The sequence below is a fragment of the Shewanella sp. SP2S2-6 genome, from assembly GCF_031931965.1.
Lineage (GTDB): Bacteria > Pseudomonadota > Gammaproteobacteria > Enterobacterales > Shewanellaceae > Shewanella > Shewanella baltica.
Genome location: NZ_JAUOEQ010000036.1, coordinates 1 through 44,912, shown reverse-complemented (window position 1 = coordinate 44,912; position 44,912 = coordinate 1). Strand labels below are relative to the sequence as shown.

The following is a 44,912-nucleotide window of genomic DNA, read 5'->3' as shown; positions in this document are numbered from 1 at the left end:
CGTACTATGCATCAGGTGTCAGACGTTTTGAGTTAGGAACTTTAACCTTGGATGATGTGGATTTTGAGCTGTTTCAGCTCAGGGTCAATCAGGGTAAAGGCTTTAAAGACCGATATGTGCCTATGGCTAAAGGGGCTTGTTTGTGGATTTACCGCTATTTGAAAGAAGTCAGAGGTAAGTTAGCAAATGAGCATTCAGGTATAACGTTGTTTCTGGCAAATAATGGGAAGCCATTCAGGCCAGCACAATTATCTGAGCTTGTGGCTAAGTACATTAAGCTGTCGGATATTCGTAAGACGGGGGCCTGTAACCAGTACCGCCATGCAGCTGCAACGCACATGGTAGACAATGGTGCAGATATTCGGCATGTCCAAGACTTTTTGGGGCATGCCGACCTGTCTACAACACAGATTTATGTGCATGTCAGCATGACTAAATTACGAGAGGTTTATAACAGGACTCATCCGGCAGCCCGTGAAGGGAGTTGACAGTTCCGTCAAAAAGGGCGAGACTATTGGCATGGTGCAGCAGACATGCGCAAGCATGACACCACGTAACCCGAGAGGGTCGAGGCAGTAGCCGGTAATGACGTTCTGAATCCAAGTCTGACTTGGCGAAGGCTCCCTAGTTGGAGCCTTTGTTATTTCTAGCCTCAAGAAAATATCAGAATAAATGAGTTCGAAACGTCTTTTTAATCTTGCAGATAGCGAGTACCAGTTCTGGAAGCCGTTTGATTATCACGGCACCGAAATTCATTTTGAGCACTTGGTCGCCAGAAAACACACCTATGTTCATCCTGACAGAAATGAGCAATACACCCTCTATATCACGCTGTCACACCACGTTTTTACCGTAGACCCCGATAAATCTAAAGATCCCTACGGGCCTCAGATTTACCCATATAAGCCAGAAGATCCCAGAGCATTTTGCCCGACCAGATATGCATTATCCTTTCAGCTAGCCCACATACTTGAAACTTTGCCCGAGCAGTTTTGTTATCACGGCGGTTACAGTCGCTATTGTACTTGTAAACTGGAAGATGATGATGGCAATGAGATTTTCTATCAGGTAGTGTTTAGAGTGTGGAAGGAGCAAGGGAAAATGCGTTTTCATGTAGAAAGCGCTTATCCCTTACCGACCCGTCCATCGAAAGTTAAAAAGGTCAATTTTTGGGTCATTTGCCATAATCTCTTGAACAATAAAAAGTTACCCAAGCCATCCTCTAAGTAATCCCAATGTTCGCTCAATTGAGCAAATGTTGCTGTAATTCATTGTATTCATAGCGCTCTTTAAAAGTCAGCTCATTAATCTTTTCCGATTAATCCATATGAACGGGCGGATTTACGACTATAACCTCGGGCGCTTTATGTCGGTAGATCCGTTTATACAGAGTCCAACCTCGACCCAGAGCGTGAATCCGTACAGTTACATCATGAACAACCCGCTGGCAGGGACAGATCCGACGGGGTATACGAGCGAAGAACCTGAACTAGAAGAAGTCAAGTTCACTAAGGAGACAGAGAAAGTTGCCGTGACCGGATCCCATCTTAAACGAGAGGTCACTAAATCTGTTTCGGGAACTGCAACATATTCAAATGGTGCAACTCAATCTTTTTCAGCGAGTTACAGCAATGGTAAGCTTTCCAGTGCAAGCGTAGGAGGTATGTCCAGTGTGGGTAGCTTGCAGCAGACTGCGGCTAAGAGTGGAAGTAGTGCCAAGGATGCCGCAGATAATACTGGCAAGATGATGACTGGTGCATCTATAGTGACTGCGGGACTGGAACAGACGAAGGATCTAGCATTATTAAATACTGCTGGGACAGGGACTGCATTAATGGCAACAGGTTCCACAGGAAATGCCTGGGCATTAAGCAAAAATGCAAAATCAAATTTAGTTGCAACATCTTTAGATGGGTCTAAGCTAGCTTCCAAATTGTCACCGCAAGTCACTCTCGTCGGTCTGCTTGCCTCTGGGGTATCTAGTGCCATGGACGAAGATGTTACTTTTACAGAAGCTATAGTCAAGTCAGGTGTCGATGCTAGTATGGCTCTTGTTGGCTTGCGGGGCGGAGGAGTGGGTACAGCTCTATCCATTGGTTATTCGGTAGTAGATGTTACATATCCAGGCGGATGGATACAGGCGAATAAAGACGCCAATAGAGGTATATCGCAATTTTCAAAAGAAATTGATACACATAATATCCAGAAAGGATGGCGAGAAGACCCTGTGAATACAATGAAACAGATTTTTGGGGTACCGGTGATTAAATTATGAAAACTTTTTTCTTTGACGACTTTCTAATTGGTGGGTGGGCGTACGCAAGACGTCATGGTACGTCAGACGATCGTGCTTGTAGTCTTGCTGTCGCTCAAGTTGAGCTATTTATCTTATTTCCTCTCATGCCTTGGTTAGTTCTGTTACTAAAATATTTAAAGTTCGAAAGTTCCAATATTATGTACGTGATAATTGGTTCTGCAATCATGTTGGGCATTATTTTTGAATTATATGTCAGTAAGAAAGGTCTGTTTAGAGATATAGATTTCCACAGTGAAGAAGTAAGCAAAAAGATCAAAAAGTGTACATATTTTTTTGTTTTTCTATTTTTCTATATGCCACTATCAACCTACATTACGTGGCCCATTATGAGGCAGCTCTAATTTCTATTAGCACCATTTTATTGGGGCTTTTTCTTGCCTGAAACCGGGCAATTTGAGCAGCATCCTGAGCAGTTGCGACCAATAGAAGTGTTCAGTCTGTAACAGCCGTGTACGCAACTTGGTGCAGTGCCGCCAATTGGTGGTGCTGGCACAATTGATCGCATCTGCTGTCCATGAGTGATCACTTCTACTGTTTTGAACCGCTCAGTCTGCTGCGAGTTTTGACCAAATAGATCATTCTTGCAAAGAAGAGGGATAGCTTGTTCATCGATTTTGATACTAACTTTAAATAATTGCCTTACAAATATTAATCCGAAATCAATTAATTAAAGTAAAAAATCTAACAAGGTTCTGTCCCAAAATGAGTTATCTTGAGTATGAAACTTTAATACTCAATTGCTGCTTGATTTATGCACCTAAGCGCAGATGAGTATGATGCTTTATTTTTCCATGTATTCAATCGAGCGCAGTAGAATCAAGTACATGTGACGATTCAGTATCGAACTTTATTCCTCTCCCACCATTGAGCTTGTTGCACTGGTTAAGAGGTTGTGGTTAAAGAGAGTGCTTAAGATTCTGCGGTGAGATTTGGTAAATTTTTGATTTAGCTTCATCGGTCACAAGATAAATCAACCCATCAGGCCCTTGCACGACTGAGCGTAATCTTTGCCCCAATTCATTTTTTAGCAGCCGCTCTTCTTTAATAATCTTGTCGCCATCAAGTACTAAACGTACTAGCGTTTTTTCCTTTAGGCTGGCGAGTAAAATATTATTTTTCCACTGCGGAAATTTATCGCCCGTGTAAAACATAAAGCCCGCGGTGGCAATCGAGGGAACCCATTTGTAGACGGGTTGCTCCATTCCAGCCTTGTGGGTGCCTTCGCCGATTTTGCCGCCGCCGTAATTCTCACCATAGGTAATCACAGGCCAGCCATAGTTTTTGTCCGCCTCATCAATATTGAGTTCATCGCCGCCCTGCGGTCCATGCTCGCCAGTCCATAATACTTTGCTGGTGGGATTAATGGCCGCGCCTTGCATATTGCGATGACCGATAGACCAGATTTCGGGTAAAGCGCCCGCCGTATTAACAAAGGGGTTATCCTTAGGCACTGAGCCATCGGCATTAATCCGCACGACTTTGCCTAAATGATTGTCTAAGGTTTGCGCGCTATCTTTTTCGCTGTAACGATCGCCAAGTGTGATAAATAAAGTGCCGTCAGGCGCCCACACCAGACGGGATCCAAAATGATGGCCGCTGTTGATTTTGGGTTGCTGACTAAAAACGCGGCTGAGATTTTCAAGCTTGTTACCATTGAGCGTGGCAAAGCTCACCGCAGTGCTATTGAGTTCACTTGCATCACCTTCAGCGGGCTCTGAATAACTGAAATAGATTTTTTGCTGCTGGCAAAATCTGGTGCAAGCACCACATCGAGTAAACCACCTTGGCCCTTGGCATATAGCGGTGGCAAACCCGCTAAGGGTTCACCTACTTTGCCAGCGGCGCTGACAATGCGCATTCTGCCGGCGCGTTCAGTCACCATCATGCTGCCGTCGGGTAAAAATGCCATGCCCCAGACATTCTCTAACCCTTGGGCTATGGTTTTTACCTGAATATTACCCGTTTCCGTTTTGATGCTAATGGTCGCTGCGCTAGTATTTTGCGCGTAAATAGCCGGTGAGCTTGCAACAAGACACAGGGCAAGACTTAAGGTGCTGAGCTTCAAGGCCTTTAGCTTCAAGCTGCATAGTTTAAAGGTGATCCGTTTCATTGCTATCCTTAGTCACAGTGCTTTCCTAAATGATGGCTCAGAGTAACAAGCCAGCAACCTAAGGGCAATTTATCGATGTGACCTTGTAGCAAAACTTATCTGTCTTGTCCCCTTGAGTCCAAGAACTGCGCGTTGGCTAATGTATTAAAAGGCTAACGTATTAAAGCCTAATGTATTAAAACCTTGTTTCACGCATAAACAGCTCAGCGAATGAAAAAGCCTAAGGCCATCGCTAAACCCACAATCACAATAAAACCACGCAGCAAGGGCTGTGAAATACGATAGGCCAGCGCCGCGCCGACATAGCCGCCGATAATCGCCATCACAGCAAGCAGCAACAGATATTGCCCATCGATAACATTGCCCGCGGCATAAACCACAACGGCGATGGCGGTGAGCAGGGCTGAAATGAGATTTTTAAGACCGTTCATCCCATGCAGATTGGTCTGGCCCATCAGCCCAAAGCTCGCGAGCAGTATGATGCCTAAGCCACCATTAAAATAACCACCATAGATACACACAGTCGACAGCATTATCAGTGCTGTCATCGGACTTAACCTTGGCGTAGAGGTGTTTTCGCCTTGCTCAGCGATTCTTCGTTTGAGCAACCAAGGGCCAACAATAAAGGCCGTGGTGGCCAGTAAAATCAGCCAAGGGATCAGTTTTGCGAAGACTTGCTCGCTGGTGGTCAGCAAAATACCTGCGCCAATACTGCCGCCAATAAGGGCAATCAAGATCAGATGCTTAAGACTAAGACTCGCCGGATATTCGATATCTTTTCTAAAGCGCCAAGCACTGGCGATATACCCGGGCAGTAGCGCAGCAGTCCCCGTTGCATTCGCCGCAATCGGTGGAACCCCGACAAACACTAACGCCAAAAGGGTAATAAAACTGCCACCACCGGCAACCGCATTGAGCATTCCGCCTAAAAAGCCAGCGAGTGCAATAATAAGCCAGTCCATAGATACCGCTCCTTTGGGCAATGAGAGAGTTAAACAGATAGTTCATCTGAGTGCTAATAATGAGTCTGTTCTCGTGAGTCAATCTAAGTACGTCACCCTAACAGGATGATTTCGACATTGAAAGTCGAGCAATGATTCGTTACATAATCGAAAGTCACGTAATAGAAAGTCGCGTAATGGATAGTCACACTGCCATTGGTAAATGTGAACACACAGAATGAGTGAACAGGCTTTTACTTGCTTAGTGCTAGGGGACTTGATCCCAAACACCAGACATAAAAATAACTGTAGCTATGGCTACACTTTGCTCGGTAAAAACATCTTCTCCCCAGCAGTTTTGCCCACGTTCTTGATAATAAACTTCAAAGGTACTGAGCATAGGTGTTCGAATGCAATACCAACCATCGAAGGTATTCTTGGCAAAATGCACCCAATGTTGCGCATCGGCAGTTTGGATTTGCTGAACGAGTATTTCATTTTGCGACAGTAAAGCCGCAAGTTCACTCTGGGTGGTGATCTGGTGCTCGGCTTTTATTGCCTCTAGAAGATTTTTTAGTGTAATCATGGAGTCCCTTGCTTCTAGCAGCGAACCTAAACCACTTGCTAGCGAATTGCAGCTGCTATTGATGATTGGATCAGCGTCTCATAAACATCAGCTTGGCCTGCTGGAATAAGCTGCCTGTGAATTTCGCGGCGTTTCGCACTGTCGAATAAGCGCTCCGCAACCCAGCCGGTTAAATAGAGTGAGGACAGGCAGCCACCTGCAGTGGCAATATTGCCATTGATCACGAGGGCGCAGTCCTCTACATCCACGCCCATGGCCACTAATGCGGGTTTTGCATCGGGATGAGTCGTTGCCGAGATATTGTCGAGTAAGCCTAATTTGGCAAAGAAGAATGACCCCGCGCAGATACTGCCAAGCAATTGCCGTGTGGGATCTAATTTAAGGGCAGACATAAACTCAGTATCTTCGAGCGCGGCTGGCACGCCTTTGTAGCCACTGCTAAATAACACCACGTCGGCATCAGTGACTTCGGCCACATGACCATCGGTTTTGACAACCATTCCTAAGCTTGATGTATGGCTTTGCTTGGTCCCGAGTACTTTTACTGTCCAATCGGTTTTTGTACGGCCGAGAATATCGCGCATTAAGAAGAAATCGATATCGGTAAATTCATCAAATATCACAATCGCAATCTGGTACATAAGCTTTCCTTTGGCTTTGTGCTGATAGTTGTTTTAGATACGCTTCTTGAATTGTGTAATTTATACCATTATTTGGCGATTTTTAGGGTTAAGGCTTTTTCGATTTTGCGGGTAAGTGATGCCAATTAACTGCGTATCGATATAGGGCTAAACACTGCGGAATGGTCAGCATTAGGATGATCACATAGCCGATGTTTGAGCTTATGTCTGGTGGATTTGTCGTATTACTAGCCCAATTGATGCCTACATACATCAAGCTCCATACGCAGAATAGGGGGAAGAATCGTTGCCACACTTTTTGTGAGAAAAACCGTAATTTATAGACTTGGCCTTGAAGGCCAATTAATCCCTGCAACATCACCAGCCAATTGATAACATCGTACCAAGCGACAGTGGACATCATAGCCGCGCGGTAATTCATGATTAATTGCAGTACACAAAACCAGAAATAGATCCTCCATGCCCGCATACCGCTCTCCGTGTTACTCATAACCGAAACTTTTATCGCTACGAACGGTTTGCGAACGACAAATAAGGTATTCGTTCTGCATCCTTATCATGAACTGCAATGAGCCATAGCCTACAATTTGGCGCGTATTATCGCTTTTTTAAGAGGTAATTTGCTCAAATCTAGCGGGTTAATCAGGTAATTCATACTAATGAATGAGTGGTGCAATTGATTAGGATTAGCTCTCAAGTCGCAGCGCTAGCTAATTGCTAGATAAACAAAAAGCCCAGAATTATCTTCTGGGCTTTTAAGGTATAAAACTTAGTGCATCAAACTGGAGCAGTGATGTTAAGAAGCAAACTTAAACTCTTAGGTTAGAGAACGCTTAAAACACCATTTCGGGTACATGCTCAGGTACGATTAATTTGCCGGCGGTTTTGCTGACGATTTCTTCTACACTGACGCCTGGGGCGCGCTCTAAAAGATGGAATGCGCCATCTTTGATTTCGATATAGGCTAAATCTGTGACGACGCGTTTAATGCAGCCGTAACCTGTCAGCGGCAATTCGCATACGGGCAGTAGCTTAGAATTACCGTATTTATCGGCGTGCATCATAGTCACGATAATGTTTTCGGCGCCGGCGACTAAATCCATCGCGCCGCCCATGCCTTTGATGAGTTTGCCGGGGATCATCCATGAGGCGATAGAGCCGTTCACATCGACTTCAAAGGCGCCGAGCACGGTTAAGTCCACATGGCCGCCACGGATCATGGCAAAACTTTCCGCCGATGAGAAAAACGACGCGCCTTTGACTGCGGTAACGGTTTGTTTACCCGCGTTGATTAAATCGGGATCTATGGTGTCTTCGGTAGGGAATTCACCCATGCCGAGTAGACCATTTTCCGATTGCAGCATCACTTCCATGCCGCTCGGAATATAGTTAGCGACCAGTGTTGGAATGCCTATGCCAAGGTTGACGTAGTAGCCGTCTTTTAATTCTTTGGCGACGCGCTGAGCCAGTTGTTCTCTTGATAATGCCATGATATCTATCCTTTCTATTTGGCTTTGACGCTTTGGTCTTTACTCTTAGGTTTTACCCTTAGTTTTTACTTTAGAGAGCTAAGTGCCAATTGCGTTAACTGTGTTTCAAGGTTTTGCCAGCGCCTTTTATTTCGCGGCTTTTACCGTGCGCTGCTCGATACGTTTCTCGAACGTGCCTTGAATAACGCGGTCAACATAGATGCCCGGCGTGTGGATATGATCTGGGTCTAGCTCGCCCGGCTCAACAATAAACTCGGCTTCAACCACAGTGATTTTGCCCGCGGTCGCCATCATAGGGTTAAAGTTGGCGGCGGTTTTACGGAACACCAAATTACCCATGGTATCGGCTTTCCATGCACGCACTAAGGCAAAATCTGCGGTCAGCGACTCTTCTAACACGTAATGGCGACCTTTGATTTCGCGGGTTTCTTTACCATCAGCGACAGGCGTGCCGTAGCCTGTAGCGGTGAAAAATGCCGGAATACCTGCGCCACCTGCGCGGATCTTTTCCGCCAGCGTGCCTTGGGGCGTTAAAATCACGTTCAGTTCGCCAGAGAGCATTTGTTGTTCGAAAGTGGCATTTTCGCCCACGTAAGAGGCGATCATAGTAGCGATTTGGCGATGTTTTAACAGTAAGCCAAGGCCAAAGTCGTCAACGCCAGCGTTGTTTGATATCGCCGTTAAACCGTTAACGCCCATCTTAACCATTTGATTGATTAAGCCTTCGGGAATGCCGCACAGGCCGAAGCCGCCGACCATAATGGTCATGTCGTTTGATAAGCCGTTTAACGCTTCTTCATAGCTGCTGACGACTTTATTGAGTCCTGCCATTGTGATGTCCTTTTATGCTTTATAAAACGCGCGGGAAATAACGCGCGTTTTTAATAACGGTTGTTGGTGTCGTTAATTATTGTTGTTCTATTTTGCTAACAGGGCAGTGGCCACTTTTGAACCATTGTTGCGATTCAGCTGTGTGTTGATCGCTTGCCCTGCTAACGCGAGTTTTTGTAAATCGATACCTGTTTCGAATCCCATGCCGTGCAGCATATACACTAAGTCTTCGGTGGCAAGATTGCCCGACGCGCCTTTGGCATAGGGGCAGCCGCCAAGACCTGCGACCGAGGAGTCAAACACCCGCACACCTAAGTCTAAGCAGGCCAAAATGTTAGCTAATGCTTGGCCATAGGTGTCGTGAAAGTGTAGCGCCAGTTTCTCAATAGGCACTCGTTCACTCACAGTTTGCAGCATTCTACGGGCTTTTTGCGGCGTGCCTACACCGATAGTGTCACCGAGTGATATTTCGTAACAGCCCATTTTGTAAAGGATTTCAGACACGCGGGCCACTTCACTGACCGCTATCTCACCTTCGTAGGGGCAGCCGAGCACGCAGGACACATAGCCGCGCACCGGCATATTGTGCGCTTTTGCTAATTCCATCAAAGGGATAAAGCGTTCAATCGACTCTTCTATCGAGCAGTTGATATTGCGCTGACTAAAGCTTTGTGAGGCGGCGCCAAAAATCGCTACTTCGGAAGCTTTTGCATCCAGTGCCAGTTCAAAGCCTTTGACGTTGGGCGTGAGCGCGCTATACACCACGCCGCTTTGGCGCTGTATTTGCTTGAGCACATCGGCAGAATCGGCCATTTGTGGCACCCATTTGGGTGATACAAAGCTGCCGGCTTCGATGCGCTTAAGTCCAGCACCTGCCAGCGATTCAATCAAGGCGATTTTAGCTGCCGTTGGCACAGCGACTTCGTTTTGCAGGCCGTCGCGCACGCCCATCTCGAAGATGCTGACCCTATCTTTGGCGTCCGCTGCTTGGCTTAGATTGACTAAAGACATCTTAGGCTTCCTTGATCGCGGTTGGCTCGTCTGTCTCTAACGGCTCAACGTTAAGCAAGGTTGCGCCATCGGTCACCAGCTCGCCCGCCTTAAAGTAGAACTCAGTGACTATGCCATCAAAAGGCGCTTCGATTGTGTATTCCATCTTCATGGCTTCCATCACTAGCAAACCTTGGCCCGCTTTCACTTGTGTGCCGACATCGACTAAATGGGTCACTACAGTGCCGTTCATGGGGGCTTTTAACTTGTCAGCATTGCTGGCTTGTTCTTCGACCACTAGCGTTTGCACTGCTTTGAAGTGGTAACTGCCAGAGGATAAAAACAGCGTAAAGTCATCACCTTGTGCGCTAACCGGCACTTTACTCTTATGGCCGTTGATTTCGGCGAGCAGTAAGTCTTGTTTCAGTTCGCCATTGAGCAACCAATCTTGTCCGTGCAGCGGTAGCTGATACATGCCGCCTAAATCGAGCATCACTAACTGCTGTAATTCATGGGCGTCATCGAGCAGGGCAATATTGTGTTGGCTGCAACTGTTGAGTCTAAAGCCGCTCACTTGACCCCAAGGCGAGTAAGGATCGGCGCTGTTGATCGCTTGCGCTTTGGCGGCTTCTTTACGGGCAAGTACTTGATACAGCGCAGCAAAGGCAAGCGCAGTGTCGGCTTCGCTTGAAGCTGTACCAATTAAGGTGTCGCCATAACGGCCAATAAAGTCAGTGCTAAAGTCAGCATTGGCAAAGGCTGGGTGCTCGGCAATGTTCGCCAAAAATTCAATGTTGTGCTTAAGACCGCTAATTTGATACGACTCTAAGGCATGCACTAAACGTTGCAGGGCGCGCGGGCGCGATTCATCCCAAACAATAAGCTTGGCAATCATAGGATCGTAGAAGTTACTGATCACATCGTTTTCACGAATACCCGAATCGATACGGACAAACTTACTTTGCTCAGGTTCACGCAAAAAGTTGAGCTTACCGCTGGCGGGTAAAAACTCATTTTGTGGATCTTCGGCATAAATTCGCACTTCAAAGGAATGGCCGTGAATACGCACTTCATCTTGCTTTAGCGGCAGTGGCTGACCGCTGGCGACCAGCAATTGCCATTTGACTAAGTCTTGGCCAGTGACCATTTCAGTCACGGGATGCTCAACCTGTAGACGGGTGTTCATCTCCATAAAATAGAAGCTGTTGTCCGTATCTAACAGAAACTCTACCGTTCCCGCGCCAACATAATCGATGGCTTTGGCAGCTGCGACGGCCGCTTCACCCATTTGGGCGCGCAGGGCATCACTTAAACCAGGGGCAGGCGCTTCTTCGACCACTTTTTGGTGGCGACGTTGAATCGAGCAATCGCGATCAGATAAGTAAATCGCGTTGCCAAAGGTGTCGGCAAACACTTGCACTTCGACGTGGCGCGGCTGGCGTAAATAACGCTCCATCAATAATTTATCGTTACCAAAAGAAGAGGCCGCTTCACGGCGCGCTGAGTTAACGGCTTCCATGATTTCGCCTTCATTCTCGACGATTCGCATGCCTTTACCGCCGCCGCCATAAGCCGCTTTAATCAGCATAGGGAAGCCGATTTTCAGTGCCTCCGCTTTTAAGGTCGCATCGCTTTGGTCATCGCCGTGATAACCAGGCACTAAGGGCACATTTGCCGCAGTCATAATGGATTTGGCGGCGCTTTTGCTGCCCATGGCATCGATAGCATCACTGCCTGGGCCAACAAATGCGATGCCTGAGGCTTCACATTTACGGGCAAAGTCGGCGTTTTCAGATAAGAAACCATAACCGGGATGAATCGCTTGTGCGCCCGCTTTTTTGGCTATGTCGATAATCAAATCGCCCTTTAAATAGGAGTCTGCTGGCGCACTGCCGCCTAAGTAGAAAGATTCGTCGGCCATGGCGACATGGCGCGCTTCTTTATCGGCATCGGAATATAGGGCAACGGTGCGAACACCCATGGCATGGGCGGTTTTGATGATGCGACAGGCGATTTCACCGCGGTTAGCAATCAATAGCTTGGTAAACATGTGCTTGGTTAACATCAAAGGGCTCCTTGGGTATCACTTGGCTTTTGCATTGGCGTAGGAGAGGGGGCGGAGTGCGCTTGTTGCCAGTTTGGCTGACGTTTCTCAAAAAAGGCATTTAAGCCTTCTTGGCCCTCGGTTGATACCCGAATGCGGGCGATACGCTCGCTAGTGTAATCAATGGTGTTTTGGTCTATCACGCCATCTTCAAGGCGTGATAATAAGGTTTTTACCCATGCCATGCCTTGCGGACTATTGGCAAGTAGCGCATCAATCATAGGCTTTGCGGCGGCGTCTAAGTCATCGCTTATCTCATGGACGACATTAAGTTTTAATGCAGTTTCTGCACTAAAACGCTCGGCGGTCAGCATGTAGCGGCGCGATGCGCGGTTACCCATAGCGCGGGCAACGTAAGGGCTAATCACCGCAGGAATTAATCCAAGTTTTACTTCGCTCAAACAAAAACTGGCGCGCGTTGTGGCGATAGCGATATCGCTGGCGCAAATCAGCCCCAGTGCGCCGCCAAAGGCTGCACCTTGCACTAATGCAATGGTGGGTTTTGGAAAGGTATCTAAATCCTGCATCAGTTTCGCTAAGGCTTTGGCATCCGTTAGGTTTTGCTCAAAATCCATTTGGGCTTGCTTGCGCATCCAATTGAGATCGGCGCCGGCGCTGAAGTTTTTGCCGTTCGCTTTAAGCACCAGCACTTGGCAATCCTTATGCTCAGCAAAATAGCCAAGGACGCTAATCATCTCGCTAATCATCACTTCATCGAAGGCGTTGTGTACTTCTGCACGGTTAAGGATTAACTCGGCAACGCCGTCATTGAGCGCATAAGTGACGTGCTGCAAGTTGCTTAAATCCTTTATGTCGCTAGTGCTGTTTAATGTGTCTGTCATTATTCTTCCCCCTATCTTATTGTGTGACATATGTTTTTCACATGTGCCTTTACATACGGAACACACCAAAGCGGGTGTCTTCGATAGGGGCGTTTAGCGCCGCTGATAGGGCAAGGCCGACCACATCGCGGGTTTGCGCTGGGTCAATAATGCCGTCATCCCATAAACGGGCGCTGGCATGATACGGATGACCTTCTTTGTCGTACTGGGCGACAATCGGCGCTTTAAAGGCTTTCTCATCCTCTAATGACCAATCTTCGCCTTTACGGGCTAAACCGTCGCGGCGCACTGTGGCGAGAACGCCAGCCGCTTGCTCGCCGCCCATCACAGAAATACGGGCGTTAGGCCACATCCACATCATGGTCGGTTCGAACGCGCGGCCACACATGCCGTAGTTACCCGCGCCATAGCTGCCGCCGATAATCACAGTAAATTTAGGCACATTGGCACAAGAAACCGCGGTTACCATCTTAGCGCCATGTTTAGCTATGCCTTCGTGTTCGTACTTTTTACCCACCATAAAGCCGGTGATGTTTTGCAGGAACAGCAGCGGAATTTTGCGTTGGCAGCACAGTTCAATAAAGTGCGCGCCTTTTTGCGCTGACTCTGAGAACAAAATGCCGTTGTTGGCGACGATGCCGACTGGGTAGCCGTGAATACGGGCAAAACCACACACTAAGGTCGCGCCATAGTTGGCTTTAAACTCATCAAAATCAGAATCATCGACGATACGGGCGATCACTTCTTTGACATCAAAGGGCTTTTTCAAATCAGTGCCGACAATGCCATACAGTTCGCTAATGTCGAACTTCGGCGGTTTGACTGGGCCATTATTTGATGGGCTTAGGAGTGATTTGATTTCTTTTTGATGATTTAGGCGTGATACGGCGCGGCGGGCAAGCTCCAGCGCGTGCTCATCGTTTTGGGCTAAATGGTCCGCCACACCGGAAATTTTTGTGTGCACTTCGGCGCCGCCCAGTTCTTCGGCGCTAACTTCTTCGCCAGTGGCCGCTTTCACTAATGGCGGGCCTGCTAAGAAGATAGTGCCTTGATCTTTTACGATAATGGATTCATCCGCCATGGCGGGCACATAAGCGCCGCCCGCGGTACATAAGCCCATGACCACAGCAATTTGGGGGATGCCCTTAGCGGACATTTGCGCTTGATTGTAAAAGATACGGCCGAAATGGTCGCGGTCGGGGAAAACTTCATCTTGGCGGGGCAGGTTAGCGCCGCCCGAGTCGACTAAATAAATACAAGGTAAGTGACAACGGCTGGCGATGTCTTGGGCGCGAAGGTGTTTTTTGACGGTAATCGGGTAGTAAGTGCCGCCTTTCACTGTGGCGTCGTTGGCGATGATCATGCATTCCACGCCACTCACACGGCCGATACCGGCAATAATGCCCGCTGCGGGCACTTCTTCGTCGTAGACTTCAAACGCCGCAAATTGCGACAGTTCTAAAAAAGGGGAACCTGCATCGAGCAGCTTTTCAACCCGTTGACGTGGCAGTAATTTACCACGGGATAAATGGCGCTCCAGCGCCACTGGGCCGCCGCCGAGTTCGATTTTATTGAGTTTAGTTTTAAGATCGGCCACTAGGGCGGCCATATCGTCGGATTTTGCTTTAAATTCATCGCTACGGGCGTTGATACGACTGCTTAATTGCGTCACTTTGATTGTCCTTATAAAGCGGAAACTCGGTATCACCTTGCTCGAATGGGTGACGCAAACTGTAAATTACAGTGCAGCGCTACCCATTCACTTATGAGAGATTATTGGAACTCGCGTTATTTCGACTCATTGAACAGTTCGCGACCAATCAGCATGCGGCGAATTTCTGAGGTGCCTGCGCCGATTTCATACAGCTTGGCATCACGAAGTAAGCGGCCTGTGGCGTATTCGTTCACATAGCCGTTACCGCCGAGCAGTTGAATGGCATCCAGTGCCATTTTGGTTGCGAGTTCTGCGCTATACAGAATGGCGCCTGCGGCATCTTTACGGGTGGTTTCACCGCGGTCACAGGATTTTGCTACGGCATATACGTAGGATTTGGCGGCATTCATGCCGGTGTACATGTCGGCTAACTTGCCTTGTACCAGTTGGAATTCACCAATCGATTTGCCAAATTGTTCGCGCTCGTGGATGTAAGGTACAACGATATCCATGCAGGCGTTCATGATCCCCAGCGGGCCGCCAGATAGCACGACGCGCTCGTAATCTAAGCCGCTCATCAGCACTTTTACGCCGTTGTTGAGGCCACCTAAAATGTTTTCTTCTGGCACTTCCACATCTTCAAACACTAGTTCGCAGGTGTTAGAGCCGCGCATGCCGAGTTTGTCGAGCTTTTGCGCTTGGCTAAAACCTTTCGAATCACGTTCAACGATAAAGGCGGTAATACCGTGTGCGCCTTTGGTTAAGTCAGTTTTGGCGTAAATCACATAGGTGTGTGCATCGGGGCCGTTGGTGATCCACATCTTATTGCCGTTTAAGATGAAACGGTCGCCTTCTTTACGGGCGTGTAACTTCATTGATACTACGTCAGAACCTGCGTTTGGCTCACTCATGGCGAGTGCGCCAATATGTTCACCACTCACCAGTTTTGGCAGATACTTGGCTTTTTGCGCGGCATTACCGTTACGGTTGATTTGATTGACACACAGGTTTGAGTGGGCGCCGTAGCTTAGGCCGATAGAGGCCGATGCGCGGGAGATTTCTTCCATCGCCACGACGTGGGCAAGGTAGCCCATGTTCGCGCCGCCAAACTCTTCGGGTACGGTTACGCCGAGCAGTCCCATTCCTCCTAGCACAGGCCAAAGTTCATTGGGGAAGGCGTTGTCGTGATCCACTTTCGCGGCAATTGGAGCGATTTCATTCGCGGCAAAATCCTGCACTGCATCGCGCAGCATATCGACGTCTTCGCCTAGACCAAAATTCAGACTTGTGTAGAGAGAGTTCATTGCTTGTGTCCTTTCAGATGTTCTAATTTCAGATTGTTATCGTTTTTATGATTTTTAGGTGCTTGAGTCTTTTCAATCTTGTATTTAATCCTAGTGCTAACATCCTGCGTCTTGAGATGCGCGAGCCAATCATATTGACTTGATCTTGTTGTCACTGGGATTTAGGCTTTTGCCGTTTTGTTATCTTCTAAGGCTAAGCGGCATTGCTGCTCGGCGGAATTGAGTTCCATCAACACCACTTTAATGTCGTCCATTTGCTGCTGTAGGGCGGATTTCTTTTCTTCCACTAGCGCCAGCATGGTATTGAGCTGTGAGGTGCTGCTCTTGTCGGCATCGTACAATTCGAACAAACGACGGGTTTCTGCCAAAGAAAAGCCCAAGCGTTTACCGCGAAGAATGAGCTTGAGGCGCACTCTGTCTTTGAGGCTATAAATACGGGTTTGGCCGCGGCGTTTAGGCTTAAGTAAACCTTGGTCTTCGTAAAAACGAATACTACGAGTAGTGATATCAAACTCTTTTGAGAGATCACTGATCGAGTAAGTCGTTTGTGGTGTGTTCGTTGCGCTCATTCATGCACCCTAAATAATCAGTTTTAAGCAAGATATATGAAGTTTACGTAAAGGTAAAGATTTTGACTTTTATTCTGTTGCCATAAAAGTGTCAATCCCAATTGCCATCAGCCTGTGCGGCCAGATTAAAACGGGTGCTTTAAATTAGTGTTCTCACATAAAACCACAAATCTTTTCTGGTTATAGGCTAACGTCTAATAGTGGGCTTGATGCCCCCCTGTTAATAATGGTTGTTGGAAGGGGTAGTTATTGCGGCTGACGATTTTAGCCGCGTCCTGATTGGAGGACATATGTTGACCGAACAGCAAAATGCATCTGTAGCGCAAGCCGCAAATCAAAAACAGAACCAACAAAAACATCAAGCGTTGCACCAAGCATCCTTGCTTAATAAAGCCGAATTCTGGGGAGAAGCGGCGAAGACGCTCGATTGGATTAAGCCGGCGCACACTGTGCTCGATGAATCGCAGGCGCCGTTTTATCACTGGTTCGCCGATGGTGAGATGAACACTTGTTACAACGCCGTTGATCGCCATGTGTTGGCCGGACGCGGTGACCAAGTGGCGATCCAATATGTGAGCCCAGTGACAGACACTGAATACGACATTAGCTACGGGGAGTTACAGGCTCAAGTGAGCAGACTTGCGGGCTTTATGCAATCTATTGGGATAGAGAAGGGCGACCGTGTGGTGATTTATATGCCTATGGTGCCGGAAACCGCCTTCGCTATGCTGGCCTGTGCTCGCATAGGTGCGATTCATTCTGTGGTTTTTGGTGGCTTTGCCGCCAATGAACTCGCGACTCGGATTAACGATGCCAAGCCTAAATTGGTATTGTCAGCATCCTGCGGAATCGAGCCCTCGGGCGTCATTCCTTATAAGCCTTTACTAGACAAAGCATTGGAACATGCTGTTCATCAGGTGGAGCATTGCCTGATTTTAAATCGCAGCCAGTATCAGGCTGATTTACTTGAGGGCCGTGACTTAGATTGGCAAGCTGCATTAGCGACTGCGCCTAAGGCCGATTGTGCCGCGCTTAAGGCCACCGATCCCTTGTATGTGCTTTATACCTCAGGCACCACGGGTCAGCCTAAAGGTGTGGTGCGCGATAATGGTGGCCATGCCGTGGCTCTGGCTTGGTCGATGCAACATATTTACGATATTCAAGCGGGCGATGTGTTTTGGGCTGCGTCCGATGTGGGCTGGGTTGTGGGTCACTCTTACATAGTGTACGGACCGCTGCTGGTGGGCGCCACCACCTTAATGTATGAAGGTAAACCTGTCGGTACGCCCGATCCCGGCGCATTTTGGCGCACGATTGCCAAATATAAAGTTAAAAGCTTCTTCACCGCGCCGACGGCCATTCGCGCGATCAAGCGTGAAGATCCTGATGGTGAGTATTTACAAGGCGTTGATTTAACCTGTCTTAAAAATGTGTTTTTGGCAGGTGAACGTTGCGATCCCGATACTTTAGTTTGGGCACACACTAAACTCGCTAAACCTGTTATCGATCACTGGTGGCAAACCGAAACGGGTTGGCCAGTCGCGGCAAATTTGATGGGCACAGCGCCCGTTGCCATTAAGCCGGGTTCACCCGCTTTACCTGTGCCTGGTTATGCGGTTGAAGTAGTGGATGAATTGGGTGAGCAAGTTGCGCCTAATACCTCGGGGAATGTGGTGATCAAGCTGCCTTTGCCACCGGGAACCTTAACGACTCTGTGGCAAAATGATCAACGCTATCAAGATAGTTACTTGTCTATGTATCCAGGTTATTACTTAACTGGCGATGCGGGTTATACCGATGAAGATGGTTATCTCTACATTATGAGTCGTATTGATGACATCATAAACGTGGCGGGGCACAGGTTATCGACCGGACGTTTTGAAGAAGTATTGTGTCAACACCCTGATGTGGCTGAAGCGGCGGTAATTGGGGTTGATGACCAGCTTAAAGGCCAAGTTCCCCTCGGATTAGTGGTACTTAAGAAAGGCGTGACGATCAGCGATGAAGAGCTGCATAAACAGTTAATTACGCTGGTACGCCAAGAAATTGGTCCTGTCGCCTCCTTTAGGTTAGTGAGTGCTATTCAAAAATTGCCTAAAACGCGCTCAGGGAAGATTCTACGCGGTACTATGCGAAAAATTGCCGATAATCAGCAATATACTGCACCTGCGACCATAGAAGATCCACAAACCCTAGAGCTAGTACGCACCGCACTCACTCGTATGGGTTATGCCGATGCCTTAGTGTAAGAAATAGAGCGTAAAGGCTTTTATAGAAAGAATGTAAAGGTCTTATTGAGAGTAGAAATATCAAGGCGATAGTAAACTGACCAAGCTTGCTATCGCCGTTTTGTTTACGGTACTTTTATTCAGTTAGACTCAGATTACTTAGGTAGGATCAGAGATTGAAGTTTCTACCTTAAATTTGCTAGTCTTGCAGGCTCATCATGAGCAGCTATTACGTACTGTTATCATGTACAGCTATATCACCTACAGTTTTTACGGTAATCAAATGGCTTAGGGACGACCCTAAATACGCCTAATCTAACATGGGGACGACCCCTTTTTTGGGAGTTCACTATGAGTTGGTTCTTATTAGTCCTTGCGGGTTTATTCGAAATTGGTTGGGCCATAGGGCTTAAATATACCGAAGGTTTCACGCGTTTGTGGCCAAGTATCTTTACAGTGGCGTCGATGGCTGTGAGTGTGTTGCTACTAGGACTCGCGGTTAAGCAGCTACCTATCGGTACGGCTTACGGCGTGTGGGTCGGTATTGGCGCCATGGGTACAGCTATTGCTGGAATTATCCTGTTAGGAGAAGGAGTTAGCTTACTTAAAATCGCCAGTTTGATACTGATCTTACTGGGGGTTTTAGGGCTTAAACTCGCCCATTAATTGACGCTTATATTGGATAAATGAGACGTAAACGATTGGTGCTTTCAGCACAATCGAAATTGCCAATCGTATGTCTCTGGTAATTAAGTTACAAAGATCGGTATAATTACCCCTCAAAATTGGTTAGCTCTAACCTCTGTGACCCGTGGGAATTATATAATGCAAAACCACAGCAATCTTAATGATATCGGCGTAATTGGCCTTGGCGTTATGGGTAAAAACCTCGCGCTAAACATCGCGGATAACCAATATCACGTCAGCGCATTTGACCTCGATCCTGTTAAAGTTAATGGTGTTATACAGCAAGAAAAACAGGAACGTGCTGGACTCGAACCTCGCATCCTTGGCTGTGCTAATCTTACCGAAATGTTAGCCAGTCTCACAAAACCCCGCATTCTTGTGCTTTCTGTTCCCGCTGGTGCACCCGTCGATGGTGTTTGTAGCGCCTTGATTTCTGCCGGAATTGAGTCCGATGATATCGTTATCGATACTGGTAACAGCCTATGGACCGACACTGTTGAGCGTGAAGCGCGCTACAAAGGTCAGTTTGTATTTTTCAGCTCTGCGGTTTCGGGCGGTGAAGTCGGTGCGCGTTTCGGTCCCTCACTTATGCCAAGCGGCGATATCGATGCATGGCATCACGTCGCGCCGATTTGGAAAGCGATTGCCGCTAAGGTTGATGCCAAAACTGGGCTACCTATCGAACGCTTTGAGCCGGGTAATCCTGTGACAGAAGGCGAGCCATGCACGACTTACATTGGTCCTGCGGGTTCTGGCCATTATGTAAAAATGGTGCATAACGGTATTGAATACGCTGATATGCAGTTGATTTGCGAAGCCTATCAAATGTTGCATGACGGTTTAGGCATGAGCGCTGCAGAAGTGGGCGATGTGTTTGAACGCTGGAATCAAGGCAGCTTAAACAGCTATTTGATGGGGATCAGTGCCGAAGTATTAAAACAGGCCGATCCATTAACGGGTAAACCGCTGGTGGAAATGATCTTAGATAAAGCGGGCCAAAAAGGCACAGGTTTGTGGACGGCCGTGAGCAGTTTACAAATTGGTTGTCCGGCGCCGACGATTGCAGAAGCTGTGTATGCGCGCGCTGTAAGTACCCAAAAATCCTTACGTTTACAACTTAGCCAGAAATTGGCTGGGCCAAATGCACCTGCTATCGATGATGCGCAAAAAGCGCAGTTGATTGAAGCTCTAGAAAGCGCGTTATATTGCGCGAAAGTGTGTTGTTACGCCCAAGGCTTCCAGTTGATGGCTATGACGGCCCATGAGCAAAAATGGCAGTTAGACTTTGCTGAAATTGCAAAAATTTGGCGTGCGGGTTGTATTATTCGCGCGACGTTCTTGCAATCAATCACTCAAGCCTACGAAGATAATGCCGATCTTAGCAATCTGTTGATGGCCGACAGCTTTGCGTCAGCCTTATCTGAACAGCAAGGCCTGTGGCGCACTGCGGTAGCGACAGCGGTAATGCAAGGCATTCCTGCACCATGTATTAGTTCGGCACTGGCGTATTATGACAGTTACCGCTGCGAAACATTACCAGCGAACTTGCTCCAAGGTCAGCGTGACTTTTTCGGCGCTCACACCTTCGAGCGGATCGATACCCCAGCAGGCGAGAAATACCACTTAGATTGGAGCGCTAAAGAGCGCACCTTAGCTAAGGTTTAATCTAAGGTTCTGCCCGCTAACAAAATGAAAAACGCCCCTTAATAAGGGGCGTTTTTGTTTATGGGCGATGATTTTATAACGGCCTATAACTTTTTGACTTCAATTCATTTTAAGTCACTAAGCTAAATCTTAAGCTTGAAGTCCTAAGTATTGAGCTCAGATGAAAAGGCGATCAGCTTTTGCCAGAGTGCTTGGGCGACAGGGCCCAAAGGTGAGTGGGGTTTTCGCATAACATAGTAATCGAGTTGAATGTTATTTTGTCTTTCGCGTAGATCCAATGCAATCAATGCACCTTGTTTGAGTGAATCTTCAATCATATAGTGCGGCAGTTTGCCCCAGCCCATGCCACTTTGAATAAGCATTTTCTTGGTATAAAAATCATTAACATACCAACGTCGTTGCCCCGCCTGTACCCCAAACTCAATATTCGCAGTACCTGAGCCCGTATCTTGGATCACGATTTGATATTCGTTAACGAGCTCTCGTGCGTAGTTCAGTGTCGGATGGCGCTCAAGCATGCGCGGCGCGGCGACATCGAGCAGGCTACCGGAAAATAAATAGGCTAATTCTAAATGACTCGAGCGTATGGGCTCAATTCCGCCCGCGGAGATGATGATTTCGGCTTTATCTTGATTCAGCGCTTCGAGCGCACCAGTTAAAAATTCTTGTTTGAGAATGATTTGGGTGTAGGGGAACTCATTTTGAGTCAGTTCTAAAATCGGTAGAATTCGAGCGAGATTGAAAGAGGCTTCAAAAGCTAAGGTGATACTCGCTTCGTTGCCTTTGGCTAAATGTTTCGCCACTTGCTTCATTTCCTGCGCTTCATTCAGCACCCGCTGGGTATGTTGCAGCAGTTTTCGGCCTTGCTCTGTGATGGCGAGTCGATAACCTTCACGGTTAAATAAGATGAGATCGAGTTGAGATTCTAACTGTTTGATACTTTGACTAATGGCGGGTTGGGTTTTATGTAGCTTGTCACTGGCGGCTTTGAGTGAGCCCGCCTCAGCCACGGTTTTAAACATCAGCAGTTGGTCTAAGGTCACTGGGATTGCTCGCAAGTTATAAATTATTAGTTTATGAGATATTAGATTTTATTCCATATTTATTTATCTTTTATCGGCTCATAATCGACTCCATTCTCGCTTGTCGTCTGCGCATTTATGCCCAAGACTGACGGCAATATTAAGATCAATGGGGTGTGTGCGATGCGATTTTTAAACTTATGTGGTGCTAAGGGCTCAAGTATCAATGGCTTAGTTGCTGAGGCCGATACGCAGAAGCTATTCCTTTGTGCCAATACACTCAATCGCGCCGCCGCAACCGTCACACTGGCGATGAGCATAGTGTTTTTTATCTCAGGATTTGCCAAGTTATTTGGCGTGCCTATGTTCCATGTTCCGTTTACTTTGATGAATCTTCCCACCGGATTTGGCTATTTTATTGGTTTGATGGAAGTGATTGGCGCCCTTGGATTGTGTCTACGTGACTACCGAGTGCTATCGGCGAGCGGTTTGCTGGCGATTATGATGGGGGCGATTTATTTCCACTTTAATTATGAAGCGCCGATTAATGCACTGCTGGCATTGAGCTTATCGGCAGGACTCTTTCTGATTATTAAACTCGATGAAATTGTTGCGCGTTTAGTGCGATTTCAGCGGCACTTGGTGCTGAGTCGCTCCGCATTTTAAGCGATAAAATTGAGTCTGAAGTCAATCGTACAGTTATAAGTTTACCAACATGAGAAAGCCTTGATGCAAGTTAACGCGAGTCGAATGCCTGTGCTATTTGTGCCCCACGGTGGTGGTCCACTGCCTTTGTTGAATGATGCCAATCATAAAGAGTTGCGTATTTTTTTAACCTCAGTGACCGCGCCCATTGAAACCCCTAAGGCGATTGTGCTGATCACCGCCCATTGGGAAGAATCTGTGGTGACCTTGTCGAGTAGCCCTAAGCCCGGCATTTTATATGACTACTATGGTTTTCCACCCGAAGCGTATCAGCTGACGTATCCTGCACCGGGTGAGCCAGAATTAGCGGCGCAGATTGCGAATATGCTCGCGGATAAGGGGATATCAGCCCGCTTAGATCGCGAACGCGCATTTGATCACGGCACTTTTGTACCACTTAAGTTGATGTATCCCGAGGCGAATATTCCAGTAGTGCAAATGTCGTTAGTCCACAGTCTCGATCCTGAAACCCATATAGCGATTGGGGAGGCTTTAGCGCCGCTGCGGGATCAAGGGGTATTGATTGTGGGCTCTGGCATGTCGTTTCACAATATGCGGGCGTTTTTTTCAAGCGAACCCACGGTACAAAGTCGCAGCGCAGAGTTTGACTATTGGCTGACGCAAACATTAACCGCAAGCGTGAACACTGCCGAGGCCAAAACAGCATTGACTCACTGGCAAGCCGCCCCTGAAGCGCGGTTTAGTCATCCGCGGGAAGAACACTTATTGCCTCTGCATGTGTGTTTCGGCGCTGGTCACAGTGATTCATCCCAAGCGCTACGTAACTTTAACGGCATTTTGCTAAATACTCTGATCTCAGGCTATATCTGGCAATAATCTGGCAATAATCTGGCAATAGTCTGATGTTGGATTTGTGTCATCGAACATGGCAGTAAACCTAAGATTAAGCATATTCAGCCAATAAAAAAGGTTCGTATCCTCGACAGATACGAACCTTTTTTGTATTCAGTATTAAGCTTTTAGCGGCTTATAGCATTAGCCTAGCGGCTTTACTCTTATGCGGTAAACACTAAACCCACGCTAAACAAGGTACTGAAAATCATGGTTAACTTAGCCGTACGGCCGAGTAACGGATTCAACGCTTCACCAGACACCGCATAGAAATCACTGCTGAGTTTACGGGCGATAAGCAGTGATAAGCCCGCGAGTAATACTGGTAACCCAGGTAAAATCCCCAGTAGAAAGCCTGCAATCACTAAGCCGAAGGGCAGGTAAATCAGCGCTTGATACAACACTTTTGATTGTGCTTCGCCGATACGTACTGCCAATGTGTGTTTGCCCGCTTGGGTGTCGGTGCGAATATCGCGGGTGTTATTCACCAGCATGATCGCCGCATTGAACAGCCCAATGGCGCAGCCTAATAACCAAGCATTGATTGTGGTGTCACCCGCCTGCAGATAATAACTCCCCACCACAGCAACTAAGCCAAAAAAGATAAAGGCCGCGACTTCGCCCAGCCCATGGGAAGCGAGGGGATAGGGGCCACCACTGTAACCGAGTGCACCTAAAATGGCTGCCGCGGCGAGAATCGCGATAGGCCAGCCGCCGTGCCAAATTAAATAGGAACCCACAGCAAGCGCCATTAAGAGGCAAAATATCATGGCATTACGAACGCTTGTTGGCGAAATTAAGCCGCTTTGCGTCACGCGAACCGGTCCTAAGCGTTCGGCCGTGTCTATGCCGTTTTTAAAGTCAAAATAGTCGTTAGCGAGGTTAACAGCAATTTGTAATAACACAGCACACAGCATAGAAGTGGCAGCGATTAACCAACTGTAACTCTCAAGATGCAGGGCGAGAATGTTGCCTATCAGTAGGGGACCTATGGCCGCAGGTAGCGTACGGGGTCTTATAGCTAAAATCCAAGGATTCATGGTGTCCAGTCGTTATTGGTAAATGGAAATGGTATCGAGCAAGGGCTCAATTAGCGCATAGCATAACAAGATTTAACACGAAAGTGAGCACTATCTAATAAACGCTTTTAACAGAGTTTGAATTGGCGCACATATGTTCACTGATGTAGGCAAAGATTTGTCGTCATGCTCAAAGAAAATCAAAAAAGTCTGTGTTTCTATAGCAGATGTCGATGGAGATGCTGCGCCGCCCAAGACATAGGCTTAACGCTTCATCCTATGTTCAACTGGAGATACCACAGGTGCTAGTCGCCTTATGCGGGTTGTTTTTGAGCATTCATTGGCTGCGTTTTGCCGCTACTGTTATGCCGATAAGGATATATTTGGATGCGTTTCGATAATAAGGTGGCGTTAGTCACTGGGGCGGGAGCAGGGCTAGGTCGAGCCTATGCCATTATGTTAGCTGAGCGGGGCGCGAAAGTGGTGCTCGTTGATCAGCCGTTATCGTCATCCGAGTCTATTTCTACCGACAGCGCTCAAACAATGTCGGCCAACTTAGCATTGATGCAAACCTACTGCAGCATTATTAAACTCGGCGGTGACTGTCTCTACTTTGTGCTTGATGTTAGCCAGCGGGATGAAGTAAACCGCATGGTCGAAGAGGTGATCCTACGTTGGCATCGCATTGATATCTTGATTAATAACGCGGGGGTCTACGGTGCTTGTCCGTTCGAACACATTAAGCTTGAGCAGTGGCAACGGCAATTGGATGTCGATCTCAATGGCAGTTTTTATCTGACGCAAGCCGTTTGGCCCTATATGCAACAACAGGATTATGGTCGGATCATGATGACGACGGGAGCTTCGGCCTTGTTTGGTGATTTGCATCAAGTCGGTTTCAGCGCGAGCAAGATGGCGCTGGTGGGCATGGTAAATTGCTTATCGATAGAAGGAGAAATTCATAATATTCGCGTCAATAGTTTATGCCCACAGGCCGTCACAGCGATGACCGCCAAACATTTAGCGAGTGCGATTCAGCCGTTATTTTCCTTTGAGTCATTAACCGCCACAACGGCTTTTTTGGTGAGTGAACAGGCGCCCAATGGTCAACACTTGCTCGCAGGTGCGGGCAGCGTCAGTCATGGCATGTTTGTCGAGTTTCAGCCGATGTATTTTAATGAGGGGCTTTTTACGCCAGATAATCTCGCGCAGCAGTGGCCTCAGTTACACCAATCCTTTCCTGTTACTTTGCACTCCAGTGGTGAGGATAAAGTCTTGTCTTGGTCTCAGTTAAGTGCGCTAGAACACCATATTAAAATTGATTGATGAGTGACACTGTTACCCATAACTCAGCCCATGACCTCTGTTATTAAACCGCGTTAACGGGTCAAGTAAAACCCTTCGCAATACGCAGATGACACCCGCACTGAACTTGAGTCAAGCCTCGTTTAAATCCTGCATCGTGGGAGTGATGATTTCATTGTGAATAATCGATAGAAGACTGGTCAGCTTAAGGCGAACTGAGTTACCCTTTAGCATTAATGGCTAATTATGCAGTAGGATCCCATGAGTCAGGTATTAGACGATCTTTTATCATTACTTTCCCTTGAGCAAATTGAAATCGGCCTCTTTCGTGGTCAGAGCCAAGATCTGGGATTTGGGCATGTGTTTGGTGGTCAAGTGATGGGGCAAGCGCTGAGCGCCGCTAAACAAACCGTCCCCGCTGAGCGTAAGGTCCACTCATTACACTCTTACTTTTTACGTGCCGGTGACGAGAAGTTACCGATTGTGTATGAAGTCGAAAATATGCGAGATGGCGGCAGTTTTAGTGCGCGCCGCGTGAGTGCAATTCAAAAAGGTCGACCGATTTTCCATATGACCTGTTCCTTCCAAGAACCTGAAGAAGGATTTAGTCATCAAGCGATGATGCCGCAAGTACCTGGACCTGAAGGTTTATTGAATCAGCAGGAATTAGCGCTGACGATGCGGGATAAAGTGCCGCCGAGCATACTCGAAAAGTTTATGGCCGATGCGCCCATTGAGATGCGACTGGTTAATCCATTACATCCCTTTGCGCCCAAAGAAACCGAGCCGTACCGTCATGTGTGGATGAGGGCCAATGGTCCCATGCCAAATGACGCCCATATTCATGAATATTTACTCGCCTATGCCTCGGACTTTAACTTTCTGGTGACAGCGGCTCAGCCCCATGGTGTGTCGTTTTTAAGTCCTGGAGTGCGCATGGCTACTATAGATCATGCGATGTGGTTCCATCGTCCGATTAATATGGGAGAGTGGTTGCTTTATAGTATTGATAGCCCCAATGCCAGCGGTGGCAGAGGTTATGTCAGAGGGCAGTTTTTCAATCAACAAGGCGAGTTAGTGGCTTCTTCTACCCAAGAAGGTCTGATCCGCATGGTAAAAGGACGTTAGTATGTTGCTTAAGATAAGGTCGTTTGTATTAGTCTCGCTCATGGCTATTCTGCTCAATGGCTGCGTGACGGTTAAACCTGAACCCCCAATTATTATCAATGGCGCAGCGGGTTATTTAGAGAAGATCCCTTTGCCTCAAGGTTGCCAAATCACGATTGCTATCATTGATTTGAATACACCGGGTGTTATCGTTGCGCAGAAAACCTTTAACATCGCCAGAGCGCCAGTGCCGTTTAAATTTACGTTGCCCGCCAAATCGATCGATAAGAGTATTCAATATGGTGTTGTGGCAATGATCAAATTCCAAGACCAAGTGATCTTCCAAACCTATGACAGGTTCCCTGTCGTCAATAATGATAAGTTCACAACAGAAGTATTAATGAAGGCGGTTATGGCTAATTAACCACGCTTAATTATCGGCCCATATCGGTTTTGGATTGATAAAGATGTAGCCCTTTCAATTTATATTGCAAGGGCTTTTTAATGGTTAATATTTGAACTTTCATGCTGTGTCTGTGACATAAGATAGGGTTTTTCTTTATATAGAACTAAGAATATTAATGCATATGTCAGTATTTATTTATAAAAGTGGGCCATGTGGGTAAATGGTACTTGCGCTAAATTGTTTTAAAATTGATTATTATTTGTTTGTTTTTTGTTAATTATTTTGGTTGCTTTTGTTTGTTGTTGTAACTGTTTTTTTGAGGGCGCCAATATTTTTACGGTAACACGTTCCGTTTGTGTTTACATTAACTAGGTGATTAATTCTTGATTTCAAGTATTTAATTGTATTGATTATTTTGTTTTCCAGTAACTTTATATATTAGTCTGGTCTTACAGTCTATCCGACTCACTAAACAAACTATTTAGCTTTTTTATCATAAATGGACCCTGACAAATGATTTACTGGGTTACGTTCTGTTAACTTGGTGTTTTAATTTGTGTCTGCGCGTGTTACAAATTGTAGCGATAAAACTCAGTGATCATCATCACAGTAAATTGAATGGTTATTCATAAAAAATGTCAGTTACAGGTGACGTTCTTGGTTGTTGCAATGTTTTCAAGCCACCAACCTGAGTTTTATAAATCATACAACTTATAAGAATTAGGGAAGTCACAATGAAAACTAAAATAGCACTAGCAGTGTCTATGGCGCTGTTATCGTCGGCGGCAAATGCGCAAACAGTTTTATCACCCACTGGTGAAACACTTCAGTTAGATATTCCAAGTGAACTACAAGCAATGTCATTACGCGGTAATGCTGCCGGGGCTGAAGTTAAGTTTGTACCAGAAGCGGATTTAGGCGAGGGTGAATTTACTTATATCGTTCGTTTACGTGACAGTTCAGTCGCTAATTATCAAGGAACGACTCCTGGCTTTAAAGCGACGAGCTCACAGAAAGTGCAGACAAGTGGCACTTCAAAAGTCGCGGTGAATGGCAAACTCGATGCTTCAAGACCTGAAGTTAAAAGTTATGTTAGCTATTTGAAAGTCAAACAAAATCGATTTCTAGCTAACGCAAGTGCGGCTATTGGCACCAATCTGCAGCCATTAACGACCTATCAGTATGCGTTAAACGGTATGGCAGTTCGCATGACTCAAGCTCAAGCGAAGAAAATGGCTGAGTTACCTGAGGTTGCGTTTGTTGAGCGCGAGCGCATGGAACAAATGGAAACTGATGTCAGTCAAGCGCTTATCGGTTCGCCAAATGTATGGGATGGCAGTGCAACGGGCACTAAAGCCATGGGTGAAGGTGTGATTGTCGGTATCATCGACTCAGGTATTAACTCTGACCATGCTTCATTTGCGGATGTTGGCCAAGATGGTTATGACCACACTAACCCATTAGGTCAAGGCATCTATATTGGTGACTGTAAAACTGACTTCGCCAGCATGTGTAACGACAAACTGATCGGTGTCCGTAGCTATCCAGAAATCACCAATAACTTTGATGACGTAAAAGTGTATGGTGACACCCCACCGGCAAAAAATGGTGAGGATTACGGTGGACACGGTTCGCACGTTGCTAGTACAGCAGCGGGTAACATTTTAGTGAATGTCCCTTACGTGCAAGGTGAAACCGGTAAGTTAGAAGGTGATGGTATTGCGACGGGTCTTGAATTTGCGCAAATCTCAGGTGTTGCACCACATGCAAACATCATAGCTTATCAAATCTGTAATCCGGGTAATGCGGGCGACACTTATTCTGGCTGCCCGACCGCACCTATTTTGAAAGCATTAGACGATGCAATCAAAGATGGCGTCGATGTGATCAACTTTTCGATTAGTGGTGGTGGAAATCCGTGGAATAGTGCAACAGAACAAGGTTTCTTAGCTGCGCGTAATGCGGGTATTTTTGCTGCAGTCGCTGCGGGTAACACTCGTGGCGCAACAAACACGAGCCCTGCAATTAATCAAACGCCTTACTCTACACCTAAAAATGCACCTTGGTATACGTCAGTTGCTAATTCGACTCACAATCGTGACATAGTACGTGCCGTTGAATTTAATGGTAAAAACTACAATTACACTGCGGGATCGGGTCCAGTTCAAACTGAAGTGCTCAAAGGTGTGCCTGTTTATGCTGGTACAATTGATGCGGCTAATTTTGAAGCCTGTAAACCATTTGCCGCCGATGCTTTTAAAGATAAGATCGCTGTTTTAAGACGCGGCGGTTGTTCATTCGATATTAAAGTGGCAGCGGCGATGAAAGCTGGCGCTAAGGGTGTGATTGTTTTCAATAGAGATGGTGAAAATAATGCGCGCCTGATCATGTCTGGGTTAGATAAATTGGATATTCCAGCGGTATTTATTGGCGATATCGATGGCTTAGAACTGATTGCTGCTATGGCAGCAAATCCAGCGCTTGAAATCACGCTGTCTCCAACTCCTAAAGTCGTCAGTAAAGAAGCGGATGTTTTATCAGCCAGCTCCTTGATTGGACCTAACCTAACTAATGATGTACTCGTGCCTTATGTTGCTGCCCCAGGCAGTGACATCTACGCTGCTTATTCGGATCAACAATTCGGCCATGATGAAACAGGGACAGATCCTGCTGATTTCACGTTGATGTCAGGTACTTCAATGGCGAGTCCTCATGTTGCCGGTGCTGGCGCGTTACTTAAATCGCTGCATAAGGATTGGACGCCAGATAACATTCGTTCTGCGTTAATGATGACAGCAACGACAGCCCAAGCCATGAAAAAAGCCGATGGTAAAACCGTTGCAGATCCGTTTGACGTAGGCGCAGGCCGTATTCGTGTGGATTTAGCGGCAAAATCTGGCTTAGTGATGGATGAAAGTGCCTTAAACTACGAGATTGCTAACCCTACAACAGGTGGCGATCCACGTAAGCTAAACATTCCAAGCATGGCTGATTCACGTTGTATCGATACTTGTACTTGGACACGTACTGTCACTGCAACGGCTGACGGTAGCTGGACTGCAAAAGGTGTTTCCGCAACCGATAAGTTCGCGTTAACTGTGATGCCAGAAAGCTTCAACCTGAAAAAAGGTGAGAGCCAAACTATCACAGTGACTGCTGATGTGACTGACGTGGGTGCAAGTTGGGGCTTTGGTAACTTAGTATTAGCTTCAGAAGCCTTCCCAACGGCTAACATGCCGATCGTGGCTAAGATTGCTAAACGCGACTTACCTGCGGTTGTTAATGTTTCAGCCTCACGTGATGCCGATGAGCGCAATTTGGCTCACTTGAAAGCAATTGATCTACCGGGTGTTGCGGCGACAGTGACTGAACTTAAGTTAAGCGCTACTTATGAATCAAGTGTGAAACAGGATTCAAATACCGATAGTGCATTTGATGATTTAGCCGATGGCGTAAAAGTATTTAGCTTTAACGTTGAAGACAAAGCGTTATATTTCAATGCATCAATCGGTAATACCACCTCTCCTGACTTAGATATGTTTGTGATACTCGATAAGAAAGATGGTAGTAAGCTTTCTATCGCGGCATCTTCTGCGTTTGGTGGTTCAAAAGAAAGTGTGTCTATTAAGGACCCAGTGAAAGGTGAGTATATTGTCGTGATACAAAACTATCAGGCATCTGCAGCCGATGCGGATGATGCTTTTAGTTTGAAACAAGTGACCTTATACGATGAAGCGGGTGATAACTTAACGGCAAATCTTACCGGTGATCATAAAGATTTCAACGTCAACTTAGCTTGGAAACAAGCGATGTTAGTGGGCGATGCTGGCTTGGCAATGCTGACTCTGACCACTACTGATGACAAAGTCGCACCGGTTAAAATTCCGGTTATATTTGAGCGCGTCAGTGATGATGTTTTACCGCCTCTAGGTAGCACTGTTTCTGGCGAGTTAACGCCAGGCGCCGCTAAAATGATGAAGACCCGTGTCGAAGCGAACAAAACGCAAGAAACCCGCGTTTACACTTTAGAGGCGTTATTACCAGAAGGTCACGAAGTGGCTAATATCAGCCATCAAGGTACACAAGTGGGTAATAAGATCACTTGGACTATCGAGATGGTCTCTGGTGCATCGGCACAAGATGTGACGTTTGACTTAGTGCCACGTAAGGCAAGCCAAGACAACCTTGTGACTTTGACCAACAAAGTGAACAACGAGTCGGCTGAAATCTTGAAGCAAGAATATCAATTTGATGTTCCAGAAGTGGCGCCAGTGGCAGTGATTGAAGCACCGGTATCTGTTCAAGAAGGTAAACCACTGTTTATCGATGCGAGCAAGTCATCCGATGCCAACAATGATCCATTAACCTACAAATGGACTCAGTTAGGCGGCGCGAGCTTTAACTTCGACGCTAATGCAGCCAAGCTTAATCTAGTGGCGCCAGAAGTGAGTGGTACAGCTCAAACAGTGTCATTCCAACTTACTGTAGCGGACAACCATGGCAACAAAGATTCAAGTGTCGTGTCTGTGTCTGTGACTGAAACACCAGCTAAGAAAGATGATGGTGGTTCATTAGGTTGGTTAAGCTTGTTATTGCTACCATTTGCCTTTGGTCGTCGTAAACAAGGCTAATCGCTCAGGGTTAAATCGAGAGGTTTAACAGTAATTTAATAGTAAAAAGAGAAGGGCTGATATTGATATCAGCCCTTTTTGTTTTAATCGATTAAGGTTAGCGATTACTCATCAAAAAATCGACAAAGGCACGGTCTGCTTGACTGACGGGGCGTTGTTTTTTCCATGCGATATGCAGGTTCAAAAATACTGGTGGATCGAAGGGTTTCGCTAAAATGTCATCTTTTGAGCTGATTGCCATTTCGAGCACGCTGGTGATCCCAAATCCTTGGGAAACAATCTGTTTGATAAGGTTAATCAAATTAGTCTCGAAGGCGACATTGGGCTTTTTCCCCAGATCCTTGGCTTGCGATAGGATCCACTCGCGGTGGAAATAACCTGTCTTGAACATGACTAATTCATGATCGAAAAAGTCATTGAGACTGACGGCGTTATGTTCCGCTAAAGGGTGTTCGGCTCCCATAGCGATCACCATTTGCTCACGGATCAACAGCTGACTATCAAATTCGGGTTGTAGGTCTTGGGCGGTAATGATCGCAATATCCACTTCTTCCTGTTGCAACATACGCAGTGCGTCGCGCGTCCCGCCTTCAAACAGTGACAGTTTCAACTCGGGGTATTTATGCCGAAAAGCCATTAAGCGCGAGGGCAGGTAGAAAGACCCCAGCATGCCCGGTACGGCAATGCGGACTTCCCCCGAGGTGAGATTGGCCATGGCACGGATTTGCGCTTCGGCCTGCTTAATCTGTTTCAGGATCAAAGTGGCATGTTGGTGCAGGACTAAACCTTCGGCCGTGAGTGCGAGCAGCTTGTCATTCTTGTTGCTCGTACGATTGACTAAAGTCACGCCGAGTGCGACTTCTAAGCGCTTGATACTTTGGCTTAACGCCGGTTGAGCCATATTCAGTTTCTTGGCTGCGGCGGTAAAGCTGCCAGTACTGGCAAGGGCATCTAAATGTTTGAGTTGGCGGATATCCATCAATCGGGCCCATACTATTGAATAGTGGCAAGGTCGGTGTGTTGTGGCTATAACAAAAATCAATGATAGCGATAGATATTATCTATTATTGTTATGTTATGCCCAGTGATAACCTTTGTCTATCCTATGAGTGATGCTTTGTCGAGGCTCCTGTGCAAGCCGTGTTAGATACTATGATTGATCATAAACAGCGTGATACCCGACTGATGTGGGCGCTATGTGTTGCCTCTGTGGTGGTGTATATCAACTTGTATCTGATGCAAGGCATGCTGCCGCTAATTGCGGAGCATTTTGCGGTATCAGGGTCTAAAGCGACGTTAATCCTATCGGTAACCAGTTTTTCCTTGGCCTTTTCATTGCTCTTGTATGCGGTACTGTCAGACCGTATCGGTCGACACACACCGATTATTGTCAGCCTGTGGTTGTTGGCGCTATCTAACTTACTGTTAATTTGGGCACCGGACTTTAACGGGCTAGTGCTAGTGCGATTGCTGCAAGGTGCGTTACTCGCTGCCGTGCCAGCAATTGCGATGGCGTACTTTAAAGAGCAGTTGTCACCGAGCACTATGCTCAAAGCCGCGGGCATTTACATTATGGCGAATAGCATTGGTGGCATTGTTGGTCGTTTACTCGGCGGCGTTATGTCGCAGTTTTTATCTTGGCAAGAATCCATGTGGCTGTTGTTTTTAGTCACCTTAGCGGGCGTGGCTTTAGTGAACTATTTGCTGCCTTCACTTGCCGATGCGCAGGCCATGTCAAAGAGCAAAACCGAGCCTTCTTTATCAAAACGCGCCCGTTTAGCCCAAGATCTTCATGGCTTTAGCCATCATCTCACCGATGCACAAATGCGCTTGGTCTACGCGATTGGCGGCTTAACCTTTATGATGATGGTGAATCAATTTAGTTTTATTCAGCTGCATTTGATGGCGGCGCCCTATGAATGGAGCCGCTTTCAAGCAACCTTGATTTTCCTGTGTTATTCCAGCGGCACTATTGCGTCGTATTTTACCGCGAAATGGCTCGCCAAATTTGGCCAACATAAGTTATATCAGTGGTCTTGGTGTGTGATGTTGCTCGGCAGTTTACTGACCCTGTTTGATACCACTTTAACCATTAGCTTAGGTTTTTTGATGACAGCCTGTGGCTTCTTCCTCACCCACAGTTGCTGTAATTCCTTTGTCGCGATGCGCGCCAGTCGCGATCGGGCTAAGGCGACGTCACTGTATTTATGCTGTTACTACTTAGGCGCGGCGATAGGCGGCCCTTATTTAATGATGTTTTGGCATGAGGCGCAGTGGCGCGGTGTGGTAATGGGGTCGTTAACCTTACTGGCTTTGATTGCCTTGGCCATCACCCGTTTGCATTACCATCAAACGCATGTCAAACGGGTATTAGTCTAGCTTTCAATTTGTTGTTTAGTCATCGGAATTAATGTACTGCTTGCGGTCTAAATCATATTTACGCATTTTGTCGTAGAGGGTTTTGCGGGGCAGTTCCAACTGTTCCATTGTCTGCTTAATGCTGCCCTTGTTGTGGCTGAGCGCTTCTTCAATCAATACCCTTTCAAAAAACTCGACTCGTTGCAGTAAGGACATACTCGAGTGCAGGCTTGGGGTATTGCCCAAAGTGCCAGCAAAGGCAGCTTCTCCGCCCAGCAGTACAAAGCGCTCGGCGAGATTACGTAACTCACGCACATTGCCCGGCCAGTCGTGGGAGGTGAGAATGGCGTTTTGCTCGGCATTTAAGGCGATAAGCGCTTTGTGATAGCGTGCCGATGCAACTCGAGCAAAGTGCAGGAAGAGTAACGGAATATCTTCACGGCGATCCCGCAGGGGAGGGATAGGCACAGTCACCAGATTTAAGCGATACAACAAGTCTTGGCGAAATTCCCCCGTGTCACACAAGCTTTTTAAATCCACCTTAGTGGCGGCAATTACACGTATATCTAAGTTGATGCTTTTGTTTGACCCTAAGCGTTCAACCTTACGGTCTTCAAGTACCCGTAGCAGTTTTACCTGCAGTGACAGTGGTGTACTTTCAATTTCATCTAAAAATAACGTGCCGCCGTTGGCGTATTCAAACTTACCCATGCGCATCTTATCAACGCCGGTAAAGGCACCTGCCTCGGCACCAAAGAGCTCACTCTCAATTAAGTTTTCAGGGATCGCCCCACAATTGATGGCGACAAAGTTGGCTTGGCTGCGGCTGCTGTGATCGTGTAAATAGCGGGCGACGAGCTCTTTACCTGTGCCTGTTTCACCCTCGATTAACACGTCAGCGGGGGTGTCTATCACTTGATCTATGATGTGGCGCATGCGGTTGATGCCGACACTGTTACCCAAAATGCGAGGGCCTGGTACGCTCTGGCTTTCGAGATCCTTTTTAAGCTTACGGTTCTCTAGGGTCAGGCTGCGTTTATCTAAGGCGCGCTTGACCACATCGAGTATATGCTCGTTATTAAAGGGCTTTTCGAGAAAGTCGTAGGCGCCTTGCTTTAGGGCATTGACTGCCATGGCGATATCCCCAAACCCTGTCAATAGCACAACGGGGAGGTCGGGGTCCTGCAGCCGGATTTGTTGCATTAAGCTGATGCCATCTAATTGCGGCATGTTGACATCCGATATCACCATTCCCGCCCAATCCTTATGCAGGTGCTTAGCGATCCCTTTAGGCTCTGTGGTGGCGAGCGCCTTAATGCCCTCAAGTTCAAATAGCTGAACGAGAACTGTGCCTATGTGCGGCTCATCGTCGATGATGAGAACAGAATAATCTTGGATGGAATTGGGCACACTCATGAGACTAACGTTCCTCAAGCAAATAAATAGGTAAAATAATCTGGAAAATGGCGCCACCCTCTTCGGCATTGGCAACGTTAATTTGGCCTTGCATGGATTCGATAATACGCTGTGAAATCGATAAGCCCAGCCCTAATCCGTGGCGCTCGTTAGTGGTAAAGTAAGGTTCGAATATTTTTTCCATTTGGCTTTCACGCACGCCAGGGCCAGAATCTTGGATGCTGATACAGAACTTATCTTCATTGGTCACGCGGATGACCAAGCTGCGTTTAACCGATTGTTGCATAGCGACAATGGCGTTGCTCATGATATTGACAAACACTTGCTGTAATCGGACTTTATCGCCCCAAACCTGATAGTTGCCATTGGGTAACTGCACATCGAGTTCAACGCCTTGCTTGTCTATTGCAGGCTGAACTATGGTCAGCGCTTGTTTGATACAGCGGCCAATATCGGTAGCGCTATCCGTGCCTTGGCTCTTGCGAGTGAAGCTTTTAAATTGGCCGACAATATCGGCCAATCTATCGGTCAGTTCAATAATAATCTTGATATTATCCAAAGCCTTATCTTGCATATTACGGGCTAGAAAGGTTTGAGTATTTTGGGCGTAGCTGCGCAGTGCCGCAAGCGGCTGATTAAGCTCATGGTTAATGCTGGCGGATAAACTGCCGATCACTGTGAGTTTTGCCGCTTGAATGAGTTCATCCTGAGTGTCTTTAAGCTGATGGTTCGCCTGCTGCAAGTCCTGAGTCCGTTCTTCGACTCGCTGCTCTAACAGGCTTTGTGCCAGCTGCATACGCTGTAGGTTGCGGCGACGCTCGGCGCTAAACAAGATGCTGAGCGCCAGCAACAGATAAATGCTGGCTGACAGTAACATTAGTGCAGGTAAAGACGACAGCAAGGGTTTGATGGGCGCTAAGATGTGCACCCGCCAGCCAGCTTTGGCCATCAACTGATGATTATCCATGTATTGCTCATGATCTCTGCCCGTTTGTAATTGGTAGAGCATGGCTTGGCTGCCACTCTCATAGGGCGGTTTCATCAACAGTTCACCTATGGGGCGTTCCGCGTAACGCTTTGATGCATTAAGCGCATATTGTTTGGCTTGGGTAAGTGGAGTGAGTGACTTTAAGCGCCACTCATCGACGCTGGAGATAAAAACAATGTCCTCGGGGTCGCTGATAAGGAATTGGTATTGACCCGCAATGGCAATGCTCGTGCTTTGCTGCTCGATACCGCTAATGTCCACTTTGACTATGATAGCGCCGAGTATGCCTTTACCGCCTTGCTGATAAATAGGGTAAGAAAAGTAAAACCCGCGCTTATCTGAGCTGGTACCCACGGCATAATAGCGGCCTAGATTGCCCGAAATAGCATCAGTGTAATAGGGGCGAAAGGAATAGTCCTTGCCGATAAAAGAGAAACTCTGTTGCCAGTTACTGGCGGCAATCGCGATCCCTAAGGCATCAATCAGATAGATATCGGATGCCTCAGTAACATGCTGGATTTCTTCGAGATATAAATTAAGTTCTTGGATCTTATCGGGGTTTTGTTGATCGTTCAGTACATTGGCGAGCATAGGGTTCGTCGAGAGCACGTGGGGAATGCTTTCGTATCGCGATAACGCGCCATCGAGAAAGCTGACTAATTCTTTTAGTTGCTTCTCCGATTGCGCTTGGATCTCGATTTTACCTTGATGCAAATGCACCCAATAGGTCAGTTTGAGCGTTGCAAATAGGCCTGCAAGTAACACTACAGTGAGAAAGAGGCGTTTCTTGGCCTTAGGCGTCATGGGCAACATGGTGGCTATCCTGATAAAGCGACGGTATCAATCACTGAGACTGTGCATCATAAAACAAAGCGAGCCTGACTAGGCTCGCTTAAAAACTAACTGTAATCAAGGGGTAATCTCACAACCTTGCATTGCAGATTAATATCCACGCATCGAATCCAACCACTCTGGTAAGAAGAGCGAAATCTGTGGCACGTAAGTGATCAAGGTTAAGAAGGCTAACATCAGCAGTAACCAAGGCAGAACCGACTGGATGACCCAACCAATACTCTTACCCGTGATCCCCGCGGTAACAAAGAGGTTGAGCCCCACCGGCGGCGTGAGCATACCTATCTCCATGTTCACCACCATGATGATACCTAAGTGAATAGGATCTATGCCTAAGTGAGTCGCGATAGGGAAGAGGATCGGCGCCATAATCAGTACAATTGCCGACGGCTCCATAAAGTTACCGGCAGCAAGCAGCAGTAAGTTAACTATGATCAGGAAGCCCCAAGCGGGTAAGCCCATGTTAACGATATGCTCAGCGATAATATGTGGAATACGCTCAGTGGTTAATACATGCGCGAACAACATAGCGTTAGCTATGATAAACAGCAGCATGATACTGACCTTAGCACCATCACGCACTACGTTACGTATGTCTTTGTCGATAGGCGTTTTAATTAGCCCAAGGAACATGTGACCTAAGTTACGTGCGGCGGCTTTAGGTAAGCTTTCACCTTGATTGCGCCAAGCCACCTCTTTTAATGGCCCAATGTCACGGTAACCAAATACCGCAATAAAGTACGCATACATACAAGCCACAGCCGAAGCTTCAGTCGGGCTAGCAACGCCGCCATAGATAGAGCCGAGTACGATAAGGATGAGTGCTAATCCACCCAAAGCTTTGGCGCTTGAAATCCCCAGTTGTTTAAAGCCTGGGAAAGGACGCGAAGGCAAGTTCTTAAAGCGGGCGACGATGTAGATAACGATCATCAGGATGAATCCCATCATTAAACCTGGGATTAAACCTGCCATAAACATTCTTGCTGCGGACACTTCGGTCGCTGCCGCATACACCAACATCACAATGGACGGTGGGATCAAAATACCAAGTGTGCCTGAGGTTGTGATAACCCCCGCCGCAAACTTCTCGGGATATCCCGCTTTAACCATGCCCACAATCACGATTGAACCAATCGCCGCTACGGTCGCGGGTGATGAGCCTGAAACCGCCGCAAACAGCATACAGGCCATAACAGATGCCATCGCTAATCCACCACGGACATGTCCAATACTGTCCATGGCAAAATCGATAATCCGTCTCGCGACGCCACCGGTTGAGAGGAAGGCGGATGACAGAATAAAGAAAGGGATAGCGAGTAGGGTGTAATGCTCCGATGAAGACTCATACAGTTTGAGTGCCACTGAGGCTAAGGAGTCATTCGAGAAAAACAAAATGGTGAGCATGCTGGAAAAACCTAACGCGATAGCGATAGGCATACCGAGAAACATACACACTAATAGGGCGGTAAATAGGGTTGCAATCGCCATTATTTAGTCTCCTTTTCGTCAGAGACGGGTTCTTCATTGGCGTTTTTAACGCTTTCATCGATTAAATGCATACTTTCTTTCGCTTCATCGGCAAATTGGAAGCCAGTGACTTGGTCACGTAGGATGGCAATAAAGAGTTCGGCGAATCGCCAAGTTAACATCGAAAAACCAATGATCAAGATGCTCTGGGATAACCAAATCGGTACCGCGCCATCTTCAACATCAATCCGTAAGGTGTTCCAAGCAAAGTCTGGATCGAGGCTTTTTAAGAAAAATTGGGGGAAATTAATATCTTCCATAGGCACACCAATTTGATACATCTGGCTTAAGTAATCCCAACTGCCTTTTAAAAACAGTCCGCAATAGACGATACAGACAAAGGCGGTAACGAGGGACGTTATCTTTTTGGCCCGAGGCGCTAAGTTTTTAACGAAGGCATCGACACCAATGTGCGCGCCAACTTTTACCCCATAAGACATACCAAACAACACAAACCAACCGCAAAAGGTCAGTGTGAGTTCTTGGATCCACAGAAAACCCGTATTGAAGAAGAATCGTGCGACGACTTCTGAAAACACTAACAACGTCATCAGAGTGATCAATAAATTGAGCACACCTTCTTCAAAATAACCAAATATTCGCGATATCACAGCCATAATCCCCTCGCTGAAATGGCCGCTTAACCTCGGCTGAGGTTAAGCGGCTATCATCATTATTATTTATTTGCAGCTACAGCAGCATCAATCACATCTTTACCGATTTGCTCTTCAAACTTAGCCCAAACTGGTTTCATCACATCGACCCATTTTTGACGTTCAGCAGGCGTTAAAGTCACTAACTGTGAACGTTTAGAATCTAGGATTAACTGTTTGTCTTGGTTATCTTTCTCAGCGGCAATTTTGTTACCTAATGCGATAGATTCATCTAATGCTTCTTTGATGATCTTACGTTTATCAGCGGGTAAGCCTTTCCAGAAAGTGTCAGAGGTCACGACCATATAGTCGAGCACACCGTGGTTACTTTCAGTGATTTGGCTTTGCACTTCATAAAACTTTTGTGAGTAAGTATTTGACCACGTGTTTTCTTGACCATCGATAGCGCGGGTTTGCAGCAGGGTAAATACTTCAGAGAAAGGTTTTTTCACTGGGATAGCGCCGACAGCATCAAATTGAGCCGCCAAAACATCAGACGCCATCACGCGGAATTTCAAGCCGTTTGCATCAGAAGGATTTTTAAGTGGCGTGTTAGCCGAGAACTGTTTCAGGCCATTGTGTAAATAACCTAGACCGACAATCCCTTTACGGGTCATAGAGTTCAGCAGTGTTTGACCTGCTTCACCTTGTTGGAAACGGTTTACCGCATCCATATCATTGAAGAGGAAAGGTAAATCGAATACTTGTAGGCGTTTAGTGTAACGTTCAAATTTTGAGAGTGACGGCGCAACAAATTGCACGTCGTTTAACAGTAGTGCCGCTAACTCGTTGTTATCCCCAAATAACTGTGAGTTAGGAAATACACTGACCTTGTATTCACCCGGTAAACGTTGTTCAACGAGTTCTTTAAACTTAAGTGCCATTTGGCCTTTAGGCGTATTTTCTGCCACAACGTGCGAAAACTTAATTTCAATAGGTTCTGCAAATACGTTAAAGCTGGTTGCGAACACGGAGGCAACGGCGAGCATTTTGACTAAGGTTTTGAGTGGACGGGTCAATCCAGTTTGTTGATTCAATGTCATCTTGAGTTCCTTTTTCTGTTGTTAGGATTTGTCCTCAGTCTTGGTTAGTTTGTTACCAAGTTTGAGTAGGAATACAGCCTTGATTTCCCTGAGGTCTGTCTTACTAAAGGCAAATACCACGCCAACTTACACTGAATTCTGTAAGTGTTTGGTTACTAAAGTGTAGTTCATTTGATGTTTGTCACACTTTTAGTTTTGTGGGTGAGATCTCGCTCACAGTGGTTTTCTATTTGGGTGGAAACCCACCCATGGCGCGGATCTGCCTCAAATAGATAGCCCTTGGCGGTGCAGGTTTATTAAACAAACTTAGTTATTTTGAGATCAAAAAATGCCTCAAAAGTATGCGCTACGCTGAAAATGCGTGATGGATTATTTTGGGATAAGCAGTGTAGGCTGATTGTGTGGTTAATTGTGGTCAAGTCGATGGCGTTTGTCGTCAATCAAGACAAGGGGTCAGTTGGCACAGTTAATTATCATCTAAAAGGATACGTTTTAGGATCGCATCGCTAGGCAACAACTCTAAGTGGCCTTGTTCGTCAAAGTACCAACCGGTAATAAAGCCCTTTTGGCGCATGCTGACGAGATTGTGCATGACTTCCCGTGCTTCCTTGAGTGCCGTTTGCTCATCGCAAGCGTGGGTATGCTTTAAATAAGCGGCAATATTGGCAAGAGAAGCGGATTGACTGACGCTGGCCATAATGTTGATCTCCAAACAATGCTAAAAGCAGAATGAAATCAGGCTGAGTGTCGATAGAGCTTGGTATTTTACGGATTATAAAAGGCGAAAGAGTAAAATTTAGCACTCGCTGATTGAGATCAAGCATAGTTGAGTCAGCGTGTTGGTAAAGTTTATTGGGGGGATAAATATGGTGGTCGCTACTGGGCTCGAACCAGTGACCCCCTCCTTGTAAGGGAGGTGCTCTCCCAGCTGAGCTAAGCGACCTGGGATGTAAATTGTGTATTGCAGAATATGGTGGTCGCTACTGGGCTCGAACCAGTGACCCCCTCCTTGTAAGGGAGGTGCTCTCCCAGCTGAGCTAAGCGACCTGGGATGTAACTTGTGTATTGCAGAATATGGTGGTCGCTACTGGGCTCGAACCAGTGACCCCCTCCTTGTAAGGGAGGTGCTCTCCCAGCTGAGCTAAGCGACCTGGGATATAACTTGTGTATTGCAGAATATGGTGGTCGCTACTGGGCTCGAACCAGTGACCCCCTCCTTGTAAGGGAGGTGCTCTCCCAGCTGAGCTAAGCGACCTGGGAATTCTGATATTACACAATTTTTGAGTCATTATTCATTGAAGAATGGTGGTCGCTACTGGGCTCGAACCAGTGACCCCCTCCTTGTAAGGGAGGTGCTCTCCCAGCTGAGCTAAGCGACCTGGGAATGACTTTCACACAATGAGGTACATTAAGTTATATGGTGGTCGCTACTGGGCTCGAACCAGTGACCCCCTCCTTGTAAGGGAGGTGCTCTCCCAGCTGAGCTAAGCGACCTGGGATATAACTATTTTGTACAGCCATTATTTCTTTACAAATCATGTATAAAACAATGGTGGTCGATACTGGGCTCGAACCAGTGACCCCCTCCTTGTAAGGGAGGTGCTCTCCCAGCTGAGCTAATCGACCTCGCTGTGTGGAGCCGTATTATAGGGAGGTTCGATCTAGTGTCAACGCTTTTTAGTTAAAAAAGCATTGGTCGCGCTATTTTTGTTCGCATTGGCTTAATGCTAATCACGCCGCCGATCAAAGTGTTAGTTTATTCGCCTGTCAATGGCGTGCAATTTGGGTGTTTGGGATGCCGCGATAGCTAGACTCATGTTATTCGTGAGCATTTTTGGCGATAAAATGACTGGGTGTAAATGACTCACAATGATTAGATGTTAGAGATTGAGTGGATAGCGATGTATAGGCGTTGCGCCAAAGACACACTATTTATAGCTGAAGGCATGATAGGGGCAAAAGTAGGGCTGGGATCTAAGCGTAGCGAAATCAATCCATGAGTCTTAAGTCAGATAAATGGGGTGCAGGTTTACGGGTGATAGCTGTGGCACCACTTTATATGTGCACCTTTATATAGGCTTCTCTATATAAGGAGGGGGATTTAGGGTCACGATTTTACTAGATAAGTGATACAGCAGAGCTTGTCCCATTTGCAGCGCCTGCTTTGACTGTTAGAATAAGCCCACTTTTTTATCGTGATTGTCTTTATCTAGACGACTTTATATAGGTTAGTGTCCCATTATGACAACTAAGACGCGTTTTGCCCCTAGTCCTACTGGTTTCTTACATGTTGGTGGTGCCCGTACAGCACTTTATTCTTGGTTACAAGCTCGTGCCAATAACGGTGAGTTTGTATTACGTATTGAAGACACTGATATTGAGCGTTCGACTCAAGCCGCCTGCGATGCGATTTTAGAAGGTATGAACTGGTTAGGTTTGACATGGGACGAGGGCCCGTATTACCAAACTAAGCGTTTTGATCGTTATAACGAAATCATTGCCCAAATGTTAGCAAAGGGCACTGCATACAAATGCTATTGCTCACGTGAGCGTATTGATGCGTTAAGAGAAGCACAAGCCGCCAACGGTGAAGCACAAAAGTACGATGGTTGCTGCCGTGACTTACCCGCTCGTGATACTGATGAGCCATTTGTCGTGCGTTTCAAAAATCCTATCGGCGGTTCAGTGGTATTTGATGACCATGTTCGTGGCCGTATTGAATTTTCAAACGATGCATTAGATGACTTGATCATCGCCCGTACCGATGGTGTGCCAACCTATAACTTCTGTGTGGTTGTTGACGATTGGGATATGGGAATTACCTGTGTGGTTCGTGGTGAAGATCATATCAACAATACGCCGCGTCAAATCAATATCCTTAAAGCATTAGGGGCGCCGATCCCAGAATATGCCCACGTCTCTATGATTCTCGGTGATGATGGTGCGAAATTATCTAAGCGTCATGGTGCAGTGAGCGTAATGCAGTACCGTGACGATGGCTATTTGCCAGAAGCACTGTTGAACTACCTAGTACGTTTAGGTTGGTCACATGGCGATCAAGAAATCTTCTCATTAGAAGAAATGAAGCAATACTTTAAGCTCGGTGATATCAATAAAGCCGCTTCTGCCTTTAATACCGATAAACTGGTGTGGTTGAACCAACACTATATAAAGAGTCTTGCCCCAGAATATGTGGCAACACACTTACAATGGCACATGGACGATCAAAAAATTGATCTGTCAAACGGCCCAGCATTAGCGGAAGTGGTTACTGCATTAGCTGAACGCGCTAAGACACTAAAAGAGTTAGCCGCTTCTAGCCGCTATTTCTATGAAGACTTTGCAGAGTTTGATGAGGCCCAAGCGAAAAAGCATTTACGTGGTGTTGCGTTAGAGCCATTGCAACTGGTTCAACAAAAATTAGCCGCATTAACTGAGTGGACTGTAGAAGCTATCCATCAGGCGATTGAAGACACTGCAACAGAATTAGATGTGGGTATGGGCAAGGTTGGTATGCCTTTACGTGTCGCTGTAACAGGGGCAGGGCAGTCACCAGGCCTTGATATCACATTATTTTTAATCGGAAGAAGCCGTTCTGAGCAAAGAATATCCAAAGCGATTGAATTTGTAGCAGATAGAATAAATTCCTAAAAAACGAGTTGACACTTTTAGGTGCGCTGCATAGAATGCGCCACGCAGTTGAGACACAGACGAGCAAATGCTTGTAGTGCACTTAAATGTAGTTTAATAAGTTTGGGGCTATAGCTCAGCTGGGAGAGCGCTTGCATGGCATGCAAGAGGTCCACGGTTCGATCCCGTGTAGCTCCACCAAACTTACTGCAGATGTTAAGCAGGAACGTGAGTTCGAATTAATATGTCTGAGGTTACCTTCGTTCTTTAGAATAGAGTGCCTAGGACACCGTAGATGTTAAACGGGAACAATAAGTTCAAATTAATATGTCCGGGTCCCCTTCGTCTAGAGGCCTAGGACACCGCCCTTTCACGGCGGTAACAGGGGTTCGAATCCCCTAGGGGATACCAAATTTTGGTTCCTAGCAAATAACTAACG

Annotated in this window: 35 protein-coding genes, 9 tRNA genes and 2 pseudogenes; 17 read left to right on the top strand and 29 right to left on the bottom strand. The window is 46.8% G+C overall.

Annotated elements, in window-relative coordinates; all coding sequences use genetic code 11:
• From Q4Q57_RS18575 to Q4Q57_RS18565, 4 genes and pseudogenes are all read left to right on the top strand, one after another.
• Window positions 1-488 (top strand): tyrosine-type recombinase/integrase (locus Q4Q57_RS18575; RefSeq protein ID WP_311891669.1); only part of this gene is annotated, 488 nt, incomplete at its 5' end.
• Window positions 489-672: 184 nt separating this feature from the next.
• A complete protein-coding gene (locus Q4Q57_RS18570) occupies window positions 673-1,230 on the top strand; it encodes a heat-shock protein (RefSeq protein WP_310189420.1) in 558 nt (185 codons plus the stop codon).
• A gap of 97 nt (window positions 1,231-1,327) precedes the next feature.
• A pseudogene (locus Q4Q57_RS22125) lies at window positions 1,328-1,408 on the top strand (hypothetical protein); the annotation flags it as partial.
• Between the two features lie 24 nt (window positions 1,409-1,432).
• Window positions 1,433-2,275 (top strand): hypothetical protein, encoded by an 843-nt coding sequence (locus Q4Q57_RS18565; protein WP_409438201.1) that lies wholly within the window; start codon window positions 1,433-1,435, stop codon window positions 2,273-2,275.
• A gap of 938 nt (window positions 2,276-3,213) precedes the next feature.
• Here Q4Q57_RS18565 and Q4Q57_RS18560 read toward each other — a convergent pair.
• From Q4Q57_RS18560 to Q4Q57_RS18500, 13 genes and pseudogenes are all read right to left on the bottom strand, one after another.
• Window positions 3,214-4,427: pseudogene (locus tag Q4Q57_RS18560) on the bottom strand (PQQ-dependent sugar dehydrogenase).
• Window positions 4,428-4,630: 203 nt separating this feature from the next.
• The gene (locus Q4Q57_RS18555) at window positions 4,631-5,389 is read right to left on the bottom strand and encodes a sulfite exporter TauE/SafE family protein (protein WP_311891667.1); all 759 of its coding nucleotides are present in this window, start codon (window positions 5,387-5,389) and stop codon (window positions 4,631-4,633) included.
• 247 nt (window positions 5,390-5,636) lie between these two features.
• Window positions 5,637-5,954 (bottom strand): cytoplasmic protein, encoded by a 318-nt coding sequence (locus tag Q4Q57_RS18550; protein ID WP_259559780.1) that lies wholly within the window; start codon window positions 5,952-5,954, stop codon window positions 5,637-5,639.
• Between the two features lie 38 nt (window positions 5,955-5,992).
• Window positions 5,993-6,595, bottom strand: coding sequence for a DJ-1/PfpI family protein (locus tag Q4Q57_RS18545; protein ID WP_311891666.1), 603 nt, complete (start codon window positions 6,593-6,595; stop codon window positions 5,993-5,995).
• A gap of 88 nt (window positions 6,596-6,683) precedes the next feature.
• A complete protein-coding gene (locus Q4Q57_RS18540; protein WP_311891665.1) occupies window positions 6,684-7,085 on the bottom strand; it encodes a hypothetical protein in 402 nt (133 codons plus the stop codon).
• 343 nt (window positions 7,086-7,428) lie between these two features.
• Window positions 7,429-8,085, bottom strand: coding sequence for a 3-oxoacid CoA-transferase subunit B (locus tag Q4Q57_RS18535; protein ID WP_311891664.1), 657 nt, complete (start codon window positions 8,083-8,085; stop codon window positions 7,429-7,431).
• Window positions 8,086-8,211: 126 nt separating this feature from the next.
• Window positions 8,212-8,916, bottom strand: coding sequence for a CoA transferase subunit A (locus Q4Q57_RS18530; protein ID WP_006082324.1), 705 nt, complete (start codon window positions 8,914-8,916; stop codon window positions 8,212-8,214).
• 87 nt (window positions 8,917-9,003) lie between these two features.
• Window positions 9,004-9,927: a hydroxymethylglutaryl-CoA lyase gene (locus tag Q4Q57_RS18525; RefSeq protein ID WP_311891663.1), complete on the bottom strand. Its 924-nt coding sequence runs from the start codon at window positions 9,925-9,927 to the stop codon at window positions 9,004-9,006.
• Window position 9,928: 1 nt separating this feature from the next.
• A complete protein-coding gene (locus tag Q4Q57_RS18520) occupies window positions 9,929-11,971 on the bottom strand; it encodes an acetyl/propionyl/methylcrotonyl-CoA carboxylase subunit alpha (protein ID WP_311891662.1) in 2,043 nt (680 codons plus the stop codon).
• Window positions 11,971-12,852, bottom strand: a complete 882-nt coding sequence (locus Q4Q57_RS18515) for an enoyl-CoA hydratase-related protein (protein ID WP_311891661.1) — start codon at window positions 12,850-12,852, stop codon at window positions 11,971-11,973. The genes Q4Q57_RS18520 and Q4Q57_RS18515 overlap by 1 nt, the downstream gene beginning before the upstream one ends.
• Before the next feature lie 49 nt (window positions 12,853-12,901).
• Complete coding sequence (locus Q4Q57_RS18510) at window positions 12,902-14,524, bottom strand: carboxyl transferase domain-containing protein (protein WP_311891660.1); 1,623 nt, start codon at window positions 14,522-14,524, stop codon at window positions 12,902-12,904.
• 116 nt (window positions 14,525-14,640) lie between these two features.
• Window positions 14,641-15,810, bottom strand: a complete 1,170-nt coding sequence (locus Q4Q57_RS18505; protein ID WP_012089637.1) for an isovaleryl-CoA dehydrogenase — start codon at window positions 15,808-15,810, stop codon at window positions 14,641-14,643.
• Between the two features lie 161 nt (window positions 15,811-15,971).
• Complete coding sequence (locus tag Q4Q57_RS18500; RefSeq protein WP_006082318.1) at window positions 15,972-16,379, bottom strand: MerR family transcriptional regulator; 408 nt, start codon at window positions 16,377-16,379, stop codon at window positions 15,972-15,974.
• 290 nt (window positions 16,380-16,669) lie between these two features.
• On the opposite strand from Q4Q57_RS18500, the gene Q4Q57_RS18495 reads away from it, so the two are divergent.
• From Q4Q57_RS18495 to gndA, 3 genes are all read left to right on the top strand, one after another.
• Window positions 16,670-18,628: a propionyl-CoA synthetase gene (locus Q4Q57_RS18495; RefSeq protein ID WP_311891659.1), complete on the top strand. Its 1,959-nt coding sequence runs from the start codon at window positions 16,670-16,672 to the stop codon at window positions 18,626-18,628.
• Window positions 18,629-18,958: 330 nt separating this feature from the next.
• On the top strand, window positions 18,959-19,273 hold the full coding sequence (sugE, locus tag Q4Q57_RS18490) for a quaternary ammonium compound efflux SMR transporter SugE (RefSeq protein ID WP_006085526.1): 315 nt from the start codon (window positions 18,959-18,961) through the stop codon (window positions 19,271-19,273).
• Between the two features lie 159 nt (window positions 19,274-19,432).
• Window positions 19,433-20,959, top strand: coding sequence for an NADP-dependent phosphogluconate dehydrogenase (gndA, locus tag Q4Q57_RS18485; RefSeq protein ID WP_311891658.1), 1,527 nt, complete (start codon window positions 19,433-19,435; stop codon window positions 20,957-20,959).
• 143 nt (window positions 20,960-21,102) lie between these two features.
• Here gndA and Q4Q57_RS18480 read toward each other — a convergent pair whose 3' ends face one another.
• Entirely contained in the window at window positions 21,103-22,002 is a 900-nt protein-coding gene (locus Q4Q57_RS18480) for a LysR family transcriptional regulator (protein ID WP_311891657.1), read from the bottom strand.
• Between the two features lie 162 nt (window positions 22,003-22,164).
• Here Q4Q57_RS18480 and Q4Q57_RS18475 point away from each other — a divergent pair, with 162 nt between their 5' ends.
• Complete coding sequence (locus Q4Q57_RS18475; protein ID WP_311891656.1) at window positions 22,165-22,647, top strand: DoxX family protein; 483 nt, start codon at window positions 22,165-22,167, stop codon at window positions 22,645-22,647.
• A 63-nt stretch (window positions 22,648-22,710) separates the two neighbouring features.
• Window positions 22,711-23,523: a class III extradiol ring-cleavage dioxygenase gene (locus tag Q4Q57_RS18470; RefSeq protein ID WP_259545211.1), complete on the top strand. Its 813-nt coding sequence runs from the start codon at window positions 22,711-22,713 to the stop codon at window positions 23,521-23,523.
• Window positions 23,524-23,702: 179 nt separating this feature from the next.
• On the opposite strand, the gene Q4Q57_RS18465 is transcribed toward Q4Q57_RS18470, so the two are convergent.
• A complete protein-coding gene (locus tag Q4Q57_RS18465; protein WP_259528715.1) occupies window positions 23,703-24,578 on the bottom strand; it encodes a 1,4-dihydroxy-2-naphthoate polyprenyltransferase in 876 nt (291 codons plus the stop codon).
• A gap of 366 nt (window positions 24,579-24,944) precedes the next feature.
• Between Q4Q57_RS18465 and Q4Q57_RS18460 the strand changes: the two genes are divergently transcribed.
• The 4 genes from Q4Q57_RS18460 (at window position 24,945) to Q4Q57_RS18445 (ending at window position 32,006) form a co-directional block, all read left to right on the top strand.
• Window positions 24,945-25,883 carry an SDR family NAD(P)-dependent oxidoreductase gene (locus tag Q4Q57_RS18460; protein ID WP_311891655.1) on the top strand — a complete coding sequence of 313 codons (939 nt, stop codon included), beginning with the start codon at window positions 24,945-24,947 and terminating at the stop codon, window positions 25,881-25,883.
• 240 nt (window positions 25,884-26,123) lie between these two features.
• Window positions 26,124-26,990, top strand: a complete 867-nt coding sequence (gene tesB, locus Q4Q57_RS18455; protein ID WP_006085518.1) for an acyl-CoA thioesterase II — start codon at window positions 26,124-26,126, stop codon at window positions 26,988-26,990.
• 1 nt (window position 26,991) lies between these two features.
• Window positions 26,992-27,393: a YbaY family lipoprotein gene (locus Q4Q57_RS18450; RefSeq protein ID WP_220590659.1), complete on the top strand. Its 402-nt coding sequence runs from the start codon at window positions 26,992-26,994 to the stop codon at window positions 27,391-27,393.
• 716 nt (window positions 27,394-28,109) lie between these two features.
• Window positions 28,110-32,006 (top strand): S8 family serine peptidase, encoded by a 3,897-nt coding sequence (locus tag Q4Q57_RS18445; RefSeq protein ID WP_311891654.1) that lies wholly within the window; start codon window positions 28,110-28,112, stop codon window positions 32,004-32,006.
• A 97-nt stretch (window positions 32,007-32,103) separates the two neighbouring features.
• Here the strand turns inward: Q4Q57_RS18445 and Q4Q57_RS18440 are convergent, their stop codons facing one another.
• Entirely contained in the window at window positions 32,104-32,985 is an 882-nt protein-coding gene (locus Q4Q57_RS18440) for a LysR family transcriptional regulator (protein ID WP_006082306.1), read from the bottom strand.
• A gap of 152 nt (window positions 32,986-33,137) precedes the next feature.
• Between Q4Q57_RS18440 and Q4Q57_RS18435 the strand changes: the two genes are divergently transcribed.
• The gene (locus tag Q4Q57_RS18435) at window positions 33,138-34,385 is read left to right on the top strand and encodes an MFS transporter (RefSeq protein WP_311891653.1); all 1,248 of its coding nucleotides are present in this window, start codon (window positions 33,138-33,140) and stop codon (window positions 34,383-34,385) included.
• Between the two features lie 15 nt (window positions 34,386-34,400).
• Here the strand turns inward: Q4Q57_RS18435 and Q4Q57_RS18430 are convergent, their stop codons facing one another.
• The 13 genes from Q4Q57_RS18430 to Q4Q57_RS18370 all read right to left on the bottom strand — a co-directional run bounded on the left by Q4Q57_RS18430 (window position 34,401) and on the right by Q4Q57_RS18370 (window position 42,469).
• The gene (locus Q4Q57_RS18430) at window positions 34,401-35,780 is read right to left on the bottom strand and encodes a sigma-54 dependent transcriptional regulator (RefSeq protein WP_311891652.1); all 1,380 of its coding nucleotides are present in this window, start codon (window positions 35,778-35,780) and stop codon (window positions 34,401-34,403) included.
• Between the two features lie 4 nt (window positions 35,781-35,784).
• Window positions 35,785-37,581, bottom strand: coding sequence for an ATP-binding protein (locus Q4Q57_RS18425; RefSeq protein WP_311891651.1), 1,797 nt, complete (start codon window positions 37,579-37,581; stop codon window positions 35,785-35,787).
• Window positions 37,582-37,710: 129 nt separating this feature from the next.
• The gene (locus tag Q4Q57_RS18420) at window positions 37,711-39,108 is read right to left on the bottom strand and encodes a TRAP transporter large permease (protein ID WP_006082297.1); all 1,398 of its coding nucleotides are present in this window, start codon (window positions 39,106-39,108) and stop codon (window positions 37,711-37,713) included.
• Window positions 39,108-39,764, bottom strand: a complete 657-nt coding sequence (locus Q4Q57_RS18415) for a TRAP transporter small permease (protein ID WP_006082296.1) — start codon at window positions 39,762-39,764, stop codon at window positions 39,108-39,110. Before Q4Q57_RS18415 ends, Q4Q57_RS18420 begins: the two co-directional genes overlap by 1 nt.
• A gap of 59 nt (window positions 39,765-39,823) precedes the next feature.
• The gene (locus tag Q4Q57_RS18410; protein WP_012089623.1) at window positions 39,824-40,843 is read right to left on the bottom strand and encodes a TRAP transporter substrate-binding protein; all 1,020 of its coding nucleotides are present in this window, start codon (window positions 40,841-40,843) and stop codon (window positions 39,824-39,826) included.
• Between the two features lie 466 nt (window positions 40,844-41,309).
• Complete coding sequence (locus Q4Q57_RS18405) at window positions 41,310-41,540, bottom strand: hypothetical protein (RefSeq protein WP_259522446.1); 231 nt, start codon at window positions 41,538-41,540, stop codon at window positions 41,310-41,312.
• A 170-nt stretch (window positions 41,541-41,710) separates the two neighbouring features.
• Window positions 41,711-41,786, bottom strand: a tRNA-Val gene (locus tag Q4Q57_RS18400).
• A 28-nt stretch (window positions 41,787-41,814) separates the two neighbouring features.
• A tRNA-Val gene (locus Q4Q57_RS18395) sits at window positions 41,815-41,890 on the bottom strand.
• Between the two features lie 28 nt (window positions 41,891-41,918).
• Window positions 41,919-41,994: transfer RNA gene (locus Q4Q57_RS18390), tRNA-Val, on the bottom strand.
• A 28-nt stretch (window positions 41,995-42,022) separates the two neighbouring features.
• Window positions 42,023-42,098 (bottom strand) — tRNA-Val (locus Q4Q57_RS18385).
• A gap of 48 nt (window positions 42,099-42,146) precedes the next feature.
• Window positions 42,147-42,222, bottom strand: a tRNA-Val gene (locus Q4Q57_RS18380).
• 39 nt (window positions 42,223-42,261) lie between these two features.
• A tRNA-Val gene (locus tag Q4Q57_RS18375) sits at window positions 42,262-42,337 on the bottom strand.
• A gap of 56 nt (window positions 42,338-42,393) precedes the next feature.
• A tRNA-Val gene (locus Q4Q57_RS18370) sits at window positions 42,394-42,469 on the bottom strand.
• Window positions 42,470-43,084: 615 nt separating this feature from the next.
• On the opposite strand from Q4Q57_RS18370, the gene gltX reads away from it, so the two are divergent.
• The 3 genes from gltX to Q4Q57_RS18355 all read left to right on the top strand — a co-directional run bounded on the left by gltX (window position 43,085) and on the right by Q4Q57_RS18355 (window position 44,884).
• Complete coding sequence (gene gltX / locus Q4Q57_RS18365; RefSeq protein ID WP_006082293.1) at window positions 43,085-44,494, top strand: glutamate--tRNA ligase; 1,410 nt, start codon at window positions 43,085-43,087, stop codon at window positions 44,492-44,494.
• Window positions 44,495-44,598: 104 nt separating this feature from the next.
• Window positions 44,599-44,674: transfer RNA gene (locus tag Q4Q57_RS18360), tRNA-Ala, on the top strand.
• Window positions 44,675-44,808: 134 nt separating this feature from the next.
• Window positions 44,809-44,884, top strand: a tRNA-Glu gene (locus Q4Q57_RS18355).
• The last annotated feature ends 28 nt before the right edge of the window (window positions 44,885-44,912 follow it).

What these genes read in the sequence shown, in the direction of transcription:
- Q4Q57_RS18515 (WP_311891661.1), bottom strand. Translation starts at nt 12,852, where the DNA reads ATGACAGACACATTAAACAGCACTAGCGACATAAAGGATTTAAGCAAC.
- Q4Q57_RS18540 (WP_311891665.1), bottom strand. Translation starts at nt 7,085, where the DNA reads ATGAGTAACACGGAGAGCGGTATGCGGGCATGGAGGATCTATTTCTGG.
- Q4Q57_RS18505 (WP_012089637.1), bottom strand. Translation starts at nt 15,810, where the DNA reads ATGAACTCTCTCTACACAAGTCTGAATTTTGGTCTAGGCGAAGACGTC.
- Q4Q57_RS18430 (WP_311891652.1), bottom strand. Translation starts at nt 35,780, where the DNA reads ATGAGTGTGCCCAATTCCATCCAAGATTATTCTGTTCTCATCATCGAC.
- gndA (WP_311891658.1), top strand. Translation starts at nt 19,433, where the DNA reads ATGCAAAACCACAGCAATCTTAATGATATCGGCGTAATTGGCCTTGGC.
- Q4Q57_RS18410 (WP_012089623.1), bottom strand. Translation starts at nt 40,843, where the DNA reads ATGACATTGAATCAACAAACTGGATTGACCCGTCCACTCAAAACCTTA.
- Q4Q57_RS18470 (WP_259545211.1), top strand. Translation starts at nt 22,711, where the DNA reads ATGCAAGTTAACGCGAGTCGAATGCCTGTGCTATTTGTGCCCCACGGT.
- Q4Q57_RS18420 (WP_006082297.1), bottom strand. Translation starts at nt 39,108, where the DNA reads ATGGCGATTGCAACCCTATTTACCGCCCTATTAGTGTGTATGTTTCTC.
- Q4Q57_RS18565 (WP_409438201.1), top strand. Translation starts at nt 1,433, where the DNA reads ATGAACAACCCGCTGGCAGGGACAGATCCGACGGGGTATACGAGCGAA.
- Q4Q57_RS18545 (WP_311891666.1), bottom strand. Translation starts at nt 6,595, where the DNA reads ATGTACCAGATTGCGATTGTGATATTTGATGAATTTACCGATATCGAT.
- sugE (WP_006085526.1), top strand. Translation starts at nt 18,959, where the DNA reads ATGAGTTGGTTCTTATTAGTCCTTGCGGGTTTATTCGAAATTGGTTGG.
- Q4Q57_RS18440 (WP_006082306.1), bottom strand. Translation starts at nt 32,985, where the DNA reads ATGGATATCCGCCAACTCAAACATTTAGATGCCCTTGCCAGTACTGGC.
- gltX (WP_006082293.1), top strand. Translation starts at nt 43,085, where the DNA reads ATGACAACTAAGACGCGTTTTGCCCCTAGTCCTACTGGTTTCTTACAT.
- tesB (WP_006085518.1), top strand. Translation starts at nt 26,124, where the DNA reads ATGAGTCAGGTATTAGACGATCTTTTATCATTACTTTCCCTTGAGCAA.
- Q4Q57_RS18555 (WP_311891667.1), bottom strand. Translation starts at nt 5,389, where the DNA reads ATGGACTGGCTTATTATTGCACTCGCTGGCTTTTTAGGCGGAATGCTC.
- Q4Q57_RS18415 (WP_006082296.1), bottom strand. Translation starts at nt 39,764, where the DNA reads ATGGCTGTGATATCGCGAATATTTGGTTATTTTGAAGAAGGTGTGCTC.
- Q4Q57_RS18460 (WP_311891655.1), top strand. Translation starts at nt 24,945, where the DNA reads ATGCGTTTCGATAATAAGGTGGCGTTAGTCACTGGGGCGGGAGCAGGG.
- Q4Q57_RS18530 (WP_006082324.1), bottom strand. Translation starts at nt 8,916, where the DNA reads ATGGCAGGACTCAATAAAGTCGTCAGCAGCTATGAAGAAGCGTTAAAC.
- Q4Q57_RS18425 (WP_311891651.1), bottom strand. Translation starts at nt 37,581, where the DNA reads ATGTTGCCCATGACGCCTAAGGCCAAGAAACGCCTCTTTCTCACTGTA.
- Q4Q57_RS18535 (WP_311891664.1), bottom strand. Translation starts at nt 8,085, where the DNA reads ATGGCATTATCAAGAGAACAACTGGCTCAGCGCGTCGCCAAAGAATTA.
- Q4Q57_RS18550 (WP_259559780.1), bottom strand. Translation starts at nt 5,954, where the DNA reads ATGATTACACTAAAAAATCTTCTAGAGGCAATAAAAGCCGAGCACCAG.
- Q4Q57_RS18500 (WP_006082318.1), bottom strand. Translation starts at nt 16,379, where the DNA reads ATGAGCGCAACGAACACACCACAAACGACTTACTCGATCAGTGATCTC.
- Q4Q57_RS18465 (WP_259528715.1), bottom strand. Translation starts at nt 24,578, where the DNA reads ATGAATCCTTGGATTTTAGCTATAAGACCCCGTACGCTACCTGCGGCC.
- Q4Q57_RS18445 (WP_311891654.1), top strand. Translation starts at nt 28,110, where the DNA reads ATGAAAACTAAAATAGCACTAGCAGTGTCTATGGCGCTGTTATCGTCG.
- Q4Q57_RS18520 (WP_311891662.1), bottom strand. Translation starts at nt 11,971, where the DNA reads ATGTTAACCAAGCACATGTTTACCAAGCTATTGATTGCTAACCGCGGT.
- Q4Q57_RS18475 (WP_311891656.1), top strand. Translation starts at nt 22,165, where the DNA reads ATGCGATTTTTAAACTTATGTGGTGCTAAGGGCTCAAGTATCAATGGC.
- Q4Q57_RS18405 (WP_259522446.1), bottom strand. Translation starts at nt 41,540, where the DNA reads ATGGCCAGCGTCAGTCAATCCGCTTCTCTTGCCAATATTGCCGCTTAT.
- Q4Q57_RS18525 (WP_311891663.1), bottom strand. Translation starts at nt 9,927, where the DNA reads ATGTCTTTAGTCAATCTAAGCCAAGCAGCGGACGCCAAAGATAGGGTC.
- Q4Q57_RS18495 (WP_311891659.1), top strand. Translation starts at nt 16,670, where the DNA reads ATGTTGACCGAACAGCAAAATGCATCTGTAGCGCAAGCCGCAAATCAA.
- Q4Q57_RS18450 (WP_220590659.1), top strand. Translation starts at nt 26,992, where the DNA reads ATGTTGCTTAAGATAAGGTCGTTTGTATTAGTCTCGCTCATGGCTATT.
- Q4Q57_RS18570 (WP_310189420.1), top strand. Translation starts at nt 673, where the DNA reads ATGAGTTCGAAACGTCTTTTTAATCTTGCAGATAGCGAGTACCAGTTC.